Source organism: Blastococcus goldschmidtiae (assembly GCF_031845325.1).
Taxonomy (GTDB): domain Bacteria; phylum Actinomycetota; class Actinomycetes; order Mycobacteriales; family Geodermatophilaceae; genus Blastococcus; species Blastococcus goldschmidtiae.
This window is the reverse complement of record NZ_JAVREI010000023.1, coordinates 1-45,163: the sequence shown is the minus strand read 5'-3', so window position 1 is coordinate 45,163 and position 45,163 is coordinate 1. Positions and strand designations below refer to the sequence as shown.

Genomic DNA, 45,163 nt, shown 5'->3' with positions numbered 1-45,163 from the left:
CTAGCCGCGCGGGGGCTCAGCCGCCGTCGCGGTCGGGCGGGTCGAACGTGACGTGCACGGTCTCGAAGCCCTTCAGGCGCTCGGCCTTGGCCTTGCCGGTGTAGCTGCGCCGGTCGCCCGGGGTGAGGTCGACGTCGTCGGTGAAGGGCGTGAGCAGCGCGCGGGGGTAGAGCCGGTCGACCCGAACCACGTTGATCTCCACGCACAGCACGCCGAACACCGCCGCCAGGTAGAGGAAGGCGAGCAGCCCGAGCACCAGGGCGAACATCCCGTTCACGGCGCTGGCGCTCTCCATCACCCGGCTGACGTAGGTGACGCCGAATGTCTGCAGCAGCTGCCAGAGGACGGCGGCGAGCAGCGCCCCGGGCAGCACGTCGCGCACGGTCAGCCGCCGGGTGGTGGCGAGCCGGAACGCGAAGACGAAGATCGCAGCGTTGATCAGGACGGAGGCGATCAGGACCAGCGTCCGCGTGGCGCCGCCGAAGGAGCCGGCCATGCCTGCGCTGATCGTGGCCAGCGCCGTCGTCCCGACCACCGTCAGCCCGGCGGTGGCCAGCAGCAGCAGACTGCGGCCCCGGGCCAGGAACGGGTTCGGACGGTTGTTGCGCGGCACCGTCCAGGCGGTGTTCATCGCGTGCTGCACCGCCTGGGCGACGCCGAGCGCGCCGTACAGGGCGCCGAGGATGCCGACCAGCACGCCCCAGGTGCCGCCGCTGAGCCCCTGCGGCTCGCCCAGCTGCTCACCCACGACCGGGAGCTGGCTGAGCGCGGAGTCGATCAGCCGCTCCTGCAGCTCCGGGTTACCGTCCAGCACGGCGCCGAGGATCGTCGAGGAGAGCAGCAGCAGCGGGAACAGCGAGACGAACGCGTAGTAGGTGATCAGCGCCGACAGGAACGGGCCGGTGTCGTCGACGTACTTGTAGACGACGGCGATGGGAAAACCGGCGGCCGGGTGACGGCGCTGCAGACGGTCGAGACGGTCCACGAGAGCCACGGACGCAGTCGATCACGTCCCGCGGGCACGCGCTCCCGGGGCCGTCCGCTGAGCGGCTCACCTGGACCGTTGCACCCGCGCGACCCGCGCTGACGCCCACGGTGGGTCGCCCGGGTTCAACGGTCAGGCCAGGCGTCGGCCGACCCGCGGACACCGGCCCTCCGCGCCCCCGGCCCGCCGCACACGTACGGACGGCGACGAGCACGGCTGCGGCTGCCTTGCGGATACTGCGCAGGGGGTCCGACCTACGGCCGTCCTCTCCGACCCCACGGTCATCGGGCACCCGGCGCTCCGACCTGACGCGGCCCCGTAGGCGTCACCCCGGGCGGGGTGAGGAACGCGCGCCCGCACGAGCCGATCCGCGTGCCACCATGCGGCCATGAGGCCCTACCTCACGGCCGTCGCCGTCGTCGCGCTGTTCGTCCTCGAAGTGCTGGGTGTGCTGCTCGGCGGGGCCGACGACTCACCGGGACTGCAGGGGATCGGCGGCCTCCTGGTCCTCGGCGCGATCGCGCTCGTCGTCCGGGCCGTCCGGCGCGGCCGGCCGCATCCGTCCCACGCGCGGTGAGCGCACGACGTTCCCGCGGAAACGTCGTCAGGGGCGCGAGCCCCGCGCGTTCCCGCGGGAACGTCAGGTGAGGACGACGAGTCGCTGCGTGGCCCGGGTCATCGCCACGTAGCGGTCCACCGCTCCCTCGACGCCCGCGCCGAACGACTCCGGCTGCACGAGCACCACCAGGTCGAACTCCAGCCCCTTCGCCAGCACCGGGGTCAGCGACCGCACCCGCTCGGTGGGGTCGAACGTCGGGTCCCCGATCACGCAGGCGACGCCCTCGGCGTGCTCGGCCAGCCAGGCGTCGACCACCGCGTCCCGATCGGACACCACCCCGTGCAGCACCGGCACACCGCTGCTGCGGATCGACGTCGGCACGTTCGCCTCCGGCAGCACGGCCCGGATGACCGGCTCGGCCTCGGCCATGACCTCCGCCGGCGTCCGGTAGTTGACGGTCAGCGACGCCAGCCGCACGGAGCCCAGCCCGACCCGCGCCAGCCGCTCCTCCCACGGCTCGGGGAACCTGCGCCGCGCCTGCGCCCGGTCCCCGACGATCGTGAAGCTCCCCGAGGGGCAGCGCAGGAGCAGCATCTGCCACTCCGCGTCCGTCAGCTCCTGCGCCTCGTCCACCACCACGTGCGCGAACGGCCCGGCCAGCGGGTCGCGCTGCGCGGCAGGCAGTGCGGCCTCGTCGACCAGGGCGTCCCGCAGGTCCCCGTGCCGCAACGACGTCATCAGCAGCAGCTCGGAGTCGTCGGCCGCGATCAGCTCGTCGATCACCCCGGCCATCCGCTCCCGCTCGCGCGCCGTCGCGGCGTCCTGCCGGTGCGCACGCCGCGCCGCCTCCGGATCGCCCAGCCGCTGCCGCGCGGCGTCGAGCCACGGCAGGTCCGACAGCGTCCAGGCGACGGGGTCGTCCCGCTGCAGCGTCCGCACCTCGTCCGCGGACAGCCACGGCGCGCAGCGGCGCAGGTAGGCCGGCACCGACCACAGGTCGCCGACCAGGTCGGTTGCCTCGACCAGCGGCCAGGCCCGGTCGAAGGCCGCCCGCAGCTCGCGGTCCTGCTGCAGCACCGTCCGCAGCTCCTCGGCGGGAACCTCCTCGTCGTCGTTCCGGTCGACGAGGATCATGTACAGCTCCTCCCGGACCCGCTCGCGCGCCTGGTTGTGCGGGGTGCCGGGATCCGGCGCCTCGAACGCCTCGGCCCAGTCGTCGGCGCTCAGCCGGAGCTCCGACCACGGCGTCTCGACGGTCAGCCCGCGAGCGGGTGGCTCCTCGTAGAACCGGACGGCCGCCTCGATGGCCTCCACGAGCCGCGCCGACGACTTCAGCCGGGCCACCTCGTCGTCGAGCTCGGCGCCGGCGGCGGCACCTTCCGGCAGGAGTCCGCGCAGCGTCGCCGTCCGCACGCCCTCCTCGCCGAGGCTGGGCAGCACGTCCGAGACGTAGGCCAGGTAGGGCTCGTGCGGGCCGACGAACAGCACGCCGCCCCGGTCCTGGCCCACGCGCGGGTCGGCGTAGAGCAGGTACGCCGTGCGGTGCAGCGCGACGACGGTCTTGCCCGTCCCGGGCCCGCCGTCGACGACGAGGGCGCCGGGGGAGCCCGCGCGGATGATCGCGTCCTGGTCGGCCTGGATGGTGCCGAGCACGTCACGCATCCGCGCCGACCGGTTGCTGCCGAGGCTGGCGAGAAAGGCGGACTGGTCGTCCAGCGCGGCATGCCCCTCGAGCCCGTCGGGGGTGAACACCTCATCCCAGTAGTCGGTGATCCGCCCGCGGGTCCAGCGGTACCGGCGGCGGCTGACCAGACCCATCGGCCGGGCGTGCGTCGCGGCGAAGAACGGCTCGGCGGCGGGGGAGCGCCAGTCGACCAGCAACCGCGCGCCGGTGCTGTCGGTGAGGCCGAGCCGGCCGACGTACACCGGCTCCCCGTCCGTCCCCACGATCCGCCCGAGGCACAGGTCCAGGCCGAAGCGGCGCAGGGTGCGCAGGCGGGAGGTGAGCCGGTGGATCTCCAGGTCCCGGTCCAGCGCCGCCTGCCCGTCACCGCCGGGCGCACGGCGTTCGGCGTCGAGCCGCGCGGACAGCTCCGCGACCGACCGGGACAGGCTCGCGGCGATGGCCGAGAAGTGCCGCTCGTCCGCGGCGATCAGCGCCGGATCGGCCTTGGCGGCGAGGGCGTCGGGAAGGGCGAACGTGCTGGTGGGCAGGGGTTCCACGGCGTCAGCTCCCATCTGAGGAGCGCGACCCTAGAGCGCAGAGAACGGCCTCATGAGGCTTGACCGGAACTGCTACAAAGAGAGTGGCGACAGGCTCGAGCAGCGCGCCCGGCCAGGCGGAACGGATACGGGGACCATGCCGCGAGGCGCTGTCCGGCCCGGCGAGTGGTCGCTCCGGCCCATGGTCGTCGCCGACCTGCCGGAACTGGTCGACGTCCAGGAGCGCGGCGCCGTGCTCGGGCTGTCCGACGTGTTCCCGCAGGCGCAGTACCCCTTCCCGCGCGACGACGTCTCGCGCCGGTGGGCGCAGGAGCTGGCGGACCCGGCGATCGACGCCTACGTCGTCACCGGGTCCGGCGGGGAGATCCTGGGCTTCGCGGCCCGCCGCGGGGACGAGGTCCTCCACGTCGGCACCGCCCCGGAGACCTGGGGCAGCGGCCTGGCCGGCTGGCTGCACGACGCGCTCGTCGCGACGTTCCCCCGGGACGTGCGGCGCCTCCGGTTGTGGGTCCTGGAGGGCAACGGCCGCGCCCGGCGGTACTACGAGAAGCTCGGCTGGGCGCCGAGCGGCGCGAGCTCCCGCAGCCCGTTCCCTCCGTATCCGGTGATGCTCGAGTACGTCAGGGCGTGTAGATGCTCTCCAGCGCGGTGATCGCGCCGTCCTCGGTGCGGAACCGGGTGTAGCCGGCGGCCTCCGGGTTCTCCGACACCCAGTGTGTGCCGGCCAGCTCGGCGACGTCGTCGATGGCGACGTCGTCGAGGGTGCCCAGGTCGAGGTAGCTGAGCGACGCCGAGTCCGAGACCGGCAGCGTGGCCGTCCGCTCACCGCCGTCGCGCACGTAGTACTCGTTGCACCAGGCCGTCTCGTGGTCCGGGACGTCGTCCTCGCGGCAGGCCGCCGCGGCGGCCGCTCCCTCGAACCAGTCGACGACCAGGACGGTCACCCGGCCGGGCGCGACCGAGAGCAGCATGCCCACGTGCTCGCCGTCGGCCAGGCGTGCGCTCGTCGCCGGCGTGGTGCCGGGCGCCTCGGACGCCGTCCGGACGGCGAACGCGTCGCCGTCCCAGGCGTAGGTGACCGTGCCCCAGTGACCGGGGCAGCAGTACGGGTCGTCGCCGGCGACGGTGGGACCGCTCAGGGTGATCGTCGTGCCGTCGGTGGTGACGGTCGCCTGCGGGTGGAACAGCTCGTCGCCCAGGACACCGATCACCGCCGGGCGGGCTGCGGACAGGTCGACGACCACCACGTGGGCGGACAGGGTCGACGTCGGCGTGGGGCAGGTCAGCTGCACGAGCGCCTCGTCGGTCCCGTCGCCGGTCACGTCCGCGAACGAGGTCTGCACGGTCTCGGCGTCCCAGGCGTCGCCGGGCAGCCCCTCGGCCACCCACTCGGCGCGCGTCGTGCAGCCCAGTGCGAGGTAGGCGGAGGACTTCCAGTCCGGGCGGATGGCGGTGTCCGCGGCCGGCGCGGCGACCGGAGCCGCGACCGGCTTCGCCAGCGCCGCCTTGCCAGGCTGCGGCGTCTGCGCCTCGGGGGTGCACCCCGCGAGCAGCAGCACGGCCGTGCAGGCGACGAGGGCGGCGGCACGGCGGGAGCTGCGCGAGGGGTGCGTCACACCACCCCATCGGGGTGCGTAAACCGATGGTTGACGCCGTCTCACCCGTCGGGGTCGGATCGGGCTCCGGGTCGTCGCCCGGGCCCGGGCCATCGCGGCGGGTGACACAGGCCCCCGGCGGGGCGTCACACGACCGGGTGGCGGCGCTCGACGGGTGCCGGATGCGGTTACCCAGCGTCCTAGGTTCTGCCCGTGCGTATCGCCGGTGCCGTCCGCCTGGGGATGTCGGCCGTCGTCCTCGCCGCCGCCTCCGCCTGCGTGTCGTCGGAGGACCCCCGTCCTCCGGTCGACGCGGCCGGTGCGCTGCCCGCGTACGAGGCACCCGGAGGAACTCCCGCCTTCTGCCACCGGCTGGCCTCCCTGGAGGAGCTGGGGCGGCTCCCCGTCTCGATCGGCACGCTCGCCGCCGGCACGGACGTCGAGGCGCGCACCCAGGTCACCTCGGCCGCGCGGGAGCTGCTGGCCGTGCTCTCCGACGTCCGGACCGAGGGCGGCCACGACGGGCTGGCGACGGCGCTGGAAGGCCTGGTGGGAGCCCTGGGCGAGGTCGGCAACGGTCCGCTGACCGATCCGGTCCGTGGCGCGGTGACGGCCGGGCTGGCGCAGGTGGGCACCCAGGCGCAGCCGGCGTGCGGGTTCCCGACGTGAGGCGGCGGGTCCTCGCATCGGCCGTGCTCCTGATGGCGCCGCTGCTCGGCGTGCCGGTGGCGTCCGCCGCTCCCGCCGACGCCGCTCCGCAGCTGTGCACCCCGGACACCAGCCGCGGCGGCGTCCCGGCGACCTTCCCGATCTCGGCGTGCGTCGACGGCAGCAGCATGACCCTGCGCAACGACCGGGACCGTCCGGTCGTCGTCACGGAAGGGGGCGAGCTCGGGGATCGCGTGCCGCTGCGCGCACAGAACAGCGCCCTCGCCGGCGTCGTCCGCCGGACCACCGAGAAGGCCGTGGTGATGCTGCCCGGCGAGGTGGTGCGCTGGCACATCGGTGCGCAGCCGGTCCTCCTGACCGTCGCGCCGCTGCCGGTCCCGCAGGCTCCGGAGATCGCCGCCCTCCTGCGCCCGGCGCTGACCGGGAACCGGAGCGGGGACGCCGCCCGGGCGCTGCAGGACTCCGCCGGCGCGCTGGTCGTGGAGATCGCCGCTGCGGTGCGCGCGCGCACCGGCTGCGTCGCCGACCGCAACTTCCTGCAGACGGCCGCGTGCGACGTGACGGCCGCGGCCACGATCGGCTCGGCCACCAGGGGCCACCTGGACCGGAGGACGACGGCCGAGGTCCTCCCGCAGCTGCTCGACAAGGCTGCCTGGGCCACCTGGCCGGCGGTCGACCCCGACTGGCCGGCGGACGCCGAGCCGACGCTCCGCCAGGGGCCGGCACCCGCGCTCGCGGTGCCGCCGGTAGCGCTCGCCCTCCCGGCTCCCGCGCCGGCGGTGGCTGACGACCCGAGGCGCCCCGCAGGGGCGTCCCGGGAGCGGGTCGCCCGCCCGGCGCCGCCCGTTCCCCGTGCGCCGGCTGCGGCCCCCGCAACCGCACGGACCCCGGCTCCCGCGCCGGCTCCCGCGCCCAGGCCGCAGCCGACGCGGCCACCGGTGACGGCGCCGGCGCCCCTGCCCCTGCCGGCGCCCGTACCGGTGCCCGTGCCCGTGCCCGTGCCGGTGCCCGTGCCGGCACCTCCGCCCCCGCCGCACGTCGACCGGCCCACGTGGCAGGAGCTCCACGAGCGGAACCTGGCCCAGCTCCGTGAGCTCGCGGCCGCCTGGGCGAAGGCCAGGGAGCGGGCCCAGGACGATGACCGGGACCGGGACCGGGACCGGGACCGAGGGCGCGGCCACCGCTGAACGCAGCACGGGGTGGTCGCGGAATCCGCGGCCACCCCGTGCCGTACCTCCTGAGCGGGTCAGCCGCCGCGCCGCACCTCGGCCTCGAGCACGCCGCGCACGGCGGTCTGCAAGGCCTGGTTCGAGGTGTCGCCCGAGTCCAGCGCCGAGCGGGCATCCTCGGGCAGCAGGCTGTCGGCCACGGTGTCGAGCCAGGTCACGTCACCGTCGACGCGACGGCCCACCTGCAGGCCGTCGCCGTCGTGACGCAGGACGTAGGTCTCGCCGTCGATGTCGATCGTCTTCTCGTCGGTCATGAGGCCCCCCTACCCGCGGGCACGTGCAAGTCATGCGGCCGAACCGCAAAGTCGCAAGGTGGGTCAGGATCGTGCCGTGGACGAGGAGTGCTGCGAGATCGTGGTCACCGACGCGGACGTCGAGCGGCTGGTGGCGCTGACCCGCACGCTGGTCGAGGAGCGGCTGGTGGCCTGCGGGCAGCACATCGCCCCGATCCGCTCGGTGTTCCGCTGGGACGGCGCCGTCCACGACGAGACGGAGGCGCGGGTCGCCCTGCACACCCGCCGGTCGCTGGTGGAGGCGGTCGTCGCCCGTGCCGTGGAGCTGCACGGCTACGACGTGCCGTGCGTGCTCGCCCTGCCCCTGGTCGGCGGCAATCCCGCGTACCTTCGCTGGATCGCCGCGGAGACCCGGAACCCATGAGTCACCATTTGGGGGCGACCCGGCCGGTCCGGGGCTGACGGCACCTGCCTCGCGCGCCGATGGGGGAGGACGCGGACGCCGACGGCGTTCCAGGAGCGAACGGCGGGGACGTTGCGACCACGACCGAGCCGGGCACTGCCGACCGACGTGCGCCGTCGTGCCGATGACCAGCCCGGTGCCGCGCTCCTCGTCGAGGCCGTCCTGGACGCGCTGCCTTCCCCGACGCTGCTGGTCGACTCCAGCGGCACGGTGCTGCTGGCGAACGCGGCGTGGCAGATGGCCGCGGAGGTCATCGCCGACGACCGGTTCCGCGTGGCCGTCGGCGGGAACTACTTCGCACTGGCGCTCCAGATCCGCGACGACGAGCACACCCGTGAACTCGTGGCCGGCGTCCGCGAGGTCTCGATGGGCCTGCGCGACTCCGTGACGGCCGACTACCCGGTACCCCTCCCGTCGGGCACCCGCTGGTACCACCTGCAGGCCTCCCGGGTCGACGAGGCGGGCAGCATCGTCGTCACCCACACCGACGTCACCACGCGGGTGCACGCCCAGCGGGCCTCGGCCTGGCAGGCGCGGCACGACGCCCTCACCGGCCTGCCGAACCGCGCCTACCTGCACGAGCTCATCGACGCCGACCTCGCCGCTCCGGGGAGGACGCCGGCGGTGCTGTTCCTGGACCTGGACGGATTCAAGGAGGTCAACGACTCCCTCGGCCACGACACCGGCGACGACCTGCTGCGGGAGGTGGCCGCCCGGCTGACGGCGGCGGTCCGCGAGCGCGACACCGTGGGGCGCCTGGGCGGCGACGAGTTCGTCATCCTGTCCCGCGGCTGCTCGGCGGTCGACGCCGCGGCCCTGGCGGAGCGGCTGCGCGCCACCGTGGAGCGGCCCTTCGAGCTCGCCGGCCGGGTGATCCGCCTCGGCGCGAGCATCGGCATCGCCGGCACCTCGGGTCACCGGTACCTGCGCTCGACGGACCTGGTCCGCGACGCCGACCTGGCCATGTACTCGGCCAAGGCAGCCGGCCGCAACCGCGTGCACGTCTTCAGCCCCGACCTCCGTGACGCCGCCGAGCGCCGCGCGTCGCTGGCCGCCGAGCTGCGCGACGCCCTCGTCCGGGACGAGCTGGTGCTGCACTACCAGCCGGTCGTGCACCTGCCGACCGGCCGCTGCACGGGGATGGAGGCGCTGGTCCGCTGGCAGCACCCGGAGCACGGCCTGCTGCAGCCCGGCGAGTTCCTGCCCACGGCACACGCCCACGACCTCATGACGCCGCTGGCCCGGTGGGTCATGACCGAGGCCACCCGGCAGATCGCGGAATGGGCGCGGATCGGGATCGCGCTCGTCGTGGCCATCAACATCAGCGCCGAGCAGTTCTCCAGCGGCACGCTGGTCGAGGACGTGTTCGCCGCGCTCACCACCGCCGGCGTCCCCCCGGAGCTGCTGGTCGTCGAGCTGACCGAGACCTCCGTCGCCGAGGATCCCGAGCTGGCCGCCGAGCAGATGGCCGAGCTGCGGCGCCGGGGGGTCGAGGTCTCCATCGACGACTTCGGCAGCGGGTTCTCCTCGCTCGCCCAGCTGGTCAGCCTGCCGGCCGGCGTGCTCAAGATCGATCGCAGCCTGGTGAACTTCACCGAGGGCAACCGCGACCGCGCGGCGGCCGCGATCGCCGCCGTGGTGGCTCTCGGGCAGGCCTGCGGGATCCGCAGCCTGGCCGAGGGCGTGGAGTCCGCGGGCCAGCTCGCCCTCGCCCGCGAGCTCGGCTGCATCTTCGCCCAGGGCTTCCACATCGCCAGGCCCATGCCTGCCGACGACGTGCCGGGGTGGGTGCTCGCGCACCGCGACGCGCTCGCGCCGGCTCCGCCGGGGGAGTTCGCGCACTTCGGCGTGCGCTGACCGGTCCGCTCGCCGGTCAGCCGGGTTCGCCCCGGGCCTTCCGGCGCACGATGACGACCAGGTCGACGACCGCCACGGCGGCGAAGAACAGCAGCACGAACGCCGGCCAGGCCGGCAGGTCGGTCAGGAGCCAGCCCACCCCGCCGGCCAGGCAGACGACGAGACCGAACAGCGCGAGGATCAGCCGGAGGGTGAGCGCCGACTGCGCCGGTGGCGCGCCGGCGAAGCCCGCCGTCGGGTCGTGGTGGTCGGGGAGGCCGCGGGCGTAGTCCTCCCGGGAACGAGGCTCACGAGACTGACTCATGCCAGGGATGCCTACCCGGCCGGGCGGCCCACTACCCTGGGTCGACGTGGCCGCTGACTTCTCCGTCGTACTGGATGAACTGAACACGACCCTGGAGTCGATCGAGGCGGTCCTGGACGTGGACGACCTCCGCCAGGAGATCGCCGACCTCGAGCAGCAGGCCGCCGCGCCCGACCTCTGGAACGACGTCGAGGCCGCGCAGGCGCTCACGTCCCGGCTGTCGTTCCTGCAGGGGACGCTTCGCCGCGTCGAGGAGCTGCGCAGCCGGCTGGACGACGTCGCCCTCATGCACGAGATGGCGGCCGACGAGGGTGACGAGGGCACCCTCGCCGAGACCGAGCGCGAACTGGAGAGCATCCGCGCGGTCATCGACGAGCTCGAGGTCCGCACCCTGCTCAACGGCGAGTACGACTCCCGCGAGGCCCTGGTGACGATCCGCTCGGAGGCCGGCGGCGTGGACGCGGCCGACTTCGCCGAGATGCTCATGCGGATGTACCTGCGCTGGGCCGAGCGGCACAAGTACCCCACCGAGGTCTACGACGTCAGCTACGCCGAGGAGGCCGGCATCAAGTCGGCCACCTTCGCGGTCAAGGTGCCCTACGCCTACGGGACCCTCTCGGTCGAGCAGGGCACCCACCGCCTGGTGCGGATCTCGCCGTTCGACAACCAGGGCCGCCGGCAGACCTCCTTCGCCGGGGTCGAGGTACTGCCCGTCGTCGAGCAGACCGACCACGTGGACATCCCCGAGAACGAGATCCGGGTCGACGTCTTCCGCTCGTCGGGTCCCGGTGGGCAGAGCGTCAACACCACCGACTCCGCCGTCCGCATGACGCACATCCCCACCGGCATCGTCGTCTCCTGCCAGAACGAGAAGAGCCAGATCCAGAACCGTGCGGCGGCCCTGCGGGTGCTGCAGGCCCGGCTGCTCGTCGTCCGCCAGCAGGAGCAGAAGGCGGAGATGGACGCGCTGAAGGGGGAGGGCAGCAGTTGGGGCAACCAGATGCGCTCCTACGTCCTGCACCCGTACCAGATGGTCAAGGACCTGCGGACCGAGCAGGAGAGCGGCAACCCCGGGGACGTGCTCGACGGCGGGATCGACGCCTTCATCGAGGCCGGCATCCGGTGGCGTCGTCAGCAGGAGGCCCCCGCCGCCTGACAGCCGCGGGAGCATCGCAGCGAGGAACGAGCGAGGAGCGGACCGGGGCGCGGAAGGTGGCCGACGACGGAGCCGCCTGACAGCCGCGGGAGCATCGCAGCGAGGAACGAGCGAGGAGCGGACCGGGGCGCGGACGGTGGCCGACGGGGTCGGCCGTCGGCGAGGTCACTCCCACGGAGGACGCGGGCCGGAAGCGAACGGTCCGTGACCGGGCTCCTGGGCCGATGCCCGGGGACGGTCACGGACGGCGAGAACGAGTCCCGCGAGTTCCGTGGCGAACGCCCGGCGCGCGCACCCGTAGCTAGTACCGTGGCGCCTCGTGATCGAAATGCAACACGTCACCAAACTCTATCCGGCCAGCGGCCGGCCGGCACTGGACGACGTGTCGACGGAGATCGACAAGGGCGAGTTCGTCTTCCTCATCGGCTCCTCCGGTTCCGGCAAGTCGACCTTCCTCCGGCTGCTGCTCAAGGAGGAGGACCCGACCACCGGCACCGTCACGGTGAACGGCAAGGCGCTGAGCACCCTGAGCAAGAGGAACGTGCCCAAGCTCCGCCGCACCATGGGATGCGTCTTCCAGGACTTCCGCCTGCTGCCCAACCGCACCGTCGCGCAGAACGTGGCGTTCGCCCTCGAGGTCATCAACAAGCCGCACCGCACCATCAAGCGGGTCGTGCCCGAGGTGCTCGAGATGGTCAACCTGGAGGGCAAGGCCAACCGGCTGCCCGGTGAGCTCTCCGGCGGTGAGCAGCAGCGGGTGGCCATCGCCCGCGCGTTCGTCAACCGCCCGCTGGTGCTGCTGGCCGACGAGCCGACCGGAAACCTCGACCCGGAGACCAGCGAGGGCATCATGCTGCTGCTGGAGCGGATCAACCGGACCGGCACCACGGTCATCATGGCGACGCACGACTACCACATCGTGGACTCGATGCGCCGCCGTGTGATCGAGCTCAACGGGGGAGCCCTCACCCGCGACCAGTCGCGCGGTGTCTACGGCGTGGGCCGCTGAGCGGCCCGGCCCGCCGCTGACCGACACCCGCCGAAACACACGACAGGACATCGATGCGCGTCAACTTCGTGCTCTCCGAGGTGGCCACCGGGCTTCGTCGCAACCTCACCATGACGGTCGCGATGATCCTGACGACGGCCATCTCGCTCGGCCTCATGGGCACCGGCCTGCTGATCGCCGGGATGATCTCCGACATGAAGGAGATCTACTACGACAAGGTCCAGGTCTCCATCTTCCTCGCCGAGGGCGTCACCGAGGAGCAGCGCGGGGCCATCGAGTCCCAGCTGTCCTCGTCGTCCGAGGTGCAGAGCTTCGTCTACGAGAACAAGGAGGAGGCGTACGAGCGCTTCCGGCAGCAGTTCAGCCAGCAGCCCGAGCTGGTGCAGAACACCCCGCCGGACGCGCTGCCGGAGAGCTTCCGCGTCGAGCTGGTCAACCCCGAGCGCTACCCGGTCATCGCCGAGCAGTTCCCGAACGGGCAGAACGGCGTCGACCAGGTCCGTGACGAGGGCGACTTCCTCGACCGGCTGTTCAGCCTGCTCAACGGCGCCCGCAACGCGACGATCGCCGTGGCGGTGGTCCAGGCGCTGGCGGCGCTGCTGCTGATCTCGAACACCATCCAGCTCGCCGCGTTCAACCGCCGCAACGAGACGAACATCATGCGGCTGGTCGGGGCGTCGCGGTGGTACACGCAGCTGCCCTTCATCCTCGAGGCCGCGCTCGCCGGGCTCATCGGTGCGCTGCTGGCCATCGGCGGCCTCGTCCTCACCAAGGTGCTCTTCGTCGACCGCACCCTGTCCGGGCCGATCAAGGCCGGCATCATCCCGCCGGTCGACTGGGGCCAGATCGCGCTCATCAGCCCGGTGATCGCCGGCGCCGGCGTGGGCCTGGCCGGCATCGCCGCCTACGTGACGCTGCGCCTGTACGTAAGGTTGTAGACGGAGCAGACGTGAGCCGCCCTGCGGGGCGGGGCGAGGAGTGGGGGCCGGAGGCTCCCCGACGAGTCCCGGGGCACGCTCGTCGCAAGAGGGGACGGCACCTGGACGCGGTGTCGTCCGGAGGACGACGGAGGAACATTGCCGCGGGAACAGGGGCGCAAGTTCATCGCCCAGAACAAGAAGGCGCGGCACGACTACTCGATCCTCGACACCTACGAGGTGGGCCTGGTGCTCACCGGTACCGAGGTCAAGAGCCTCCGTGCCGGCCGGGCCTCGCTCGTCGACGGGTTCGCCTCGATCGACGACGGCGAGGTGTGGCTGCAGCACGTCCACATCGCCGAGTACATGGAGGGGACGTGGACCAACCACGCCCCCCGCCGCAAGCGCAAGGTGCTCATGCACCGCAGCGAGATCGACAAGCTGATCGGCAAGATCAAGGAAGGCGGGCTCACGCTCGTCCCGCTCGATCTCTACTTCAAGGACGGCAAGGTCAAGGCCACCCTCGCGCTGGCGAAGGGCAAGAAGTCCTACGACAAGCGGCACGACATGGCCGAGCGGGACTCGCGCCGGGAGATCCAGAAGGCCTTCGGCCGGTACGTGAAGGGCCGCCGCTGACGGCTACCGCGCGATCGGCGGCGGTACCGCGTTCGACGGCGGTACCGGCCCGGTCACCGCGGTACCGGCCGCCGGCGAGCCGGCCCACCACACCGGCGCCTACGGTGAACCGCATGCGTGGAATGGCCTACGACCGGTTCGGGGACGACGACGTCCTGACGTTGCGCGACGACCTCCCGGAGCCGCCCGTCGGCCCGGACGTCGTGCTCGTGCGCGTGCACGCCGCCGGGGTCAACCCTGTCGACATGGGGATCCGCGCCGGTGGCCTGGCGAGCTTCTTCCCGCACCACTTCCCGATCATCCCCGGCTGGGACGTCTCCGGCGTCGTCGAGGCGGTCGGTCCCGCGGTGGTCGGCTTCGCGCCCGGCGACGAGGTGTTCGGCTACGTCCGCCGCGACGACGTCCAGTGGGGGACGTCGGCCGAGCTGGTGCCCGCGCCCCAGCGCTGCCTGGCGCACAAGCCCGCGTCGCTCTCCTTCGCCGAGGCGGGTGCCCTCCCGCTGGCCGGGTTGACCGCTTACCAGGCGCTGACCGAGGCACTGGACATCGGCGAGGGCGACCGGGTGCTGATCCACCGGGCCTCGGGCGGGGTCGGGTTCAACGCCGTGCAGATCGCCGTCGCCCTGGGCGCGCACGTCATCGGCACGGCGAGCCCGCGCAACCACGGATTCCTGACCGATGCCGGCGCCGCCGAGGTGCTCGACTACTCCGCCGGCCCGATCAGCGCCCAGCTGTCCGAGCCGGTCGACGCCGTCCTCGACCTGGTCGGCGGCGACACCCTCGCCGACGCCCCGAAGCAGGTCCGCGACGTCTCCCGCATCGCCTCGGTGGTCGACCCGGCGGTGAACGAGATGGGCGGCCGCTACGTGTTCGTGCGCCCCGAGGCGCACGATCTCGAGGAGCTGGGCCGCATGGCCGACGCCGGCCAGCTGCGGGTCCCGATCGCCAAGGCCTTCCCGCTCGCGGACCTGGTCGCGGCCCACCGCCTGGTCGGCGAGGGCCACGTCCGCGGCAAGGTCGTCGTCACGCTGTCGTGAGAACGACGCGCGAGCGAGCATCGCAGGGAGCGCCAGCGACCGAGGAGCGGAACGAGGGCGGAGTCGAACCGTGGACGAGATGACCGCACTCCGGCCTCCCGTCGACGACGCCGACGTCCCGCGCTACTGGGGGGAGCTCGGGCTGCCCGGGCTGGTGGACGTGCACGTGCACTTCCTGCCCGAGCGGGTGCAGGCCAAGGTGTGGGACTACTTCGGCGCGGCCCGGGACCACTACGGCACCGCGACCTGGCCGATCACCTACCGGCTGCCGGTCGAGGAGCGCCTCGCCGTCCTCGAGCGGCTCGGGGTGCGGGCCTTCTCGACGCTGCCCTACCCGCACAAGCCGGGCATGGCCGCCTGGCTCAACGACTGGTCCGCCGAGTTCGCGCACGGCCGGCCGCAGGTGCTGCAGTCGGCGACCTTCTACCCCGAGCCGGAGGCGCCGGCCTACGTCGCCGCGGCGCTGGACCGGGGTGCCCGGGTGTTCAAGGTGCACGTGCAGGTGGGCGCCTTCGACCCGCGGGACCGGCTGCTCGACGAGGTCTGGGCACGGCTGGAGCAGACCGGGACGCCGGTGGTGATCCACTGCGGCTCCGGTCCGCTGGCCGGGGAGCACACCGGTCCGGAACCCATGGCCGGTCTGCTGCAGCGCTTCCCGCGCCTGCAGCTGGTCATCGCCCACCTCGGGATGCCCGAGTACCGCGAGTTCCTCGACCTGGCCGAGCGCTACGAGCGGGTGCACCTGGACACCACCATGTTCGCCACCGACTTCACCGAGCGCGGGAGAAACGCCTTCGACCCCGCCGAGCTGCCCAGGCTGTCGGACCTGAGGAGCAAGGTGCTGCTCGGCAGCGACTTCCCCTCGATCCCGTACCCGTACGCCCACCAGCTGGAGGCGTTGCACCGGCTGGACCTGGGGGAGGAGTGGCTGCGCGCCGTCCTGTGGGGGAATGGCGCACGACTGTTCGGACTGGAGGCCTGATGCCCGTCGTCACGTTCACCGCGACCGTCCTCGACACACCCGACCCCCGAGGGCTCGCCCGCTTCTACCAGCGGCTGCTCGGCTGGCCGCTCCGCGACGACACCGATCAGTGGGCGACGCTGCGCCCTGCGGACGGGAGCACCGGGTTGTCGTTCCAGCTGCAGCGCGACCACGTCCCCCCGGTCTGGCCCCCGCAGCCCGGGACCCAGCAGATGCAGCTGCACCTGGACCTCCTCGTCGAGGACCTCGAGGCCGCCTGTGCGCTCGCGGAGGACGCCGGCGCGGAGCAGGTGGGCGGGCACGAGGACGACGACGAGATCGTGCGGGTCTACCGCGATCCCGCCGGGCACCCGTTCTGCCTGTTCGTGCGTCGCTGAAACCGGTGGCCCGGCTGCGGCCGGCCGGGTCTCCGCGCCGTGCGCCGGTCCCTCGGCCTCCCACCGGCCGCGGATGGCTAGGGTGCGCCCATGGTCAGCGCCGATCCGTCCCCCGAAGTCCTCGACCCCCGGCAGGTGGCACGGGCGCACCGTGCCGTCGAGCTGCTGCACTCGCACGTCTACTTCGCCCCCGAGACCGAGCAGCACCTGACCGCGGTAGGGCTGCGACCGGGGCGCATGTGCTACTTCGCCGGGCGCTCGGCGGCCATGGGCGCGGTCGGCGCCGGCGCGGTGATCGCCACGTTCTACAACTTCTCGCCGGCCCTCGTGGCGCGCACGATCCCGGCCGCCTGGACCCTGGCGAGCCCTGAGCAGGTGCTCGCCGCCCGCCTGGACGCCGCCCGCGCCTCGCTCACCCGCCTGCTCGGGGACGCCGCGTCCTCCGACGAGGTCGGCGAGCTGGGCGAGCTGCTGCGGGAGGCCACCACGGTGCTGTCCCCGGAGGGGCGCGCGCTCTACGCCGGGCACGCGGACCTGCCGTGGCCGGAGGAGCCGCTGCTGGTCCTGTGGCACGCGGCCACGCTGCTGCGCGAGCACCGCGGCGACGGGCACGTCGCCGCACTGCTGCACTCCGGCCTGTCCGGGATCGAGGCGCTGGTGACCCACACCGCGATGGGGCGCGGCTTCACCCCCGAGGCGGCCAAGGCCACCCGTGGCTGGACCGAGGAGGAGTGGGACGCCGCCGCGCAGGCCCTGGCCGACCGCGGACTGGTCGACGACGCCGGCCTGACCGAGGAGGGCCTCGAGCTGCGGGCCCGCCTCGAGGTGCACACCGACGCGCTCTCCGCCGACCCCTGGCTCTTCCTCGGGCCAGAGCGCACCGCCCGCGTGGTGGAGCTCGCCAAGGAGTTCTCCCGGACGCTGGTCGCCAACGGCGCACTGAGCACCTCGGGGCTGGCCAAGAGCTGATCCTCTTCCGGTCGCCGCCGGGCGCCCGGCTCCCTACTGCTGGACCATTCCCGGACCAGGGGGGGCGCGGTGACCGCGACGGAGCGCGAGCAGGGTGGGGTCCAGGCCGCCGCGCACGGCGGCCCCGGGTGGCAGCGGACCGACGTGGACGCCGCCTTCCGGGGCAGCGCCACGTACCGCAGCCTGGGGGAGCAGGAGCTCAGCCCGGCCGAGGAGAAGTTCGAGCGGGGCCGTCGCACGGTCGGCCTGTTCCTCGCGCCGGTGGTCACGATCGCCTTCGCGCTCGCGCCGGTGGACCTGCCGCGCGACCAGCACCTGCTCGCCGCGGTCCTGCTGGGCGTGATCGTCCTGTGGATCACCGAGCCGGTGCCGATCCCGATCGGCGGCCTCATCGGCGTGGGGGCGATCGTCGTCCTCGGCGTGGTGCCGGCCGACGACGCGCTGGCGCCGTTCGGCTCGACGACGGTGTTCACCTTCATCGGCGCCTTCATCCTCGCCGCGGCCATGCTCAAGCACGGCGTGGCCCGGCGCTTCGCGATGTTCATCCTGTCGCTGAAGTGGGTCGGCGCCTCGACCGCGCGGGTGATCATCGCCTTCGGCTTCATCACCGCGGTGCTGTCGGCGTTCGTCTCCAACACCGCGACCGTCGCCATGCTGCTGCCGACGGCGATCGGCATCCTGTCGGTCATCGCCAAGCTGCTCCAGGACAAGGAGCTGGTGAAGTCGGACTTCGACCCGCTGCGCCTGCGGGTGGGCATCGCGCTGATGCTGATGCTTGCCTACGGCGCGGGTGTCGGAGGCCTGGTCACCCCGGTCGGCAGCCCACCCAACCTGATCGGCCGCGGGCTGATCGAGGAGGCCACCGGCGAGCGGATCGGCTTCCTCGACTGGATGCTGATGGCGCTGCCGATCTGCGCACTGATGTTCGTCGCGCTCACGATCGTCCTGCTGCTGATCAACAAGCCGGAGATCAAGCGGATCGAGGGCGTGCACGAGTACGTCTCGAAGGAGCGGGCCGAGATCGGCCCCTTCTCCGGTGCCGAGCGGAACACGCTCATCGCGTTCGGCGTCACCGTCGCGCTGTGGATCTTCCCGGGCATCATCGCGCTGACCGCCGGCACCGAGTCCGACCTGTACGCCACCATCAGCGACCGGCTCGACGAGGGCATCGTCGCCGTCCTGGGCGCCTCGTTGCTGTTCCTGCTGCCGACCGACTGGAAGTCGCGCGAGTTCACGCTCAACTGGAGCGACGCGGCGACGATCGACTGGGGCACGATCCTGCTGTTCGGCACCGGGATCATCTTCGGCTCGCTGCTGGCCGGCACCGGGCTCGCCGAGACCATCGGGCAGGCGTCGGCCGACTCGCTCGGCCTGACCAGCACCCTCGCTATCACCGTCTTCGCGGTGATCCTGGCGATCATCATCAGCGAGACGACGTCGAACACGGCCTCGGCCGCGGTCGTCGTGCCGATCATCATCCCGGTGGCCCTGGCCGCCGGGATCAACCCGTTCGTGCCCGCGCTCGCGGCGACGTTCGCCGCCTCGTTCGGGTTCATGCTGCCGCTCTCCACGCCGCGGAACGCGATCGTCTACGGCTCCGGCGTCGTGCCGATCACCAAGATGATCCGGTCGGGCATCTCGTTCGACGTGCTCGGCGCGCTCCTCATCGTGCTGCTCCTGCCGGTGCTGGTCGACCTGGTGATCGGCAGCATGAACTGAGCCTCACCAGGAGGGGGCAGCCGCCGGGCGCATCCACGGATCCCGCGTGGGATCATGGACGACGGCCCCGCGACGGACGGCGGCCCGGACCGGAGGGAGTGCGCATGCCCAGCGAGCCTCCCAGTACCGGTCCCGAGGTCCTTCCCGCCTGACGTCCCGGCCCTCCTCCGTGGGGGCCCGAGGTCGCCGGGCGGATGCGGACCTCTCCGGTGTCCACCGCCGCCCCCCGACGCCACGGGAGTCCGTCATGTCCGATCGCCGCCTCGCGCCGCTGAGCGCGCTGAGCACCCTCACCCGCCGGCCCCGGCCCGAGGTGCGGCTCCTGCCGCCCCCGCCGTCGGGCGCGGACACCGAGGCCGGCCGCTCCCGCGTCGTCGACAACGCCGTCTACTCGGCCGGCCGCCGGGTGGCCACGCCGGACTCCGCCGCCGACAGCCGCGCCGAGCTGGACCTCGGCGAGGAGCGCCTGGTGTGGCTGGGCCTCTACCGGCCCGAGCCGCAGGAGCTGGGGGAGCTCGCGGAGCTGTTCGACCTGCCCGAGCTCGCCGTCGAGGACGCCATCAAGGCCCACCAGCGGCCGAAGTTCGAGCGGTACGGGGACACCCTGTTCGTCGTCCTCAAGGCCGCCCGCTACGAGGACGCTGCCGAGGAGGTGGAGTTCGGCGAGCTGCACCTGTTCCTGGGCACCGACTTCGCGATCACCGTCCGGCACAGCGAGTCGCCGGACCTCTCGCGGGTGCGCCGCAGGCTGGAGAGCCAGCCGGCGCTGCTGGCCAAGGGCAGCGAGGCGGTGCTGTACGCGACGCTGGACGCCGTCGTCGACGGGTACCGGCCGGTGGTCGACGGGCTGGCCACCGACATCGACGAGATCGAGACCGAGGTCTTCCGGGGCGACCCGGGGGTCTCCCGGCGCATCTACGAGCTGTCGCAGGAGGTCCTGGAGTTCCAGCGGGCCGCGCAACCGCTGACCGCGATCCTCGCCGCCATCACCGCCGGCTTCGACAAGTACGGCGTGGACGAGGAGCTGCGCAGCTACCTGCGCGACGTCGCCGACCACGTGGTCCAGGTGATAGAGCGGGTGGAGGGGTTCCGGCAGCAGCTGCGCGACATCCTCACGGTCAACGCGACCCTGGTGGCGCAGCGGCAGAACGAGGAGATCCGCGAGCTGACGGAGACCAGCATCGCCCAGGGCGAGGAGGTCAAGAAGATCTCGGCCTGGGCGGCCATCCTGTTCGCACCCAGTCTGGTGGGCGGCGTGTACGGCATGAACTTCGACCACATGCCGGAACTGGACGAGGTGTGGGGCTATCCGTTCGCACTGGTCCTGATGTTCGGCGTGAGCCTGACGCTGTACCTGGTCTTCAAGCGCCGCGACTGGATCTGAGCCCGGAGGGGTGGGGGGCGGGGCGGCCCGCACCCCTGCGACTCAGGCGGCCATCGCGGCCTCGGCGGGCAGCTCGTCCTTCCGGGCGGAGATGAGCGCCGCGGCGATGACCAGGGCCAGCGCCAGGAACCCGGCGGCCCACACGAACGCCACGTGGTAGCCGTGCACGAAGGCCGCGTCCGGGCCCGCGGCCGGGTCGTCGGCCAGCCGACCGCTCACCGCCGAGGCGTAGAACGTGTTGAGCAGGGCCAGGCCGAGCGATCCGCCGACCTGCTGGGCGGTGTTGAGCATCGCCGAGGCGATACCGGCGTCGTGCGAGGAGATGCCGACCAGCGCCGTGCTCGACGTCGGGACGAAGACCATCGCCATGCCGAAGCTGAGGGCGATCTCCGCGGGGAGGACGTCGGTGACGAAGGCGCTGGACTCACCGATGCGGGTCAGCCACAGCATGCCCAGCACCGCGAGCGCCAGACCGGCGACGATCAGCGGGCGGGGGCCGACGCGGGGCAGCAGCTGGGCGACGATGCCGGCGCCGAGGATGATGCCGCCGCTGAAGGGCAGGAACGCGAACCCCGACTCCAGCGGGGTGTAGCCCAGCGTCTCCTGGAAGTAGAACGTGAGGAACAGGAACATCGAGAACAGTCCCGCCCCCACCAGCAGGAACACCAGGTAGGAGCCGCCGCGGTTGCGGTCGAGGACGACGCGCAGCGGCAGCAGCGGGTGGCTGGCCCGGCGCTCGTAGAGGACGAAGCCGACCAGCAGCACGGCGGCGGCCCCCAGGAAGGCGAGGGTGACCGGGTCGCGCCAGCCCACTCCGGCCTCGGCCGCCTTGCTGAAGCCGTAGACCAGGCTGACCAGTCCCGCGGTCGACAGCAGGACGCCGGGGACGTCGTACCGGCGGTCACCGGTGGCGCGGCTCTCCGAGATCAGCCCGATGGCGAACACGGCCGCGACGATCGCGATGGGCACGTTGACACCCAGCGTCCACCGCCACGAGGCGTACTCGGTCAGGACCCCGCCGAGGATCAGGCCGATGGCCGCACCTCCGCCGGAGATGGCGCCGAAGACGCCGAACGCGCGGGCCCGCTCCCGTGGCTCGGTGAAGGTGACGGTCAGGAGGGAGAGCGCGGCGGGGGCGAGCAGGGCCGCGAAACCGCCCTGCAGGGCGCGGGCGGCGAACAGCAGCTCCTGGTTGGGGGCCAGCCCGCCCAGGGCCGATGCCCCGGCGAAGCCGAGCAACCCGATGAGGAAGGTCCGCTTGCGGCCGATGAAGTCGGCGATGCGACCGCCCAGCAGCAGGAGCCCGCCGAAGGCCAGCGTGTAGGCGGTCACCACCCACTGGATGTTCGCGGTGCTGATGCCCAGGTCCGCGCCCGCTTCGGGGATCGCGATGTTCACGATGGAGACGTCGAGCACCACCATGAGCTGGGCGACGGCGATGACCGCCAGGGCGAGCCAGCGGCGGGGGTCCGGCGCGGTGGCCGACGGTGGTGGTTCGTCGGGGGCCGTGGTGCCGGGTGGAGTGGCGCCAGGTGGCGTGGTGAGGCTGTCTGCGGGCATGGCAGAGCCGTCCTTCCTGCGCGCATGCGCAGTGGATGGGGGATGAGGACGTGCGGGCACGACCGGGGTCGGCGTCGGTGCGCCGTCGCGGGGGTGCGGTGTGCGGCAGCCGGCGGGGTCAGTGCCGGCGGGGGAGGCGGATCAGCTCGCGGGGGAGGCGAGTCCTGCGCCGGCCCAGCGCAGGCAGTCGCCGATGATCTCCAGGAAGTGGTCGAAGGAGTCGTCGGGGTCCCACGCCTCGATCGCGGTGGTGAACGCGGCCAGGGCGGTGTTGAAGACCAGGGCGGTCCTCAGCTCGTCGCCGTCGGACGACCTGCGGGAGATCCACTCCTTGAGGTCCGGTTCGAAGCTGTCACAGGTGGCTCGGGAGGACTGGCAGAGTTCCGGCGACTGCTCGAACAGCCGCTTCTGCAGGGGGAGCCGCTCGGCGAGCAGGCGCGCCAGGCCGAGTGCGACCTCGGTCAGTGCGTCCCAGAGCGGCAGGTCGTCCCGCGGGTCCTCGAGGAGCGCGCGCCACTGCTGGAGCTCGCTGGGGTCGAGGTCGAAGACGACGGCTTCCTTGCTGGGGAAGTAGGTGAAGAACGTGGTGCGGGAGACCCCGGCCTCGGCGGCGATGTCGTCTGCGCTGACGGCGTCGAACCCGCGTTCGCTGATCAGGCGCAGCGCGGTGGAGCGGATGGTGCGCCAGGCGTCGAGCTTCTTGCGCTCGCGGAGTCCCATGACCGCGGACACGGGACAGCGCGGGTCGCGCCCTGCCTTGCCGGTCCTGGTCACGAGAGGACCGTAGGCCTGAACCTGTACTGAGTGCAAGTTTGTACTCCGACAAGTCTTCGGTTGTTCACCTGGGCGGGTGGCTGCGGCCCCGAGCGGGGGCGCGGACCGGGACGTCGCGACGCGGGGGAACACCCGGCCGGCGCCAGCCGTTACGCTGTCTGCACAACTACACAGGGGGTGAATGGTCTCGACTTCGGTCGGGTGACCAGGGGAAGCGAGCCGAGGAAGGCAACGATGAGCTCGTTAACCATCCGTTGCAAAAAACACAAGCGCCGATTCCAATCAGCGCGACTTCGCTCTCGCTGCCTGATAGCAGCTAGGCGAGTCTGTCAGCCCGGGTTCGTCATCGGCCCGGATCCTGGCATCAGCTAGATGACTCACTGCGCGCGCCGGTCGCGGGCGCGCGTGGGACACCGAACAGCGACTGGGCCCGTCACGTCGACATGTCTGCATGATCGACGGGGTCGAGCAGAGGCAACGCAGACTGCGCTCGGAGAAGCCCTGGTGATGCGTCGAAGGACGCGGGTTCGATTCCCGCCACCTCCACCCCTGTACGGCGAACGCCCCGGACCTCAGGTCCGGGGCGTTCGCCGTCGCAGTCGTCAGTGCTCCGGCAGACCTCAGGGTTCGACGATGGCGAAGTTCTGGGTGGGCTGCACCAGCAGGCCGAACAGGCGGCGGAGCGCCTCCACGTCGCCGTCGACCGCGATCGTCCCGTCCTGGATCCGGGTGGGGAGGGATCCCAGATCGGCGATCACGTCGGTCAGCGTCGCACGGGGCATCGTGAGGACGACGTCCGCGTCGGTGTCCAGGCTGGGCCAGGAGTTCAGCGCCCCGTGCTCCAGGCGCAGCGTCCACTGTTCGCCGGTGTCCGGGAAGGACCAGCCGATGGCCAGCGACGTCCCGTCGGCTCGCGGACCGTCGAGCCGGACCCCGAGCAGGTCGAACACCATCTCGACGGTCATCGCCCGCATCAGGGGGCTCCGGCCGGCGCCCCCGCGGCCGGCCGGGGGCGCCGGCGTCGGGCGCCGCAGCTCCTGCGCGCCGGAGAGGTAGAAGTTGCGCCAGGCTCCCGACTCGGCCTGGAAGCCGAGCTGCTCCAGCGCAGCGGCCTGGAGCTCCCGGGCCTCGGTGTTGCCGGGATCGGCGAAGACCACATGGTTCACGACCTGGGCCACCCAGCGGTACTCGCCCGCCTCGAAGTCCGCACGGGCCCGGGCCAGCACGGCCGCCGCACCGCCCATGTACTCGACGTACCGGGACGAGGCCGCCTCCGGGGGGAGCGGGTGGAGGTTGGCCGGATTGCCGTCGAACCACCCGAGGTAGCGTTGGTACACCGCCTTGGCGTTGTGGCTGACCGTGCCGTAGTAGCCGCGGTTCCCGAACTCGCCGGCCAGCGACGGCGGCAGGTCCAGCTGCTCGGCGATCTCGTCCATGACCAGGCCGTCGTTGGCCAGTCGCATCGTCTGGTCGTGCAGGAAGCGGTAGGTGTCCCGCTGGGCGCGCAGGTACTCGCGCACGTCGGTCGCCCCGATGCGCGGCCAGTTGTGGCTGGAGAAGACGAGGTCCGAGGAGTCCCCGAACAACCGGAGCGACTCGTTGATGTACTTGCTCCACGCCAGGGCGTCGCGGACCTGCGCACCGCGCAGCGTGTAGAGGTTGTGCATCACGCTCGAGCAGTTCTCCGCCGCGCACAGCGCGCGCAGCTCCGGGAAGTGGAACATCATCTCGGCCGGCGCCTCGGAGTCGGGCGTGAGCTGGAAGACGATGCGCACGCCGTCGAGCGTCAGCTCCTGCCCGGTCGCGGTGATCTCGTGCGTCGGTGCCACGAGGGAGACCGACCCGGCCGGGACGGACCTGCCCAGGCCGCAGTCCACGTGACCCGACTCCCCACGGGGCAGGGCGTTGCCGTACATGTAGCCGGCGCGGCGCACCATGGCCGGCCCGGCCAGCACGTTCTCGGACACCGCCTCCTCGAGGAAGCCCTGGGGCGCCACGACGGGCACCTGCCGGGCGGCGAGCTCCTCGAGCGGCAGGACGCCGGCGAGCCCGGCGAAGTGGTCGATGTGGCTGTGGGTGTAGATGACCGCGCTCACCGGCCGGTCCCCGAGGTGCTCGCGCACCAGATCCATCGCTGCCCGGGCGGTCTCGGTGGAGGTCAGGGGATCGATGACGATCCACCCCGTGTCGCCCCGGACGAGGGAGAGGTTGGCGAGGTCGTAGCCGCGAACCTGGTACAGGCCGGGGACCAGCTCGTAGAGCCCGTGCTCGCGGTTCAGGCGGGCCTGGCGCCACAGGCTCGGGTTCACCGACGGCGGTGCGGTCTCGCGGTCGAGGAAGTCCCAGTCGGCGGTGTCCAGGATGGGCTTCCCGGACCGGTCGTGGTGCACGACCAGCCGGTCGAGACCGGCGATGCGACCGTGCCGCACCCGCTGCAGATCCGCCGGATCTCCCAACGGCAGGTCGGCGGCGACGGACCGGTTAGCAGCGTCGGTGTGGTGCGAAGCCTGGGTCATGCGTGGACCTCTCTGTCGCGTGCCCGGAGTCCCGGCACGGTGCTTGGCGCAGGTGGACTGCATCCCGCACGGCGGCTGCGGCGTGCGCCGCCGGTCGCGCTCGTCCGCCGGTCCGGACTCTGCCGCCTCGGCACGGCCGCAGTCCAGGACGGGTGGACTGCCCCCGTTCCGGGGTCCGCGGCGGGCCCGCGACGTTCCGGGCAGCCGAGATGCCGCAGTCCTGCCATCCTCTCTGCATCGGCGGGACGTCGACCGGAGCCCGTGCGCGACGGCCCGGTGGATCACGACTCGGGAGGGCGCATGAGTGCCACGGCGGGACGAGCGACGGAGCCGACCGACCAGGAGCGCCGCCGCGGCGGGTTCAGTTCCAGACGCGTGTTCATCCTGGCGGCGATCGGGTCGGCCGTCGGGCTCGGCAACATCTGGCGGTTCCCCTACGTCGCCTACGAGAACGGTGGCGGCGCCTTCCTGCTGCCCTACCTGGTGGCGCTGCTGACCGCCGGCATCCCGTTCCTGCTGCTGGACTACGCGATCGGCCATCGCCACCGCGGCTCGGCACCGCTCTCCTTCGCCCGGCTGCGTCGCGGCACCGAGGGCCTGGGCTGGTGGCAGGTGGGCATCTGCTTCATGATCGCCGTCTACTACGCGGCGGTCATCGCCTGGGCGCTGCGGTACACCTTCTTCTCGCTCGACGAGGCGTGGGGCGACGACCCCGAGGGCTTCTTCTTCGGCGAGTTCCTGCAGGCCGGCGACGTCGAGATCACCGCCGACGTGGTGCCCGGGGTGCTCGTGCCCCTGCTCATCGTCTGGGTCGTCGTGCTCGTGGTCATGGCGCTCGGCGTCCAGCGCGGGATCGGCGTCGTCTCGCTGGTGTTCATCCCGGTGCTGGTGCTCGCCTTCGTCGCCCTCGTGGTGCAGGCGCTGCTGCTCGACGGCGCCGCCTCCGGCCTCGACGCGCTGTTCACGCCGGACTGGGGGGCGCTCACCGAGGCCTCCGTCTGGGCAGCCGCGTTCGGCCAGATCTTCTTCTCGCTGTCCATCGGCTTCGGCATCATGATCACGTACGCCTCCTACGTCGGCCGGCGCGAGGACATGATCGGCTCCGGCCTCGTCGTCGGCTTCTCGAACTCGGGCTTCGAGCTCCTCGCCGGCATCGGCGTCTTCGCCGCCCTGGGCTTCATGGCGCAGGCGAGCGGTGTCGCGGTCGGCGAGGTCGCCAGCGACGGGATCGGGCTGGCGTTCATCGCCTTCCCGGCGATCATCAGCGAGGCCCCGGGCGGCGCCCTCATCGGCGTCCTGTTCTTCGGCTCGCTGGTCATCGCCGGCATCACCTCGCTGGTCAGCGTGATCGAGGTCGTCATCTCCGCCGTCCGCGACAAGCTCGACACCGGCCGCCGCACCGCGACCCTGGCGGTCGGCGTCCCCGCCGCCGTGCTGAGCCTGGTGTTCTTCAGCACGACGAGCGGCATCTACGTGCTCGATGTCGTCGACCACTTCGTCAACCAGTACGGCATCCTCGTCGTCGCGCTGATCAGCATGCTGGTCGTCGCGTGGGTGCTCCGGGCACTGACCACCCTCGGCGGGCACCTCAACGTGCACGGCCGTCCCCGGGTCGGTGCCGGCTGGCGCGTGCTGGTGAGCGTCGTCGCCCCGGTCGGTCTGGCCCTCGTGCTCGGCTTCGCCCTGTGGGACGACCTGGAGGCGCCGTACGAGGACTACCCCGGCTGGCTGCTCACGGTCGGCGGCTGGGGGATGGTGCTGGCGCTGCCGCTGATCGCCTTCCTCGTCGCCCGGTTGCCGTGGCGCGCCGGCACCCACCTGGACGGCCCGCCGCCGGGCTCGGATCCGGTCGAGCCGCTGCACGCGACCGCCGGGTCGGACCCGGCCGCCCGCAGCCGCCCGGCGACCGGTCACGACGAGGGAGGACTGCGATGAGCACGGCCGCGATCGTGATGATGGTGGTGGCGATGATCGTGATCTGGGGCGGACTCGCCCTGGCCATCGCGAGCCTGGTCCGCCACGGCGCCGTCGAGGATCGCGCCGAGGAACCCGCCGAGAACGTGCCGCGGGACCGCTGACCTCGGCGGACACGTGACGGCGGAGGAATGATCTCCGTCACGCCCGCCTTGCGAGGGTCATGACGACTCTCGGACTCATCGGCAGTGGACTCATCGGTGGCGGGATCGCCCGACTGGCGGTCGCCGCCGGCTACGACGTCGTGCTGAGCAACAGCCGCGGCCCGGACACCCTCGCCGACCTCGTCGCGGAGCTCGGGCCGCGCGCCCGCGCCGCGACCCCTGCCGAGGCGGGCGAGGCCGGCGACCTCGTCGTCGTCTCCGTCCCGTTGAAGGCCTACCGGGAGGTGCCGGTGGAGCCGCTGCGCGGCAAGGTCGTCATCGACACCAACAACTACTACCCGCAGCGCGACGGGCAGATCCCGGAGCTCGACGACGAGTCGACGACGGTGAGCGAGCTGCTGCAGGCGCACCTGCCGGAGTCGCAGGTGGTCAAGTGCTTCAACAACGTCCCCGCCGCCGGCATGGTGCCGCTGGCCAAGCCGGCAGGTGACCCGGACCGCTCGGTGCTCGCCATCGCCGGTGACGCCGACGAGGCCAAGCAGACGGTGACCGCCTTCCTCGACGCCATCGGTTACGACGCCTACGACGTCGGTCCGCTCGCCGAGGGCTGGCGCTACCAGCGCGACACCAAGGCGTACGCCGTCTTCTCCCAGCCCGGACGCCCGGTCAAGGAGGACTGGCTGCGGAAGGGCCTCGACGCGGCCGTCCGCTACCGCGACATGTGAGCCGGGTGCGGAGCCGGCCCGGGGAGGCGCCGCATAGGGTGCGCCCCGCACGCACGTCGAGCACCGGAGAGGACCACCCCCATGGCCAGCCTGCAGATGCGTGCGATCTCGGTCGTCCTCCGCCTCACCCGCAAGCCCCGGACGGCCACGGTGGAGCGGGCCCGGACGCGCATCGCCGCGCCCAAGGGGTCGGCCGAGCCGCCCGCCGCGCTGCGCGCACGGCACCACGTGCGCACCCGCCTCGTGCAGGGCTTCCCCTGCACCACCGTCGCCCCGCGGAACGGCGCTCCCGGGCGGGCGGCGGTGTACCTGCACGGCGGCTCGTACACCGGTGAGATCGCCAAGCAGCACTGGGCGCTGATCTCTCAGCTGGCCGACGCCGGCGTCCGCGTGGAGGTGCCCCTCTACGGGCTCGCCCCGCAGCACACCTACCGCGAGGCCTATCCCTTCGTCACCGAGGTGTACCGCGAGCTGCTCGCCGAGGTCGACGCGGCGGCGGTCACCGTGGCCGGCGACTCGGCCGGTGGGGGACTCGCGCTCGGGTTCGCGCAGACCCTGGCCGCCGCATCCCTGCCCCAGCCGCGGAAGCTGGTGCTGCTCTCGCCCTGGCTGGACCTCACGCTGAGCCACCCCGACCTGCCCGCGCTCGAGCGCCGCGACCCCTGGCTCAACATCGACGGCACCGTCGAGGCGGGGAAGGCGTGGGCGGACGGGGACGACCCCACCCAGCCGCGGCTCAGCCCGATCAACGGCGAGCTCGCCGGGCTGGCCCCGATGGACGTCTACGTGGGCACGCACGAGCTCTGCCTGGCCGACGTGCTGCTGCTCCAGGAGCGTGCCGCCGCTGCCGGCGCGGCGCTGAGGGTGACGGTCTGCCCCGGTGCGGTGCACGTCTACCCGCTCGTCCCTGCGCCCGAGGGCCGCGCCGCGGCACGGGAGATCGTCGCGGAGATCTCCGGGGGAGCGCCGGCACGCTGAGTCAGGACGTCGAGAAATCGACCTCCGCGGCCGCGGCGACCGTGCCCGTGCGCCCAGGCGCAGCGGCGAACTGCCAGTAGGTGTTGGTGTAGCCGATCGCCTCCTCCGGACCGATCGGCATCCCGAACTGCCGGAGGTCCTCGGTGGTGTGCGCGTCGGACACCAGCGTCGTGTCGTAGCCGCGCACGAGGGCGCCGTGCAGGGTGGACCGGATGCAGGCGTCGGTCTGGGCACCGGTGACCACGAGCCGCCCGACGCCGCGCTCGGCGAGCCGCTCCTCGAGGTCGGTCGCCTCGAAGGAGTCGCCGTAGGACTTGTGCACCAGCGGCTCGTCGTCCCGGCGGCGCAGCTCGGGCACGTACTCCCAGCCAGGGGACCCCTGCGGCAGGTCGTCGTCGGAGTGCTGCACCCACACCACCGGCACCTCCTCGGCCCGGGCCCGGTCGACCAGCTCGCCGATGGTGGCGACGACGCGGTCGCGCTCGAAGGCCTCGCCGACCACGCCGTTCTGGACATCGATCACGAGCAGGGCGGTGCGCGGGCGGTTCTCCAGTGCGGTCACGGGATGCCTCTCCGGTTCTCCGAGCGGTCGGGACGTCACCGTAGGACCGGCCACCGACAGACGGCGGCCCTCACGCCGCGGCGGGGACCCCGGGTGCCGGCAGGTGCTGGTCCCAGGGCGCGGCGGTCTCCAGCTGGCGGGCCAGGCGCAGCAGCAGCTCCTCGCTGCGCAGCCGGCCGACGAACTGGACGCCGAGCGGCAGGCCGCCCGGCGTGCGGTAGAGCGGCAGGCTGATCGCCGGGCGCCCGGTGACGTTGGCCAGCTGCGTGTACGGCACCCAGCCGAGGTTGGCCTCGACGATCTGGTCGACGATGCCGATCCGCCGCAGCACACCGGTGGTCCGGGTGCGCAGCAGCACCTCGCTGATCCGCTGCAGGTGCGCGGGGGTGTCCAGGGAGCCGATGCGGATCGGCGGCTCACCGAGGGTCGGCGTCAGCAGCAGGTCGTGGCCGGCGTGGAAGTCCGCGAGCGCGGCGATGTAGAGCCGCCGTCGTTCCTCCGCCGCGTGCAGGTCGACGGCGCTGAAGGAGCGGCCGAGCGCCGCCATGATGCGGGTGTCGACCTCGAACCCGTCGTCGCCGGCGCCGGTCTCGCGCTTGATCCGCTCCATCTCGGTCGCCTGGTGCACGAACCAGATGGTCAGGAAGTCGCGGCCGAGCTGGCGGTCGTCGTGCGGCGGGTCGACCTCCTCGACGTCGTGGCCGAGCTCGGTGAGCAGGGCGGCCGCCTGCTCGACGGCGCGCACCGCCTCCGGGTGCGGCTGCTCGCGGAGCGCGCAGCGGGTGGTGTAACCGATCCGCAGCCGGCCCGGCGCCTCGTCGAGCCGGTCGAGGAACGGCCGCTCGGGCAGGGCGGGGGAGAAGGGGCTCATCGCGTCGGGCCCGGCCAGCACGTCGAGCATCGCAGCGGTGTCGCGCACCGTCCTGGACACGACCCCGGTCGTCGCCAGGCCGCCCAGCGGCTCGCTCTCGTCCGGCCCGAACGGCACCAGCCCGCGCCCGGCCTTGAGCCCGACCAGCCCGGTGCAGGCGGCCGGGATGCGGATCGAGCCACCGCCGTCGCTGGCGGCGGCGACCGGCACGATCCCGGCCGCGACCGCGGCGGCCGAGCCGCCGGAGGAGCCGCCCGGGGTCCGGTCCAGGTCCCAGGGGTTGCGCGTCGGGCCGAACAGGGTGGGCTCGGTGATCCCCTTCGAGCCGAACTCCGGGGTGCTGGTCTTGCCGAAGATCACGACACCGGCGTCCAGCCAGCGCTGCACCACCGTGCTCGTCCGCTCGGACGTCCGGCCGGACAGCGCCCGGCAGCCGTCGGCGGCAGGGGTGCCTGCGAGGTGCTGGTGCAGGTCCTTGAGCAGGAACGGCACGCCGGCGAAGGGGCCGGACAGCGGCTGGGCGGCCCGCTCGTCGGCGTACCCGTCCAGCCACGTGCAGATGGCGTTGAGCGACGGGTTCACCTCGTGGGCCCGCGTCCGGGCCGCGGCGAGCAGCTCGCCCGCCGTCACCTTCCCCGAGGCGACGAGCTCGCCCAGGGCGAGGCCGTCGTGTCGGACGTAGTCGTGCTGGTCCACCGGAGTCTCCTCGTCGCCGCCGCCGTGCCGTGGGACATCATGACCGGGTGATCACGATCGGGGGAGTCCCCGGAACCGGCACCCGCCGGGTCTCGTTGCGCTGATCATGGTCTCGGACGGTGCCCAGCGGCCGGTCACGGTCGCCCGGGACGGCGTGTGGGCGGAGTGGGCGCCCAGCGGCCGCACCGCGGTCCCCTTCATCGTCCTGCTGGTGATCATCGCCAACCTCGTCGGCGTCGGGACCGTCGTCCTGCTGCTCATCGGCGTCGACGACGGCAGCGGTCGCAGCGGGCGCACGGAGGTCTTGTGGACCGCCGCGGCCTACCTCGTCGTCGCGCTGCCCGCCGGCACGGTGGCGGGGCTGCGCCGGCAGCGGTCGACCAACCGCTGGCTGACCGAGCGCCGGGAGCCGACCGGCGAGGAGGCGGGGCAGGCCCTGCGCCTGCCGCTGGACACCGCGCTCATCGCGGCGTCGATCTGGTTCGTCGGGGCGGTGCTCACCGCCGCGGTCACCGCCGTCGTGTACCCCGATCCGCTGATCGGGCTGCGGGTGGGCGTCGCGGTCACGCTGGGCGGCGTCGTCACCGCAGGTGTGACCTACCTGCTCACCGCCCGCGCCGCGCGGGCCGTCACCGCGCGCGCCCTGGCGGCGCACCCGCCGGTCGGCGCGCTGGTCCTCGGTGTGCGGCCGCGCCTGCTGCTCACCTGGGCGCTGACCAGCGGGGTGCCGCTGCTCGGCGTCGTCCTGCTGTTCCTCGACCCCAGCAACCCCGACGGGCCGGGGGAGGGGGCCGTGGTCTTCCTGGTCGTGGTGGCGCTGCTGGTCGGCGCGCTGGCCACGCTGCTGACCGCCCGCGCCGTGGGCCAGCCGCTGCGCGACCTGCGCCGCGCGGTGCAGCGGGTTGGGACGGGCGACTACGACGTCGACGTGCTGGTCGACGACGCCGGTGAGATCGGGCTGCTCCAGGAGGGCGTCAACACGATGGTCGCGGGCCTGGCCGAGCGCGAGCGGCTGCGCGACCTCTTCGGCCGGCACGTCGGGACCACGGTGGCCCAGCGGGCGCTGCGGACGGGGGTGAGCCTGGGCGGGGAGGAGCGCACCGTCGCCGCGCTGTTCGTCGACATCGCCGGGTCGACGTCGCTGGTCCGCCGCACGGGGCCCGAGGAGATGGTCGGGCTGCTCAACCGGTTCTTCGCCGTCGTCGTCGACACCGTGGAGGCCGAGGGCGGGCTGGTGAACAAGTTCGAGGGGGACGCCGCGCTGTGCGTCTTCGGCGCGCCCACCGACCACCCGGACCCGGCGGGCGCGGCGCTGCGCGCGGCCCGCCGCATCTGCGACGCGGTCGCCGGGGCGGGGGAGGTCGACGTCGGGGTGGGTGTGGCGTGCGGGCCGGTGTGGGCCGGTCAGGTCGGGGCGGCCAGCAGGCTGGAGTACACGGTCATCGGTGACCCGGTGAACGAGGCGGCGCGGTTGACCGAGCTCGCCAAGAACCACCCCGGCCGCGCGGTGGCCAGCGAGTCGACGGTGCGGACCGCCGGGCCGGACGAGCGCGACCGCTGGCGCCCCGACCGGAAGGTGCGACTGCGCGGACGCGACGAGCACACGACTACCTGGGTGCGCGCGACCTAGGCCGTGCCGAGCGGGGCCCGGAGGGGTCCCCGAGGCATGGCCTGACTCCGCGGAGCGGGTCCTGACGACGGGGGGGGCGGAGGCTCCCCAGAGGAAGGACGGTCAGGGCTCAGCGCAGGTCGGGCACGGGCTCCTGGTTGCGGTGCGATCCGGAGGATCGCAATGTCACTGCGTCGGCGGCCGGTTCGGCTTGGCGACCTCGTGCGCCTTCACGACGACGAGCACGTCCTCGGGCTGGAGGGTGCCGATGAGCGGGTCGTCGAAGCGCAGCGTGCGACCGCCGCGGGTGACCGACAGCACGATGTCGCGCAGGTCCCTCGGGCCGAGGCCGACCTCGCTGGCCTTCGCCGTCCGCTGGTGCAGGTCCAGCCCCTGCCCACCGGTGACGAGGTCCTCGACGACGGCCACGACGCGGGGGGCGTCGGTGGAGAGGCCCAGCAGCCGCCCGGAGGTGGCCGAGGTGGTGATGACGGTGTCGGCGCCGGACTGGCGGAGCAGGTTGGCGTTCTCCTCCTCCCGGACGCTGGTCGTGATCGGGACGCTGGGGTTCAGCTGCCGCACGGTCAGGGTGATGAGGACGGCGGCGTCGTCCCGGTTGGCGGCGACGATCACCGCGCGGGCCCGCTCGACGGACGCCCTCCGCAGCACCTCGGTGCGGCCGGCGTCGCCGATGATCCCGGTGAGCCCCATCGAGTTGGCCTCGTCGATGGCCCGGGGCTCGGGGTCGACGACGACGATCCGGTCGGCGGGCGTGCCGTTGGCGATGAGCGAGCGGATGGCGCTGCGGCCCTTGGTGCCGTAGCCGCACACGATGACGTGCTGGCGCACGCGGGACCTCCAGCGTCGGATGCGGAACTCCTCCCGCGAGCGCGCGGTGAGGGCTTCGAGCGTCGTCCCGATGAGGACGATCAGGAACATGATCCGCAGGGGCGTGATCACCAGGATGTTGATGAGCCGGGCTTCCGGGGTCACCGGGGTGATGTCGCCGTAGCCGGTCGTGGAGAGCGTCACCGTGGCGTAGTACGCGGCGTCCAGCAGCGAGATGGGGCCGCCCTTGCTGTCCTCGTACCCGTCGCGGTCGAAGTAGACGATGAGAATGACGACGACGAGCACGATCGCGGCGATCCACACCCGGCGCAGCACCTGCCGTACCGGCGAGGCCTCCTCGTGGGAGATCCGGACCCCGGTGTGCTCGGTCTCGCTGCCCTCCCACTGGTTGTCCACGCCGCGGACAGTAGTGAGGCGGAGCCCGCCGCGCGCGCAACCGCCCCGATCGGGTCATGTGACCGATCGGGGCGGCTGCGGTGGAGGCGGGCGAGGGGTCAGCCGCCGACCTTCTCGCGCTCCCGGGCGGCGAGCTCGCGCTTGAGCACCTTGCCGGCGGCGGAGACGGGGATGGCCTCGATGAACACGACGTCGCGGAGCCGCTTGTAGTGCGTCACCTTGTCGTTCACCACCTCCAGCACCGAGTCCTTCGTGAGCGCGGCCCCGGCGTCGTCGCTCTTGCGGACGACGTAGGCGACCGGCAGCTCGCCGGCCTCCTCGTCGGGGCGGCCGACCACCGCGGCGCCGGCCACGCCGGGCACGCCGAAGAGGATCTCCTCCAGCTCGCGCGGGAAGACGTTGTAGCCCTTGTAGAGCAGCATGTCCTTGGTCCGGTCGACGATGGACAGGTAGCCGTCCTCGTCGAGGATCCCGACGTCGCCGGTGTGGAACCAGCCGTCGGCGTCGATCGACTCCGCCGTCGCCTCGGGCCGGTGCGCGTAGCCGCGCATGACCTGCGGCCCGCGGATGCAGACCTCGCCCCGCTCGCCCTGCGGCAGCGGTGCGCCACCGTCCAGGGACCGGATGCTGATCTCGGTGTCGAAGACGGGCACCCCGACGGTGCCGGGCTTGCGGGTGCCGGACCGGAAGGAGGGGTTGCTCGTGGCCACCATGGTGACCTCGGTGAGCCCGTAGCCCTCGCCGATCGTGGCGTTCGGCAGCAGGGCCTGGAGCCGCTCGATCAGCGTGACGGGGAGGGGCGCGGCGCCGCTGGCGACCCCGCGCACGCTCGACCAGTCGCCCGAGGTGAAGCCGGGCACCTGCAGCAGCGCCACGAAGATGGGCGGGGCGCCGCCGATCGAGGTCACCTCGTACCTCGCCATGTCCTCGACGTACTTCGCCGGGTCGAAGCGCGTGTGGATGATGACCGTCGTCCCGCTCATCACCATGCCGTTGAGGTAGCCGACGGCGCCCATCGCGTGGAACCAGGGCGTCAGGTTGATGATGCGGCCGGTGCCGAGCGGCGTCGGGTACTCGTCCGTGCTGCACACCTGCCGGACGGTGACGTCGCCGTGCTCGTCGAGCTGCGGCAGGGCGCCGTTGCTCCAGCACACGGACTGCAGGACGTTGATGATCACGTTGCGGTGCGGGAGCTCCACGCCCTTGCTCACGCCGGTCGTGCCGCCGGTGTAGGCCAGGTGGGCCAGGTCGGCGCCGACGTCGACGGTGGAGTCGAGGTGGCGGTCCGTGGGATCGCCGTTCAGGAGTTCGGCGGCGTCGACGTCGCCCTCGGCGATGTCCAGGCGGGCGGCGAAGTCCGACGCGTGGGCGTCCCCGGTGACGATGACCGTCCGGACCGGGGTGGCGGCCAGCGCGGGCCGAACGAGCGGCAGCACCTGGTCCCAGGTGATGAGGGCCGTGACGCCGGCGTCGGTGAGCTGGGCGGCGAGGTCGGCCGCCGGCAGCAGCGGATTGGTGGGGGAGAAGGTCGCCCCGGACAGCATGATGCCGAAGTACAGCGGCGGGTACTGGCGGCAGTTCGGGATGTGGAGGGCGACGACGTCGCCCCGGCCGATCCCGTGGTCGGCCAGCCAGCCGGCGACCGCGTGCGCCCGGGCGCCGAGCTCGGTGAAGCTCAGGGGCAGGTCGTGCTGGATGAACGCGGTCCGGTCGGCCCAGCGGCGCACGGCTGCGCGGAGGATCGAGCCGACCGGCACCTCGGGGTAGTCCAGCGACCGGGGCAGGCCCGGGGGCCAGTTCGAGGTCGTCGGTCCGGTGGCCGGCTGCGTGGTCGTCATACGGGTCCCTCCGTCGGATGAGTCCCGACAGGGTGGCCCACGCCACATCGGCTGTCGAGGGTCTGTGACGATGGCGTCATGAGCGACCAGCGCAGGGCCCTCGTACTCGGCGGCGGCGGCATCACCGGGATCGCGTGGGAGATCGGTGTGCTGGCCGGCCTGGCGGACGCCGGCGTGGACCTCACCGCGGCCGACCTGGTCGTGGGCACGTCGGCCGGGTCTGTGGTCGGTGCGCAGGTGACCAGCGGAGCGGAGCTCGAGGCGATGTTCTCCCGGCAGCTGGAGCCCCCGGCGCAGGAGAAGGCGGCGCGGATGTCGCGGTCGAACCTCGCGCGATACGCGTGGGCGATGCTGGTCAGCCGCGGCCGCGACGTGGAGTTCCGCCGCCGGGTCGGGCAGGTCGCGCTCGCCGCCGAGAAGGCCGGGCTCACCCCCACCGAGCAGGAGCGGCTCGACGTCATCGGCTCCCGGCTGGTCGGCCGCGACTGGCCGGACCGGCAGCTCACGGTCACCGCGATCGACGCCGCCACCGGGGAGTTCCGCGCCTTCGACCGCGACTCGGGCGTTCCCCTCCTGCAGGCGGTCGCGGCCAGCTGCGCCGTCCCGGGCGTCTACCCGCCCGTGACGATCGGCGACCAGCGCTACATCGACGGCGGGATGCGCTCGACGGCCAACGCCGACCTCGCCCAGGGCTACGACCGGGTGGTGGTGCTCGCCCCGATCCCGCGTGGTGTCGGCCCGATCGCCAGCGTCGACGCGCAGGTGACCGGCATGGTGTCGGCCCGCGTCGCCGTCGTCACCCCCGACGAGGGCGCCCGCACGGCGATCGGCAAGAACGTGCTCGACCCCGCCGCCCGGGCACCGGCGGCGCGGGCCGGCCGGGCGCAGGCGGCCGAGGTGGCCGAGCGGGTGGCCGAGGCCTGGACCGGCTGACCCCGCAGCCGCCCGCCGGGAGCGGGCGAGCTGCGGGGCCGGATGGCCGTTCTCAGGCGCGGCGCCACAGCCAGATGCCGACCCCGGCGAACCAGAACGCCATCAGGTAGGTGACCGCCCAGCCCACCGGCGGCAGCAGCAGGCCGACGGCGAAGACGGCGCTGATCGCGACGAGGGCCCGGGAGACCTGCGCGGCGCGGCCGCCGAGCACCACGGCCACCAGGAAGCCGACCCCGAGCCAGGCCGACATGGGGTGCGCGACGTTCATCAGGACCAGGGCGGCCTCCGTGCCGGTGGGGCTGACCCCGTCGTCGAAGACCTGCGTACCGACGGATACCGCCGCTGCCGGCGCGGCGAACGCGATCGCCAGCAGGATCACGTGCCCGAACCCGAGCACGGGCAGCAGGCGGACGGCGGCGCTCTCCCCGGCGCGGGCGAGTCGGCCGGCCAGGGCGCCGGTGACGGCGACGGCCAGTACGGCGTAGACGCCGACGAGGAGCCCGGCCAGGGTGGCCGACGATCCAGCCAGCTGCTCCGCGGCCTCGGCAGGGTCGCCCGAGCCCGCCAGTGGATCGCCGAAGACGACGGCGGCGGAGGCGAAGGCGGCGACCCCCCCAACCCCGGCCAGGGCGGGCAGCGGTGACCCCCGGTGTGTGGGTGGCACCAGGACATCGGTGACAGCGGCGGTGCTCATGGCGGTTCTCCTCGGTCGGCGGGACCATCGCGCCCCGGTCGACATCACCGTGGCCCGGGAGCAGCTCTCCGCCCTCCGCCGCTCGGTGGATCCCGGGATGGTCCTCGCCTCCCGCGGGTCTTCCTCACGGCAGACACGGGATGGGCCCGCAGGTGGATCCGCGATGTCGCGGTCGGTCCTACGCTCCGGGCCATGTCAGGACCAGGAGCGCGCTGGCGGGCGCTGCCGCTGGGAGTGCGGGACGGCCTGCTGGCGCTCGCGCTCACGATCGCCGGTCAGGTCGAGCTCGTGCTCCTCGCCGACGAGGTCGCCGGGCCCCGGCCGCTCCAGCACGTGGCGTTCGCGGTCATGACCGGATGCCTGCTGATCCGCCGCATCCGGCCGGTGACGGCTGCGGTCACGTCGGCGGTCGCACTCGCCTTCCAGACGGTGCTCGGCGACGCCCCGGCGGTGTCCGGCTTCATCGCGGTGCTCATCGCCGTCTACTCGGTCGCCCAGTACGCCGCCCGTCGCCGCGACGCCGTCCTCGGACTGCTCGCGATCGTCGCCGCGATCGAGCTCTACCCCTTCGTCGCGGACGGCGTCCGGCTGGCCGACGAGATCGCCAACGCCGCCATCCCGACGGTGGTCTGGGTCTTCGCCCGGCTCGCGCGCGAACGGCTCGACCGTGCGGTCCGGGCCGAGCGCGAGGCGGCCGCCGCGCGTGCACGAGCTCGTGAGGAGGAGCTCGCGCGGGTCGAGGCTCTGGCCGCCGAACGCCGCCGGATCGCCCGCGAGATGCACGACGTCGTCGGCCACGCCGTCACGCTCATGCTGCTGCACACCGATGCCGCACAGGCCGGTCTGCGCGGACGCGAGCCGGCGACCGCGCAGGCGCTGGACGTCGTCCTGCGGACCGGTCGCACCGCTCTCGACGACCTCCACCGCGTGCTCCGACTGCTGCGCGACCCCGCGGAGGACAACCGGTCAGCCGGCGGCCCGGGGACGGTGGCGGCGATCGCGGATCTGGCCGACGCCGCACGCGGGGCCGGACGGGACGTGGTCCTGACCGTCGACGGGGCGGTCCGGGTGCTGCCGGCCGCCGTGGAAGCGACGGCATATCGCATCGTGCAGGAATCGCTGACCAACGCCCTCAAGCACGCCCCGGCGGCGCGGATCGAGGTCGCTCTGCGCTTCGGTGAGCGGGCGCTGGAGATCGAGGTGGCCGACGACGGGGCCGGGGACTGCCGGACCGGCGGCGGCGGGTTCGGGCTGGCCGGCATCCGCGAGCGGGTCGCCCTGTTCGACGGGCGTCTCACCGCCGGTCCGCGTGCCCACGGTGCGGGCTGGTCGACCAGGGCCGAGTTGCCGGTCGAGGCGCTCGAGCCCGCCCGCGCATGACGATCCGGGTGCTCCTCGCCGACGACGAGGCGCTCGTGCGGGCCGGGCTGCGGATGATCCTCGAGGCCGAGCCCGGCATCGACGTCGTCGGCGAGGCCGCCGACGGCGCCGACGCGGTGACGATGTGCCGTGAGCTGCAGCCCGACGTCGCCCTCGTCGACCTCAGGATGCCGAGGATCGATGGCATCCAGGCGGCCCGCCGCATCACCTCCGACCCGGCACTCGGCACCGCGGTCGTCATGCTGACCACCTTCGACACCGACGAACACGTCGTGGACGCGCTCCGGGCCGGCGCCACCGGCTTCCTGCTCAAGTCGATGCCACGCGACCAGCTGGTGACCGCGGTCCGGGCGGCGGCGAGCGGGGAGAAGCTGCTGGCCCCTGCTCTGCTGCGCCGCCTGCTGGAGGACTTCGTCAGCCGGGCCGTCACAGTGCCGGCTCCTGGGCTCGACGACCTGACGCCCCGTGAGGAGGAGGTCCTGCGGCTGATGGCGCGGGGGCTGTCGAATGCGGAGATCGCCGCATCGCTGGTGCTGGGCGAGGGCACGGTGAAGACGCACGTCGCCCGGGTGCTCGCGAAGCTCGGCGTCCGCGACCGCGTCCAGGCAGTGGTCGCCGCCTACGAGTCGGGCCTCGTCCGACCGGGGAGGTCAGACGGCGGGTTCGGCCACCAGTGATCCGGCGGAGTGCTCCTGACGCAGCGCCGTCTTCAGCACCTTGCCGCTGGGGTTGCGGGGGAGTGCGGCAACCACCGAGTAGTCGCGGGGGTTCTTGTAGCGGGCGAGCCGCTCGCGGCACCAGGCCGCCAGTTCCTCCGCCGTGGGCGGGTCCGCCGGATCGCGGGGCGCGACGACGGCCAGCGGCGCCTCGCCGTACTTCGTGTCGGGAACCCCGATCAGCGCGACCTCGCCGACCTTGGGGTGCGCGGCCAGCACGTCCTCGACCTCGGCGCAGTAGATGTTCTCCCCGCCCGAGATGATCATGTCCTTCTTGCGGTCGACGACGTAGAAGTAGCCGTCCTCGTCCTGCCGTACGAGGTCGCCGGAGTGGAACCAGCCACCCGCAAAGGCCTCGGCGGTGGCCTCCGGCTTGTTCCAGTACTCCTTCATGACCATCGGGCTGCGGTAGACGATCTCGCCCACCTCGCCCTGCGGGACGTCCTGCATGGCGTCGTCGACCACCCGCACCTCGACGTTGAGGATCGGGGTGCCCACCGAGCCGATCTTGCGCAGTGAGTCCTCGCCGCGGAGCAGGCAGGTGACCGGGCTGCACTCGGTCTGCCCGAATGCGGTGATCACCTCGGCCTGGGGGAAGGCGTCGATCAGCGCGCGCAGCAGCGTGGTGGAGGCCGGCGCGGCACCCCAGGAGACCCGGCGGAGGGAGGAGAGGTCGCGGTCGGCGATGCCAGGGACGGCGAGGACGGCCGCCCACATCGCGGGGACCAGGAAGATGCTCGAGACCTTCTCCCGCTCCATCAGGTCGAGCGTCTGGACGGGATCGAACGCGCCTGACCGAAGGAGCACGTGGACGCCACCGAGCAGCAGCGGCGGGATACCGCCGGCCAGGCCGGCGATGTGGAACAGCGGCGCGCCGGGGACGCCGACCCGGTCGTCGGGGTCCGAGCCGAGGGTGGTGATCTGGCTGAAGGCGTGCAGGAGCAGGTTGCGGTGGGTCAGCACCGCGCCCTTGGGACGGCCGGTGGTCCCGGAGGTGTACATGAGGAACGCTGGCTCGTCCTCGTCGACGGCGACGTCGAGGGGCTCGGCGCCCGCTGCGGCCAGAGCCTCCTCGTAGTCCGGCCCGATCGTCAGCGTGATGGTCACCGAGGGCGCCTGCTCCCGCGCCTTCGCGGCGACCTCGGCCAGCGCGGTGTCGACGACCAGCGCCACGGCGCCCGAGTCGGAGAGCACGTAGGCGACCTCGTCGGCCACCAGCCGGAAGTTGACCGGCACGACGATCGCGCCCAACCGCACCCCCGCCAGGTAGGCCTCCCAGGTCTCCATGCCGTTGAGCGCCAGGACGGCCATCCGGTCGCCGGCCCTCACGCCGCGCTCCTGCAGGGCGCGGGCCAGTCGCGTCACCCGCTCGTCGAGCTCGCCGTAGCTGCGGCCGGTCCCCTCGAAGCGGAGAGCGGGCAGGTCGGGGCTCTTCCGGGCATGCCGGGCGAGCTGGTCGCTCATGGTCATGCCGCGGCCCTGCAGGACGGGGATCTCGACGGGCACTGACGCTCCTGGGCGGCCGGCGGGTGTGACCTGCGTCATGCTGGCGGTGGCCGCCGGGCGGGTCAACCCTCGCCGTCGAGGCTGAGCAGGCGGGCGGCCAGCCGCTTCCACAGCGCGAGGTGCGGATCGGTCGCGGCCGGGCGGTCCTCGAACGCGTACAGCAGGGCGACGCCGCGCATGCTGGTGAACAGCAGCTCGGTGAGGTCGGTGTAGACCGGCGACCCGGCGATCTCCGGTCCCCAGATGCCGTCGGCGACCGCGGCGATCGCCGCACGCAGCGGTCGCTCCTCGGCGCGCAGCGCCGCCCGCAGGGCCGGGTCGGTGCGCGCCGCGGTCCACAGCTCCATCGCCGCCCAGAAGGGCGGCTCCTGGAACGTCGTCCACATCAGGTCGATGGCGCGGTCCACCCGCTCCCGACCGGTGGGCTGGTCCTCCATGAGGGCGGCCGCGCGGCTGCGGACCTCCTCGAGCAGCGTCGACGCGAGGTGGTCGGCCGCGGCGACCAGGAGTTCGGCCCGGGACGGGAAGTGGTGCAGCAGGCGCCCGCGGGAGACGCCGGCCCGCGCCTGGACGGCCAGGGTGGAGGCGCCCGCCGCGCCGTCCTCGACCAGGCAGGCGACGGCGGCGTCGAGGATCAGCAGCCGGCTGTCCGCGGTCCGCGCCGAGCGGGTCCGGGGCGGCGGGGCGGTCGCCACGGATGCGGGCTCGGTCGTCATCGGCTGCAGCCTAGGCGCGGCCGTCGTCGCGGGACAGTCACCGTTGACCGCTCCACCCCGCCGGTGGAACCCTGCCGCAGGTGCCCATGGACCTGACCGAGCTCCGCTACGAGGTCGCCGACCGGATCGCCACGGTGTGGCTGCACCGGCCGGACCGGCTGAACGCCTTCACCCCGACGATGGCGGACGAGCTCGCCCGCGTGGCGGCCGCGGCGGATGCCGACGACGAGGTGCGCGTCGTCGTCGTGACGGGGTCGGGCCGCGGGTTCTGCGCGGGCGCGGACCTCGGGGGCGGGCCGGGCAGCTTCGCCGACCGGCGGGGGCGCGCCCTGCCGCCCGGGCCGTTGCGGGAGGAGATCGCCGGGTTCCGGCGGGACGCCGGAGGGGTGGCGGCCCTGGCGTTCGCCGCCCTGCGCAAGCCGGTGATCGCCGCGGTCAACGGACCGGCGGTGGGCATCGGGGCGACCCTGACCCTGCCCATGGACATCCGGATCGCCGCCGCGTCGGCGCGGTTCGGCTTCGTGTTCGGCCGGGTCGGCCTCCCGCCCGAGGCCGCCTCGTCCTGGTTCCTGCCGCGCGTGGTGGGCATCAGCCAGGCCATGGAGTGGGTCGCCACGGGGCGGGTCTTCGACGCCGCGGAGGCGCAGCGCGGCGGGCTGGTCTCCCGCGTGGTGGCCGACGACGAGCTGCTGCCCACCGCGTACGCGCTGGGCCGGGAGATCATCACGAACACGAGCGGGCTCGCGGTGGGCGCCGCCCGGCAGCTGCTGTGGTCGATGCTCGGCGCCGCCTCGCCCTGGGACGCGCACCGCGCGGACTCCCGGGCGGTGGTCGAGCTGGGGGAGGGACCCGACAGCGCCGAGGGCGTCGCCGCCTTCCTCGAGAAGCGGCCCGCGCGCTTCGCCACCCCCCTGGGGAACGGCCCGATCGCGGGGGTCCCGCGCTGGCCGGCACCGCCGTCGGACGTGCTCGCCGGAGACTGATGCCGTTTGTCCACACCTGCCGCTCGGGCAAGAGGGCCACGTGGACACCGAGATCACGCTGCGCGTCGACGGCGCCGCCCATCCGCTGACCGTCGACACCCGCACCACGCTGCTCGACGCGCTGCGCGAACGGCTGCGCAACACCAGCCCGAAGAAGGGCTGCGACCACGGTCAGTGCGGCGCCTGCACCGTGCTGCTCGACGGTCGCCGGGTGAACAGCTGCCTCGTCCTCGCCGTCACGGTCGGGGACGCCGAGGTGACCACCTCCGACGGGTTGGCGGCCGGCGGTGAGCCGCACGCCCTGCACCGCTCCTTCGTCGAGCACGACGCCTTCCAGTGCGGCTACTGCACGCCCGGCCAGATCTGCTCGGCCGCCGGCGTCCTCGCCGAGGCCCGGGCCGGCTGGCCCAGCGGGGTCACCCCGGCCGACGGCGAGGCCGGGGACCTCACCGACGACGAGATCCGCGAGCGGATGAGCGGCAACCTCTGCCGGTGCGCCGCCTACGCCAACATCGTGCCGGCCGTCGCCTCGGTCGCCCGGGCCGAGGGCGTGCGGCGATGAGGGAGTTCCGCTACGAACGGGCCGCCGACCCGGCCGCCGCCGTGGCCCTGCTGGCCGCCGAGCCCCAGGGCGCGTTCCTCGGCGGTGGCACCAACCTCGTCGACCTGATGAAGCTCGGCGTGGCCACGCCCGACGTGCTCGTCGACGTCCGCCGGCTGACCTCGGCGGAGATCACCGAGCTGCCCGACGGCGGGCTGCGCGTCGGCGCCGCCGTCCCCAATGCGGACCTGGCCGCCGATCCCCGCGTCCGCGACCGGTTCCCGGTGCTCAGCCAGGCGCTGCTGGCCGGCGCCTCCGGACAGCTCCGCAACCGGGCGACCAGCGGTGGCAATCTGCTCCAGCGCACCCGCTGCCCGTACTTCACCGACGTCACCGCGCCCTGCAACAAGCGGGCTCCCGGCAGCGGCTGCGGCGCCCTGCAGGGCGTGCACCGCAACCACGCGATCCTGGGCTCGACGCGCGAGGGACCGGGCACCTGCGTGGCCACCCATCCCTCGGACATGGCGGTCGCGCTGGTGGCCCTGGACGCCACCGTCCGCGTGCTCGGGCCCGACGGCGAGCGGGCCGTCCCGATGAGCGAGCTCCACCGGCTCCCGGGCGAGGACCCGACCCGGGACACCACGCTCCGGCACGGCGAGCTGATCACCGGGATCGACCTGCCGGCGCTGGGCATGCCCTCGCGCTACCGCAAGGTGCGTGACCGCGCGTCCTTCGCCTTCGCGCTGGTCAGCGTCGCCGCCGCCGTGCGGGTCGTCGACGGGATGGTGGACGACGTCCGGCTGGCCCTCGGGGGAGTGGCGCACCGGCCGTGGCGGGCGAGCGCGGCCGAGGAGGCGCTGCGTGGGCAGCCGGCCACCGAGAAGTCGTTCACCGCGGCCGCCGACGCGGAACTCGCGGCCGCCGTGCCGCTGCGGGACAACGGCTTCAAGGTGCCGCTGGCCCGCAACCTCGTCGCCCGGACCCTGCTGCAGCTCGCGGAGGACGCCCGATGACCACCATGGACCGCCTGGTCGGTGCCGGCGTGGAGCGCATCGACGGCCCGGCCAAGGTGCGCGGCACCGCTCCCTACGCCTACGAGCAGGACCCCGGCGAGCCGATCGCCCACGTCGCCGTGGTGCAGAGCACGGTGAACCGCGGCCGGATCACCCGGCTGGACCCGTCCCGGGCCGAGGCGATGCCGGGCGTGCTGGCCGTGCTCACCCCGGCGAACGCGCCGAAGCTCGGGGAGGGGCTGGCATCCGACCTGCCGGTGCTGCAGTCGCTCGACGTCCACTACCAGGGGCAGATCGTGGCCGCCGTCGTCGCCGAGACCTCGGAGATCGCGAAGGCCGCCGTCGGCGCCGTCGCCGTCGGGTACGAGGCCCAGGAGCCCGATGTCGCGCTGTCGGCCGAACGGCCGGACCTGTACGCCCCGCCGAAGCTGATGGCCGGCTTCGCGACCGACTCGGTGATCGGCGACGTCGACGCCGCGCTGGCGTCCGCCGCGGTGGCCGTGGACGCGACCTACGAGACGCCCACCCAGCACAACAACCCGATCGAGATGCACGCCTCGATGGCCCGCTGGGACGGTGACCGGCTGACGATGTGGGACGCCAACCAGGGTCCGCACAACATCGTCAACGACTTGGTGACGGCGTTCGGCCTGGAGCGGGACCAGGTGCGGGTCATCTCCCCGTACGTGGGTGGCGCGTTCGGGTCCAAGGCGTTCACCCACCCCAACCAGATCCTGGCCGCGATGGCCGCGCGGGTGGTCGGGCGCACGGTGGTGTTCGAGCTGTCCCGGCAGCAGATGTTCTCCCTCGTCGGCCACCGGACACCCACCATCCAGCGGGTGCGGCTGGGCGCCGACGCCGAGGGCCGGCTGACCGCGATCAGCCACGAGGTCGTCGAGCACACCTCGCGGATCAACGAGTTCGCC

At 73.2% G+C, this 45,163-nt stretch carries 43 protein-coding genes and 1 other RNA gene; 29 read left to right on the top strand and 15 right to left on the bottom strand.

Going from position 1 to position 45,163, the window contains the following annotated elements:
- Nucleotides 1-16: 16 nt before the first annotated feature.
- A complete protein-coding gene (locus RM425_RS20630) occupies nucleotides 17-994 on the bottom strand; it encodes a YihY/virulence factor BrkB family protein (RefSeq protein WP_311347110.1) in 978 nt (325 codons plus the stop codon).
- Nucleotides 995-1,373: 379 nt separating this feature from the next.
- Here RM425_RS20630 and RM425_RS20625 point away from each other — a divergent pair, with 379 nt between their 5' ends.
- Nucleotides 1,374-1,562, top strand: coding sequence for a hypothetical protein (locus tag RM425_RS20625; RefSeq protein WP_311347109.1), 189 nt, complete (start codon nucleotides 1,374-1,376; stop codon nucleotides 1,560-1,562).
- A 63-nt stretch (nucleotides 1,563-1,625) separates the two neighbouring features.
- On the opposite strand, the gene helR is transcribed toward RM425_RS20625, so the two are convergent.
- The gene (gene helR / locus RM425_RS20620) at nucleotides 1,626-3,767 is read right to left on the bottom strand and encodes an RNA polymerase recycling motor ATPase HelR (protein WP_311347108.1); all 2,142 of its coding nucleotides are present in this window, start codon (nucleotides 3,765-3,767) and stop codon (nucleotides 1,626-1,628) included.
- Nucleotides 3,768-3,903: 136 nt separating this feature from the next.
- Between helR and RM425_RS20615 the strand changes: the two genes are divergently transcribed.
- The gene (locus RM425_RS20615; protein ID WP_311347107.1) at nucleotides 3,904-4,419 is read left to right on the top strand and encodes a GNAT family N-acetyltransferase; all 516 of its coding nucleotides are present in this window, start codon (nucleotides 3,904-3,906) and stop codon (nucleotides 4,417-4,419) included.
- Here RM425_RS20615 and RM425_RS20610 read toward each other — a convergent pair.
- A complete protein-coding gene (locus RM425_RS20610) occupies nucleotides 4,388-5,383 on the bottom strand; it encodes a hypothetical protein (protein WP_311347106.1) in 996 nt (331 codons plus the stop codon). The two genes, RM425_RS20615 and RM425_RS20610, sit on opposite strands and share 32 nt — an antisense overlap.
- Nucleotides 5,384-5,575: 192 nt before the next feature.
- Here RM425_RS20610 and RM425_RS20605 point away from each other — a divergent pair, with 192 nt between their 5' ends.
- Nucleotides 5,576-6,031 carry a hypothetical protein gene (locus tag RM425_RS20605; RefSeq protein WP_311347105.1) on the top strand — a complete coding sequence of 152 codons (456 nt, stop codon included), beginning with the start codon at nucleotides 5,576-5,578 and terminating at the stop codon, nucleotides 6,029-6,031.
- Nucleotides 6,028-7,218, top strand: coding sequence for a hypothetical protein (locus RM425_RS20600; protein WP_311347104.1), 1,191 nt, complete (start codon nucleotides 6,028-6,030; stop codon nucleotides 7,216-7,218). Before RM425_RS20605 ends, RM425_RS20600 begins: the two co-directional genes overlap by 4 nt.
- Nucleotides 7,219-7,277: 59 nt before the next feature.
- Here the strand turns inward: RM425_RS20600 and RM425_RS20595 are convergent, their stop codons facing one another.
- Nucleotides 7,278-7,514, bottom strand: coding sequence for a hypothetical protein (locus tag RM425_RS20595; protein WP_311347103.1), 237 nt, complete (start codon nucleotides 7,512-7,514; stop codon nucleotides 7,278-7,280).
- 58 nt (nucleotides 7,515-7,572) lie between these two features.
- On the opposite strand from RM425_RS20595, the gene cutA reads away from it, so the two are divergent.
- Both cutA and RM425_RS20585 read left to right on the top strand, forming a co-directional pair.
- Nucleotides 7,573-7,917 (top strand): divalent-cation tolerance protein CutA, encoded by a 345-nt coding sequence (cutA, locus tag RM425_RS20590; protein WP_311347102.1) that lies wholly within the window; start codon nucleotides 7,573-7,575, stop codon nucleotides 7,915-7,917.
- A gap of 147 nt (nucleotides 7,918-8,064) precedes the next feature.
- Nucleotides 8,065-9,813 (top strand): putative bifunctional diguanylate cyclase/phosphodiesterase, encoded by a 1,749-nt coding sequence (locus tag RM425_RS20585; RefSeq protein ID WP_311347101.1) that lies wholly within the window; start codon nucleotides 8,065-8,067, stop codon nucleotides 9,811-9,813.
- Nucleotides 9,814-9,829: 16 nt separating this feature from the next.
- Here the strand turns inward: RM425_RS20585 and RM425_RS20580 are convergent, their stop codons facing one another.
- Nucleotides 9,830-10,117 (bottom strand): DUF6343 family protein, encoded by a 288-nt coding sequence (locus RM425_RS20580; RefSeq protein WP_311347100.1) that lies wholly within the window; start codon nucleotides 10,115-10,117, stop codon nucleotides 9,830-9,832.
- Between the two features lie 46 nt (nucleotides 10,118-10,163).
- On the opposite strand from RM425_RS20580, the gene prfB reads away from it, so the two are divergent.
- The 10 genes from prfB to RM425_RS20530 all read left to right on the top strand — a co-directional run bounded on the left by prfB (nucleotide 10,164) and on the right by RM425_RS20530 (nucleotide 20,303).
- On the top strand, nucleotides 10,164-11,273 hold the full coding sequence (gene prfB / locus RM425_RS20575) for a peptide chain release factor 2 (RefSeq protein WP_311347099.1): 1,110 nt from the start codon (nucleotides 10,164-10,166) through the stop codon (nucleotides 11,271-11,273).
- A gap of 328 nt (nucleotides 11,274-11,601) precedes the next feature.
- Nucleotides 11,602-12,282: a cell division ATP-binding protein FtsE gene (gene ftsE / locus RM425_RS20570; RefSeq protein WP_311347112.1), complete on the top strand. Its 681-nt coding sequence runs from the start codon at nucleotides 11,602-11,604 to the stop codon at nucleotides 12,280-12,282.
- 53 nt (nucleotides 12,283-12,335) lie between these two features.
- The gene (gene ftsX / locus RM425_RS20565) at nucleotides 12,336-13,220 is read left to right on the top strand and encodes a permease-like cell division protein FtsX (RefSeq protein ID WP_311347098.1); all 885 of its coding nucleotides are present in this window, start codon (nucleotides 12,336-12,338) and stop codon (nucleotides 13,218-13,220) included.
- Nucleotides 13,221-13,358: 138 nt separating this feature from the next.
- Nucleotides 13,359-13,835, top strand: coding sequence for an SsrA-binding protein SmpB (smpB, locus tag RM425_RS20560; RefSeq protein WP_311347097.1), 477 nt, complete (start codon nucleotides 13,359-13,361; stop codon nucleotides 13,833-13,835).
- A gap of 113 nt (nucleotides 13,836-13,948) precedes the next feature.
- The gene (locus RM425_RS20555; RefSeq protein ID WP_311347096.1) at nucleotides 13,949-14,872 is read left to right on the top strand and encodes an NADP-dependent oxidoreductase; all 924 of its coding nucleotides are present in this window, start codon (nucleotides 13,949-13,951) and stop codon (nucleotides 14,870-14,872) included.
- A 79-nt stretch (nucleotides 14,873-14,951) separates the two neighbouring features.
- On the top strand, nucleotides 14,952-15,854 hold the full coding sequence (locus RM425_RS20550) for an amidohydrolase family protein (protein ID WP_311347095.1): 903 nt from the start codon (nucleotides 14,952-14,954) through the stop codon (nucleotides 15,852-15,854).
- Nucleotides 15,854-16,231, top strand: coding sequence for a VOC family protein (locus tag RM425_RS20545; protein WP_311347094.1), 378 nt, complete (start codon nucleotides 15,854-15,856; stop codon nucleotides 16,229-16,231). Before RM425_RS20550 ends, RM425_RS20545 begins: the two co-directional genes overlap by 1 nt.
- Before the next feature lie 90 nt (nucleotides 16,232-16,321).
- Nucleotides 16,322-17,200 carry an SCO6745 family protein gene (locus RM425_RS20540; protein ID WP_311347093.1) on the top strand — a complete coding sequence of 293 codons (879 nt, stop codon included), beginning with the start codon at nucleotides 16,322-16,324 and terminating at the stop codon, nucleotides 17,198-17,200.
- Between the two features lie 69 nt (nucleotides 17,201-17,269).
- Entirely contained in the window at nucleotides 17,270-18,919 is a 1,650-nt protein-coding gene (locus tag RM425_RS20535) for an SLC13 family permease (RefSeq protein ID WP_311347092.1), read from the top strand.
- Nucleotides 18,920-19,166: 247 nt separating this feature from the next.
- Nucleotides 19,167-20,303 carry a magnesium and cobalt transport protein CorA gene (locus tag RM425_RS20530; RefSeq protein ID WP_311347091.1) on the top strand — a complete coding sequence of 379 codons (1,137 nt, stop codon included), beginning with the start codon at nucleotides 19,167-19,169 and terminating at the stop codon, nucleotides 20,301-20,303.
- 42 nt (nucleotides 20,304-20,345) lie between these two features.
- Here RM425_RS20530 and RM425_RS20525 read toward each other — a convergent pair whose 3' ends face one another.
- Both RM425_RS20525 and RM425_RS20520 read right to left on the bottom strand, forming a co-directional pair.
- Nucleotides 20,346-21,863, bottom strand: a complete 1,518-nt coding sequence (locus tag RM425_RS20525; protein ID WP_311347090.1) for an MFS transporter — start codon at nucleotides 21,861-21,863, stop codon at nucleotides 20,346-20,348.
- A gap of 141 nt (nucleotides 21,864-22,004) precedes the next feature.
- Nucleotides 22,005-22,637 carry a TetR family transcriptional regulator gene (locus tag RM425_RS20520; protein ID WP_311347089.1) on the bottom strand — a complete coding sequence of 211 codons (633 nt, stop codon included), beginning with the start codon at nucleotides 22,635-22,637 and terminating at the stop codon, nucleotides 22,005-22,007.
- Between the two features lie 173 nt (nucleotides 22,638-22,810).
- Between RM425_RS20520 and ssrA the strand changes: the two genes are divergently transcribed.
- Nucleotides 22,811-23,186: a transfer-messenger RNA gene (gene ssrA / locus RM425_RS20515) on the top strand.
- A 71-nt stretch (nucleotides 23,187-23,257) separates the two neighbouring features.
- On the opposite strand, the gene RM425_RS20510 is transcribed toward ssrA, so the two are convergent.
- Entirely contained in the window at nucleotides 23,258-25,153 is a 1,896-nt protein-coding gene (locus RM425_RS20510; protein ID WP_311347088.1) for an alkyl/aryl-sulfatase, read from the bottom strand.
- Nucleotides 25,154-25,453: 300 nt separating this feature from the next.
- Here RM425_RS20510 and RM425_RS20505 point away from each other — a divergent pair, with 300 nt between their 5' ends.
- The 4 genes from RM425_RS20505 (at nucleotide 25,454) to RM425_RS20490 (ending at nucleotide 28,934) form a co-directional block, all read left to right on the top strand.
- A complete protein-coding gene (locus RM425_RS20505) occupies nucleotides 25,454-27,088 on the top strand; it encodes a sodium-dependent transporter (RefSeq protein ID WP_311347087.1) in 1,635 nt (544 codons plus the stop codon).
- On the top strand, nucleotides 27,085-27,231 hold the full coding sequence (locus tag RM425_RS20500; RefSeq protein WP_311347086.1) for a methionine/alanine import family NSS transporter small subunit: 147 nt from the start codon (nucleotides 27,085-27,087) through the stop codon (nucleotides 27,229-27,231). Before RM425_RS20505 ends, RM425_RS20500 begins: the two co-directional genes overlap by 4 nt.
- A 59-nt stretch (nucleotides 27,232-27,290) precedes the next feature.
- Nucleotides 27,291-27,956: an NADPH-dependent F420 reductase gene (locus tag RM425_RS20495; RefSeq protein ID WP_311347085.1), complete on the top strand. Its 666-nt coding sequence runs from the start codon at nucleotides 27,291-27,293 to the stop codon at nucleotides 27,954-27,956.
- Nucleotides 27,957-28,037: 81 nt separating this feature from the next.
- Nucleotides 28,038-28,934, top strand: coding sequence for an alpha/beta hydrolase (locus tag RM425_RS20490; protein ID WP_311347084.1), 897 nt, complete (start codon nucleotides 28,038-28,040; stop codon nucleotides 28,932-28,934).
- A gap of 1 nt (nucleotide 28,935) precedes the next feature.
- On the opposite strand, the gene RM425_RS20485 is transcribed toward RM425_RS20490, so the two are convergent.
- Nucleotides 28,936-29,496, bottom strand: coding sequence for a cysteine hydrolase family protein (locus RM425_RS20485; protein ID WP_311347083.1), 561 nt, complete (start codon nucleotides 29,494-29,496; stop codon nucleotides 28,936-28,938).
- A 70-nt stretch (nucleotides 29,497-29,566) separates the two neighbouring features.
- The gene (locus RM425_RS20480) at nucleotides 29,567-31,063 is read right to left on the bottom strand and encodes an amidase (RefSeq protein ID WP_311347082.1); all 1,497 of its coding nucleotides are present in this window, start codon (nucleotides 31,061-31,063) and stop codon (nucleotides 29,567-29,569) included.
- 106 nt (nucleotides 31,064-31,169) lie between these two features.
- Between RM425_RS20480 and RM425_RS20475 the strand changes: the two genes are divergently transcribed.
- Nucleotides 31,170-32,693 (top strand): adenylate/guanylate cyclase domain-containing protein, encoded by a 1,524-nt coding sequence (locus tag RM425_RS20475; protein WP_311347081.1) that lies wholly within the window; start codon nucleotides 31,170-31,172, stop codon nucleotides 32,691-32,693.
- A 165-nt stretch (nucleotides 32,694-32,858) separates the two neighbouring features.
- Here the strand turns inward: RM425_RS20475 and RM425_RS20470 are convergent, their stop codons facing one another.
- Entirely contained in the window at nucleotides 32,859-33,917 is a 1,059-nt protein-coding gene (locus tag RM425_RS20470) for a potassium channel family protein (RefSeq protein WP_311347080.1), read from the bottom strand.
- Nucleotides 33,918-34,015: 98 nt separating this feature from the next.
- Nucleotides 34,016-35,755: a class I adenylate-forming enzyme family protein gene (locus RM425_RS20465; protein WP_311347079.1), complete on the bottom strand. Its 1,740-nt coding sequence runs from the start codon at nucleotides 35,753-35,755 to the stop codon at nucleotides 34,016-34,018.
- A 78-nt stretch (nucleotides 35,756-35,833) separates the two neighbouring features.
- On the opposite strand from RM425_RS20465, the gene RM425_RS20460 reads away from it, so the two are divergent.
- The gene (locus RM425_RS20460) at nucleotides 35,834-36,688 is read left to right on the top strand and encodes a patatin-like phospholipase family protein (protein ID WP_311347078.1); all 855 of its coding nucleotides are present in this window, start codon (nucleotides 35,834-35,836) and stop codon (nucleotides 36,686-36,688) included.
- 52 nt (nucleotides 36,689-36,740) lie between these two features.
- On the opposite strand, the gene RM425_RS20455 is transcribed toward RM425_RS20460, so the two are convergent.
- Nucleotides 36,741-37,382 (bottom strand): hypothetical protein, encoded by a 642-nt coding sequence (locus RM425_RS20455; protein WP_311347077.1) that lies wholly within the window; start codon nucleotides 37,380-37,382, stop codon nucleotides 36,741-36,743.
- A 192-nt stretch (nucleotides 37,383-37,574) separates the two neighbouring features.
- On the opposite strand from RM425_RS20455, the gene RM425_RS20450 reads away from it, so the two are divergent.
- Nucleotides 37,575-38,762, top strand: a complete 1,188-nt coding sequence (locus tag RM425_RS20450) for a sensor histidine kinase (protein WP_311347076.1) — start codon at nucleotides 37,575-37,577, stop codon at nucleotides 38,760-38,762.
- Nucleotides 38,759-39,439 carry a response regulator transcription factor gene (locus RM425_RS20445; protein WP_311347075.1) on the top strand — a complete coding sequence of 227 codons (681 nt, stop codon included), beginning with the start codon at nucleotides 38,759-38,761 and terminating at the stop codon, nucleotides 39,437-39,439. The genes RM425_RS20450 and RM425_RS20445 overlap by 4 nt, the downstream gene beginning before the upstream one ends.
- On the opposite strand, the gene RM425_RS20440 is transcribed toward RM425_RS20445, so the two are convergent.
- A complete protein-coding gene (locus RM425_RS20440) occupies nucleotides 39,413-40,984 on the bottom strand; it encodes a long-chain-fatty-acid--CoA ligase (protein ID WP_311347074.1) in 1,572 nt (523 codons plus the stop codon). The genes RM425_RS20445 and RM425_RS20440 overlap by 27 nt on opposite strands.
- Before the next feature lie 62 nt (nucleotides 40,985-41,046).
- On the bottom strand, nucleotides 41,047-41,700 hold the full coding sequence (locus RM425_RS20435; protein WP_311347073.1) for a TetR/AcrR family transcriptional regulator: 654 nt from the start codon (nucleotides 41,698-41,700) through the stop codon (nucleotides 41,047-41,049).
- Between the two features lie 86 nt (nucleotides 41,701-41,786).
- On the opposite strand from RM425_RS20435, the gene RM425_RS20430 reads away from it, so the two are divergent.
- The 4 genes from RM425_RS20430 to RM425_RS20415 all read left to right on the top strand — a co-directional run.
- Nucleotides 41,787-42,683, top strand: a complete 897-nt coding sequence (locus RM425_RS20430) for an enoyl-CoA hydratase-related protein (protein WP_311347111.1) — start codon at nucleotides 41,787-41,789, stop codon at nucleotides 42,681-42,683.
- 40 nt (nucleotides 42,684-42,723) lie between these two features.
- A complete protein-coding gene (locus RM425_RS20425; RefSeq protein WP_311347072.1) occupies nucleotides 42,724-43,245 on the top strand; it encodes a (2Fe-2S)-binding protein in 522 nt (173 codons plus the stop codon).
- Nucleotides 43,242-44,237 (top strand): FAD binding domain-containing protein, encoded by a 996-nt coding sequence (locus RM425_RS20420; protein ID WP_311347071.1) that lies wholly within the window; start codon nucleotides 43,242-43,244, stop codon nucleotides 44,235-44,237. Before RM425_RS20425 ends, RM425_RS20420 begins: the two co-directional genes overlap by 4 nt.
- Nucleotides 44,234-45,163: xanthine dehydrogenase family protein molybdopterin-binding subunit (locus RM425_RS20415; RefSeq protein ID WP_311347070.1), on the top strand; the 930-nt coding region annotated here is incomplete at its 3' end. The genes RM425_RS20420 and RM425_RS20415, both read left to right, overlap by 4 nt.

What these genes read in the sequence shown, in the direction of transcription:
- RM425_RS20625 (WP_311347109.1), top strand. Translation starts at nt 1,374, where the DNA reads ATGAGGCCCTACCTCACGGCCGTCGCCGTCGTCGCGCTGTTCGTCCTC.
- RM425_RS20615 (WP_311347107.1), top strand. Translation starts at nt 3,904, where the DNA reads ATGCCGCGAGGCGCTGTCCGGCCCGGCGAGTGGTCGCTCCGGCCCATG.
- RM425_RS20595 (WP_311347103.1), bottom strand. Translation starts at nt 7,514, where the DNA reads ATGACCGACGAGAAGACGATCGACATCGACGGCGAGACCTACGTCCTG.
- RM425_RS20580 (WP_311347100.1), bottom strand. Translation starts at nt 10,117, where the DNA reads ATGAGTCAGTCTCGTGAGCCTCGTTCCCGGGAGGACTACGCCCGCGGC.
- ftsE (WP_311347112.1), top strand. Translation starts at nt 11,602, where the DNA reads ATGCAACACGTCACCAAACTCTATCCGGCCAGCGGCCGGCCGGCACTG.
- ftsX (WP_311347098.1), top strand. Translation starts at nt 12,336, where the DNA reads ATGCGCGTCAACTTCGTGCTCTCCGAGGTGGCCACCGGGCTTCGTCGC.
- RM425_RS20555 (WP_311347096.1), top strand. Translation starts at nt 13,949, where the DNA reads ATGCGTGGAATGGCCTACGACCGGTTCGGGGACGACGACGTCCTGACG.
- RM425_RS20550 (WP_311347095.1), top strand. Translation starts at nt 14,952, where the DNA reads ATGACCGCACTCCGGCCTCCCGTCGACGACGCCGACGTCCCGCGCTAC.
- RM425_RS20545 (WP_311347094.1), top strand. Translation starts at nt 15,854, where the DNA reads ATGCCCGTCGTCACGTTCACCGCGACCGTCCTCGACACACCCGACCCC.
- RM425_RS20540 (WP_311347093.1), top strand. Translation starts at nt 16,322, where the DNA reads ATGGTCAGCGCCGATCCGTCCCCCGAAGTCCTCGACCCCCGGCAGGTG.
- RM425_RS20530 (WP_311347091.1), top strand. Translation starts at nt 19,167, where the DNA reads ATGTCCGATCGCCGCCTCGCGCCGCTGAGCGCGCTGAGCACCCTCACC.
- RM425_RS20525 (WP_311347090.1), bottom strand. Translation starts at nt 21,863, where the DNA reads ATGCCCGCAGACAGCCTCACCACGCCACCTGGCGCCACTCCACCCGGC.
- RM425_RS20510 (WP_311347088.1), bottom strand. Translation starts at nt 25,153, where the DNA reads ATGACCCAGGCTTCGCACCACACCGACGCTGCTAACCGGTCCGTCGCC.
- RM425_RS20505 (WP_311347087.1), top strand. Translation starts at nt 25,454, where the DNA reads ATGAGTGCCACGGCGGGACGAGCGACGGAGCCGACCGACCAGGAGCGC.
- RM425_RS20500 (WP_311347086.1), top strand. Translation starts at nt 27,085, where the DNA reads ATGAGCACGGCCGCGATCGTGATGATGGTGGTGGCGATGATCGTGATC.
- RM425_RS20495 (WP_311347085.1), top strand. Translation starts at nt 27,291, where the DNA reads ATGACGACTCTCGGACTCATCGGCAGTGGACTCATCGGTGGCGGGATC.
- RM425_RS20490 (WP_311347084.1), top strand. Translation starts at nt 28,038, where the DNA reads ATGGCCAGCCTGCAGATGCGTGCGATCTCGGTCGTCCTCCGCCTCACC.
- RM425_RS20475 (WP_311347081.1), top strand. Translation starts at nt 31,170, where the DNA reads ATGGTCTCGGACGGTGCCCAGCGGCCGGTCACGGTCGCCCGGGACGGC.
- RM425_RS20465 (WP_311347079.1), bottom strand. Translation starts at nt 35,755, where the DNA reads ATGACGACCACGCAGCCGGCCACCGGACCGACGACCTCGAACTGGCCC.
- RM425_RS20460 (WP_311347078.1), top strand. Translation starts at nt 35,834, where the DNA reads ATGAGCGACCAGCGCAGGGCCCTCGTACTCGGCGGCGGCGGCATCACC.
- RM425_RS20455 (WP_311347077.1), bottom strand. Translation starts at nt 37,382, where the DNA reads ATGAGCACCGCCGCTGTCACCGATGTCCTGGTGCCACCCACACACCGG.
- RM425_RS20450 (WP_311347076.1), top strand. Translation starts at nt 37,575, where the DNA reads ATGTCAGGACCAGGAGCGCGCTGGCGGGCGCTGCCGCTGGGAGTGCGG.
- RM425_RS20445 (WP_311347075.1), top strand. Translation starts at nt 38,759, where the DNA reads ATGACGATCCGGGTGCTCCTCGCCGACGACGAGGCGCTCGTGCGGGCC.
- RM425_RS20435 (WP_311347073.1), bottom strand. Translation starts at nt 41,700, where the DNA reads ATGACGACCGAGCCCGCATCCGTGGCGACCGCCCCGCCGCCCCGGACC.
- RM425_RS20430 (WP_311347111.1), top strand. Translation starts at nt 41,787, where the DNA reads ATGGACCTGACCGAGCTCCGCTACGAGGTCGCCGACCGGATCGCCACG.
- RM425_RS20420 (WP_311347071.1), top strand. Translation starts at nt 43,242, where the DNA reads ATGAGGGAGTTCCGCTACGAACGGGCCGCCGACCCGGCCGCCGCCGTG.